This window comes from Symmachiella macrocystis (genome assembly GCF_007860075.1).
GTDB classification, from domain to species: Bacteria; Planctomycetota; Planctomycetia; order Planctomycetales; family Planctomycetaceae; genus Symmachiella; species Symmachiella macrocystis.
Genome location: NZ_SJPP01000001.1, coordinates 2,697,161 through 2,754,831, shown reverse-complemented (window position 1 = coordinate 2,754,831; position 57,671 = coordinate 2,697,161). Strand labels below are relative to the sequence as shown.

At 52.9% G+C, this 57,671-nt stretch carries 42 protein-coding genes (2 of these 42 running past the window's edge); 19 read left to right on the top strand and 23 right to left on the bottom strand.

The genetic code is table 11. From position 1 onward, the window contains the following. Together CA54_RS10620 and CA54_RS10615 are read left to right on the top strand one after the other, a co-directional pair. Positions 1–1,000 carry the 3' portion of an ammonia-forming cytochrome c nitrite reductase subunit c552 gene (locus CA54_RS10620; protein ID WP_146370747.1) on the top strand. The gene continues 551 nt to the left of window position 1, outside the view, so 1,000 of the gene's 1,551 nt are visible here — the last part of the coding sequence; its start codon lies off the left edge, out of view; it ends in the stop codon at positions 998–1,000. 332 nt (positions 1,001–1,332) lie between these two features. Further along, positions 1,333–4,827 (top strand): hypothetical protein, encoded by a 3,495-nt coding sequence (locus CA54_RS10615; protein ID WP_231963027.1) that lies wholly within the window; start codon positions 1,333–1,335, stop codon positions 4,825–4,827. A gap of 125 nt (positions 4,828–4,952) precedes the next feature. On the opposite strand, the gene CA54_RS10610 is transcribed toward CA54_RS10615, so the two are convergent. Next, positions 4,953–5,801, bottom strand: a complete 849-nt coding sequence (locus tag CA54_RS10610) for a GNAT family N-acetyltransferase (RefSeq protein ID WP_146370746.1) — start codon at positions 5,799–5,801, stop codon at positions 4,953–4,955. A 272-nt stretch (positions 5,802–6,073) separates the two neighbouring features. Beyond that, the gene (locus tag CA54_RS10605) at positions 6,074–6,958 is read right to left on the bottom strand and encodes an alpha/beta hydrolase family protein (RefSeq protein ID WP_146370745.1); all 885 of its coding nucleotides are present in this window, start codon (positions 6,956–6,958) and stop codon (positions 6,074–6,076) included. Positions 6,959–7,281: 323 nt separating this feature from the next. On the opposite strand from CA54_RS10605, the gene CA54_RS10600 reads away from it, so the two are divergent. The 6 genes from CA54_RS10600 (at position 7,282) to CA54_RS10580 (ending at position 15,327) form a co-directional block, all read left to right on the top strand. Beyond that, positions 7,282–7,842 (top strand): sigma-70 family RNA polymerase sigma factor, encoded by a 561-nt coding sequence (locus CA54_RS10600; protein ID WP_146370744.1) that lies wholly within the window; start codon positions 7,282–7,284, stop codon positions 7,840–7,842. A gap of 291 nt (positions 7,843–8,133) precedes the next feature. Then, positions 8,134–12,348, top strand: coding sequence for a WD40 repeat domain-containing serine/threonine-protein kinase (locus tag CA54_RS10595; RefSeq protein ID WP_146370743.1), 4,215 nt, complete (start codon positions 8,134–8,136; stop codon positions 12,346–12,348). Positions 12,349–12,939: 591 nt separating this feature from the next. Then, complete coding sequence (locus tag CA54_RS10590; RefSeq protein ID WP_146370742.1) at positions 12,940–13,230, top strand: winged helix-turn-helix domain-containing protein; 291 nt, start codon at positions 12,940–12,942, stop codon at positions 13,228–13,230. Between the two features lie 334 nt (positions 13,231–13,564). After that, positions 13,565–13,741: a hypothetical protein gene (locus CA54_RS29260; protein ID WP_197532370.1), complete on the top strand. Its 177-nt coding sequence runs from the start codon at positions 13,565–13,567 to the stop codon at positions 13,739–13,741. A gap of 2 nt (positions 13,742–13,743) precedes the next feature. Next, positions 13,744–13,998, top strand: coding sequence for a hypothetical protein (locus tag CA54_RS10585; RefSeq protein WP_146370741.1), 255 nt, complete (start codon positions 13,744–13,746; stop codon positions 13,996–13,998). A 147-nt stretch (positions 13,999–14,145) separates the two neighbouring features. Next, entirely contained in the window at positions 14,146–15,327 is a 1,182-nt protein-coding gene (locus tag CA54_RS10580; RefSeq protein WP_146370740.1) for a Kelch repeat-containing protein, read from the top strand. 60 nt (positions 15,328–15,387) lie between these two features. Here the strand turns inward: CA54_RS10580 and CA54_RS10575 are convergent, their stop codons facing one another. The 6 genes from CA54_RS10575 to CA54_RS10550 form a co-directional block, all read right to left on the bottom strand. Then, complete coding sequence (locus CA54_RS10575; RefSeq protein WP_146370739.1) at positions 15,388–16,602, bottom strand: glycosyltransferase; 1,215 nt, start codon at positions 16,600–16,602, stop codon at positions 15,388–15,390. Between the two features lie 48 nt (positions 16,603–16,650). Beyond that, positions 16,651–18,153, bottom strand: coding sequence for a glycosyltransferase family 4 protein (locus CA54_RS10570; RefSeq protein WP_231963111.1), 1,503 nt, complete (start codon positions 18,151–18,153; stop codon positions 16,651–16,653). 26 nt (positions 18,154–18,179) lie between these two features. Beyond that, a complete protein-coding gene (locus tag CA54_RS10565) occupies positions 18,180–19,085 on the bottom strand; it encodes a sulfotransferase family protein (RefSeq protein ID WP_197532369.1) in 906 nt (301 codons plus the stop codon). A gap of 70 nt (positions 19,086–19,155) precedes the next feature. Next, on the bottom strand, positions 19,156–19,953 hold the full coding sequence (locus CA54_RS10560; RefSeq protein ID WP_146370736.1) for an ABC transporter ATP-binding protein: 798 nt from the start codon (positions 19,951–19,953) through the stop codon (positions 19,156–19,158). 116 nt (positions 19,954–20,069) lie between these two features. After that, on the bottom strand, positions 20,070–20,858 hold the full coding sequence (locus CA54_RS10555) for an ABC transporter permease (protein WP_146370735.1): 789 nt from the start codon (positions 20,856–20,858) through the stop codon (positions 20,070–20,072). 51 nt (positions 20,859–20,909) lie between these two features. Continuing rightward, entirely contained in the window at positions 20,910–22,307 is a 1,398-nt protein-coding gene (locus CA54_RS10550; RefSeq protein WP_146370734.1) for a glycosyltransferase, read from the bottom strand. Between the two features lie 531 nt (positions 22,308–22,838). Between CA54_RS10550 and CA54_RS10545 the strand changes: the two genes are divergently transcribed. Next, entirely contained in the window at positions 22,839–23,666 is an 828-nt protein-coding gene (locus tag CA54_RS10545; protein ID WP_146370733.1) for a class I SAM-dependent methyltransferase, read from the top strand. A 3-nt stretch (positions 23,667–23,669) separates the two neighbouring features. On the opposite strand, the gene CA54_RS10540 is transcribed toward CA54_RS10545, so the two are convergent. Beyond that, the gene (locus CA54_RS10540; protein WP_146370732.1) at positions 23,670–25,307 is read right to left on the bottom strand and encodes an ArnT family glycosyltransferase; all 1,638 of its coding nucleotides are present in this window, start codon (positions 25,305–25,307) and stop codon (positions 23,670–23,672) included. Beyond that, the gene (locus CA54_RS10535; protein ID WP_146370731.1) at positions 25,297–26,022 is read right to left on the bottom strand and encodes a sugar transferase; all 726 of its coding nucleotides are present in this window, start codon (positions 26,020–26,022) and stop codon (positions 25,297–25,299) included. The genes CA54_RS10540 and CA54_RS10535 overlap by 11 nt, the downstream gene beginning before the upstream one ends. A gap of 706 nt (positions 26,023–26,728) precedes the next feature. Between CA54_RS10535 and CA54_RS10530 the strand changes: the two genes are divergently transcribed. The 4 genes from CA54_RS10530 (at position 26,729) to CA54_RS10515 (ending at position 33,221) form a co-directional block, all read left to right on the top strand. Then, entirely contained in the window at positions 26,729–27,955 is a 1,227-nt protein-coding gene (locus CA54_RS10530) for an acyltransferase family protein (protein ID WP_146370730.1), read from the top strand. Positions 27,956–28,204: 249 nt separating this feature from the next. Next, positions 28,205–29,125: an alpha/beta hydrolase gene (locus CA54_RS10525; protein ID WP_146370729.1), complete on the top strand. Its 921-nt coding sequence runs from the start codon at positions 28,205–28,207 to the stop codon at positions 29,123–29,125. A gap of 703 nt (positions 29,126–29,828) precedes the next feature. Next, on the top strand, positions 29,829–31,139 hold the full coding sequence (locus CA54_RS10520; protein ID WP_197532368.1) for a serine/threonine protein kinase: 1,311 nt from the start codon (positions 29,829–29,831) through the stop codon (positions 31,137–31,139). Positions 31,140–31,886: 747 nt separating this feature from the next. Then, entirely contained in the window at positions 31,887–33,221 is a 1,335-nt protein-coding gene (locus CA54_RS10515; RefSeq protein WP_146370727.1) for a hypothetical protein, read from the top strand. A 213-nt stretch (positions 33,222–33,434) separates the two neighbouring features. Here CA54_RS10515 and CA54_RS10510 read toward each other — a convergent pair whose 3' ends face one another. The 7 genes from CA54_RS10510 to CA54_RS10480 all read right to left on the bottom strand — a co-directional run bounded on the left by CA54_RS10510 (position 33,435) and on the right by CA54_RS10480 (position 42,136). Then, the gene (locus tag CA54_RS10510) at positions 33,435–34,427 is read right to left on the bottom strand and encodes an alpha/beta hydrolase (RefSeq protein WP_146370726.1); all 993 of its coding nucleotides are present in this window, start codon (positions 34,425–34,427) and stop codon (positions 33,435–33,437) included. A 190-nt stretch (positions 34,428–34,617) separates the two neighbouring features. Continuing rightward, a complete protein-coding gene (locus CA54_RS10505; RefSeq protein ID WP_146370725.1) occupies positions 34,618–35,976 on the bottom strand; it encodes a type II secretion system F family protein in 1,359 nt (452 codons plus the stop codon). A 735-nt stretch (positions 35,977–36,711) separates the two neighbouring features. After that, on the bottom strand, positions 36,712–37,866 hold the full coding sequence (locus tag CA54_RS10500) for an ABC transporter substrate-binding protein (RefSeq protein ID WP_146370724.1): 1,155 nt from the start codon (positions 37,864–37,866) through the stop codon (positions 36,712–36,714). Beyond that, positions 37,863–38,636 (bottom strand): tyrosine-protein phosphatase, encoded by a 774-nt coding sequence (locus CA54_RS10495; protein WP_197532367.1) that lies wholly within the window; start codon positions 38,634–38,636, stop codon positions 37,863–37,865. Before CA54_RS10495 ends, CA54_RS10500 begins: the two co-directional genes overlap by 4 nt. Positions 38,637–38,726: 90 nt before the next feature. Beyond that, a complete protein-coding gene (locus tag CA54_RS10490; protein ID WP_146370722.1) occupies positions 38,727–40,112 on the bottom strand; it encodes an HlyD family secretion protein in 1,386 nt (461 codons plus the stop codon). After that, positions 40,109–40,378 (bottom strand): DUF3302 domain-containing protein, encoded by a 270-nt coding sequence (locus CA54_RS10485; protein WP_146370721.1) that lies wholly within the window; start codon positions 40,376–40,378, stop codon positions 40,109–40,111. The genes CA54_RS10490 and CA54_RS10485 overlap by 4 nt, the downstream gene beginning before the upstream one ends. Positions 40,379–40,396: 18 nt before the next feature. Then, on the bottom strand, positions 40,397–42,136 hold the full coding sequence (locus CA54_RS10480; RefSeq protein ID WP_146370720.1) for a sulfatase-like hydrolase/transferase: 1,740 nt from the start codon (positions 42,134–42,136) through the stop codon (positions 40,397–40,399). 298 nt (positions 42,137–42,434) lie between these two features. Here CA54_RS10480 and CA54_RS10475 point away from each other — a divergent pair, with 298 nt between their 5' ends. Beyond that, a complete protein-coding gene (locus CA54_RS10475; protein ID WP_146370719.1) occupies positions 42,435–43,448 on the top strand; it encodes a helix-turn-helix domain-containing protein in 1,014 nt (337 codons plus the stop codon). A 421-nt stretch (positions 43,449–43,869) separates the two neighbouring features. On the opposite strand, the gene CA54_RS10470 is transcribed toward CA54_RS10475, so the two are convergent. The 6 genes from CA54_RS10470 to CA54_RS10445 form a co-directional block, all read right to left on the bottom strand. Next, positions 43,870–45,015 carry a DUF3179 domain-containing (seleno)protein gene (locus CA54_RS10470; RefSeq protein WP_197532366.1) on the bottom strand — a complete coding sequence of 382 codons (1,146 nt, stop codon included), beginning with the start codon at positions 45,013–45,015 and terminating at the stop codon, positions 43,870–43,872. Between the two features lie 296 nt (positions 45,016–45,311). Next, positions 45,312–45,953: a hypothetical protein gene (locus tag CA54_RS10465; protein WP_146370717.1), complete on the bottom strand. Its 642-nt coding sequence runs from the start codon at positions 45,951–45,953 to the stop codon at positions 45,312–45,314. Between the two features lie 1,293 nt (positions 45,954–47,246). Beyond that, positions 47,247–48,458 carry a cation:proton antiporter gene (locus tag CA54_RS10460; RefSeq protein ID WP_146370716.1) on the bottom strand — a complete coding sequence of 404 codons (1,212 nt, stop codon included), beginning with the start codon at positions 48,456–48,458 and terminating at the stop codon, positions 47,247–47,249. Between the two features lie 39 nt (positions 48,459–48,497). Next, complete coding sequence (locus CA54_RS10455) at positions 48,498–50,687, bottom strand: FUSC family protein (RefSeq protein WP_146370715.1); 2,190 nt, start codon at positions 50,685–50,687, stop codon at positions 48,498–48,500. A 3-nt stretch (positions 50,688–50,690) separates the two neighbouring features. Further along, on the bottom strand, positions 50,691–51,968 hold the full coding sequence (locus tag CA54_RS10450; protein WP_197532365.1) for an HlyD family secretion protein: 1,278 nt from the start codon (positions 51,966–51,968) through the stop codon (positions 50,691–50,693). Between the two features lie 21 nt (positions 51,969–51,989). Beyond that, on the bottom strand, positions 51,990–52,202 hold the full coding sequence (locus CA54_RS10445) for a DUF1656 domain-containing protein (RefSeq protein ID WP_197532364.1): 213 nt from the start codon (positions 52,200–52,202) through the stop codon (positions 51,990–51,992). 364 nt (positions 52,203–52,566) lie between these two features. Between CA54_RS10445 and CA54_RS10440 the strand changes: the two genes are divergently transcribed. The 5 genes from CA54_RS10440 to CA54_RS10420 all read left to right on the top strand — a co-directional run. After that, positions 52,567–54,084, top strand: coding sequence for an efflux transporter outer membrane subunit (locus CA54_RS10440; RefSeq protein WP_197532363.1), 1,518 nt, complete (start codon positions 52,567–52,569; stop codon positions 54,082–54,084). Further along, complete coding sequence (locus tag CA54_RS10435) at positions 54,074–54,439, top strand: potassium channel family protein (RefSeq protein ID WP_146370712.1); 366 nt, start codon at positions 54,074–54,076, stop codon at positions 54,437–54,439. The genes CA54_RS10440 and CA54_RS10435 overlap by 11 nt, the downstream gene beginning before the upstream one ends. A gap of 506 nt (positions 54,440–54,945) precedes the next feature. Further along, a complete protein-coding gene (locus tag CA54_RS10430; RefSeq protein ID WP_146370711.1) occupies positions 54,946–56,718 on the top strand; it encodes a sensor histidine kinase in 1,773 nt (590 codons plus the stop codon). Between the two features lie 28 nt (positions 56,719–56,746). Continuing rightward, positions 56,747–57,400 (top strand): response regulator, encoded by a 654-nt coding sequence (locus CA54_RS10425; RefSeq protein WP_146370710.1) that lies wholly within the window; start codon positions 56,747–56,749, stop codon positions 57,398–57,400. A gap of 105 nt (positions 57,401–57,505) precedes the next feature. Continuing rightward, positions 57,506–57,671, top strand: partial view of a doxx family protein gene (locus CA54_RS10420; RefSeq protein WP_146370709.1) — the start only. The gene runs 326 nt beyond the window's last position; only the first 166 of its 492 coding nucleotides appear in the window; its start codon is at positions 57,506–57,508; its stop codon lies beyond the right edge, outside the window.

Genomic DNA, 57,671 nt, shown 5'->3' with positions numbered 1-57,671 from the left:
GAGCCGGATGAATTACGAGGATGTCTTTGCCGAACTGCTCAAAACACCCGATGGCATCCCCACAGCTGACGACAAAGGCGATCCCCACATGGGCCATGCCCATCCGGTCTCCTGTGTGGATTGTCACGATCCCAGCACCATGCAGATTCGCGTCACTCGGCCTGGATTTCTCGAAGGCATTGCAAAACTTGCCGAGAGCGATGATCCGGTGCCTCATCTTCCGAGTATCGCCCAATGGCGAAAGTCGAACTCCAAAACGCCCTACAATCCCAACGTCGATGCTTCACGACAAGAAATGCGATCGTTTGTCTGCGGCCAATGCCACGTAGAGTACTACTGTGCGAACAAGATGACGTTGACGTTTCCCTGGGGCAACGGCCTGAAAATGGAAGACCTCGAACAAGAGTGGGATGAGACCGAATTCCCCGAGGGGGGCAAGTTTTTTGACTACGTGCACAAGGAAACCGGCACCAAGGTCTACAAAGCCCAGCACCCGGAATTTGAATTGTGGAGTCAAGGCATCCACGCGCGGGCCGGTGTGAGTTGCAGCGACTGTCACATGCCTTTCGAGAAACAGGGGGCGACCAAATTCAGCAGCCACTGGGTCCGCAGCCCCATGCTCAACATCAACCGCGCCTGCCAGACGTGTCACAACGTTCCAGAAAAGGAATTACTGGCTCGCGTCGATGGAATTCAAGCACGCACGATGTCGCAAGTCGACCGTGCAGCCGCAGCGATGACCGACATGCTCGATGCCATCGTCGCTGCACAAAAAGCGGGTGCAACCGAGGAGCAACTCAAACCGATTCGCGACCTGCAACGTAAAGCGATGTGGCGGCTGGATTTTGTTGCCAGCGAAAACTCGAAAGGCTTTCATGCGGATCAAGAAGCGATGCGCATCCTCGGCGAATCGATTGATTACAGCCGACAGGCACAGGGCTTGGCATTTAAACTGGGAACCGCCGCGAAAACGTCATCGCCCCCGGAAGAGTCGAACTAATCCACAGACGACTTGCCCCGAACGGCTGGGTGGGTTGATTGAATGGCACCATTGAAAGTCAGCAACGGGCTGTGACATCTCACTAGCGTCCCACTCTTCAACTCCAACGAATTCCGTGCGCGCCTTGACCTGCCCCCCTGGGAATCTCAACAATGCCGTTGCATCAGAGATTCACCAGCTTCGGAATAGGATTCGCATACAGAAGCTTCCAGCCCGCTTAAGTGGCATGCAGCCCAGTCCCCCATCAACGCTGCTAACTTTTCTGGCACACGGGGCTGCTTTCTTGGGCACTCTGCCACAGAACATTAATTCGCTATCTGGATACAAAAACATTGCATCGATCTTCATTTCTCCACGATTCTCTGGGAGTCAACGAGGGGTTTGACGAAAACGTCAAGAACTCACGTCAGGACCGTTTACTCGACTATATCAACCTCCAACTGATCGCGCATGGACTGCCACCTGCCAAAGCGTATCGTGACGACAATTTCATCCAATTGACGCATGGGCTGTTGGACAAACTCCAATCCCAATCGCAGTTACTATCGGATTATCGTTGTCCCGTCGATACTCGAATCGAATCGTTTCTCGCTCAATATTTTGACGATTTGAATCTCCAGCAACCGCTTCAACTGCCGGCAAATACTTTCGTCATCGACCGCCACGGCATGGCCCGCGAGTTGTCACTTCCCGCTGGGGGCGACGAATTCCAAACCGAAATCGTGCAGTCGTATCGTGTGCGAAATGGTGTGCTGCACAATCCGCGACACGATCGACGTACGACCAAAGGGACCTTTCACGTCGCTGAGGGCGGACTTCCCATTCCTTTGGAAAAACGGGCCGTCCCCAAACATGTGGCTGCCGAACTATTAAGACGTGCGCTTTTGCCTCCGCAAGACTTAACGCGACTTCCCTACACGTCCAACCAGGAAGAGCAAGCACACTGCTTTGTCTCCTTGTTGTTGCGGCCCATCGTCTGCCCCGAAGTTCAGTCGGTCACTCCCGTAAAATCGATGGAAGTCCGGTTTTTTGTACCCGGGACGCTTGTCAGCAATCTGGATTTTGTAGAATCAATTTTCGGAAATGCCGGTGATCCCCAAGTCCCGCAAAACGATGCCGGTCTCGATGTCGAACATTGGACCGGCCATACGGGAGCCGTAATCCTTGCACCGCACTTGGAGCAATTGACCAAAAAAGAGCTTGGCCTGCCCCCCTACAGTGAAGCCACGGAGCGGCAGCGACGAGACGAAATGTGTTGGAAGGATGAGCAAGAACTTTATAACGGAGGACAACCCTTTAAGCTGACTTGCCGTGATGAATCTGGGGTGATCGTAACCGTCATCTCCGATAATTATTTTGGATACTGCAAGAAAGAAGTCAAAACACAGATTAGTTACGCGGCCAATCTGTCTGGAAATTACGAGGAAGAACACGCGGGAGGCGCAATCGCGTTTGCCAGCTACAATCTTGGCGACGAATTCCAGTTCAACAGTTCCCGTTATAACGGCAGGACCTTTGCCGACGTTGTCGCCGATTACGGCACATGCATCAATGTCTTCCCTGAAGGGTACGGACAAGACCGCGAATACCCGGACCTGATCTATGTGCGCGAAGACGCCCGCGCAGACATCAATAGCCAAAAGATTGTCTGGACTCACAACGAGGTTGAACAGGCGATTCCCCTCTTGCCGGGAAAAGTCTATATGGGTCCGTCCGGCTATCAGTTGCGAATGGAAAAACACCCGATGGCCCCCACGTGGCGACTGGTTGGTACCGTCGGCGAAGGGGTCTTATGTCACAAACCATGCACTGTCAGCGGCGGCGGCAAGAGTGAAATCAGCAAGTCGATTCGGGACTACATGCATTTTGGTCCCTTGTTTGTGGTCGACTATGAGCATGACATGCAGCTCGTCAATGACATTTTTGAACGTGACTACCAGGATCGATGGAAAGTTGCTTCGGATCATTCTCAACAACCGTCGCGACGCGTTCTCAGCCCGCTGAGGTCGCTGGGCAGTGTCATCAAACTGTTCACGCCGTCTCCTGAATATAGCGATGAATACAATGCCTGGTTGAATACAATTCCCAGTCATGTATTTGCGATTGTATTTATGATCAAGCGATTTTATCGTCAAGAGTGGGGTAGCAATTGGATTGATCATTTCAACGTCGATGTGATTAACGGCGAACCTGGCCACGAACTCAAATACCGGGATCGACCGCTTGTGGGAACTTACCTCAAAGTGGGCTTCGCCAATGATCACACGTGGAGGACGTTCAAAGTCCGCCAAGATTTCATTGCCTCCGAAAAAATCCAGGTTGAGGACGATATTACTTCATCCATTGTGGTGCCAGCCAATCGGCTGAGTAATCCGCCTCGAGGTGTCCCCAAGTCCAGCTACAAATTTGTGCAGAACTGCGAGTATCGTTTCTTCCAACGACCTGATGATGCCATTCATCGCGGGCTTGATAAGCAAGCTGAGTACGACTTGTCTCAAAGCGACAACTTCATTTCGAACTTTGAGCCGCTCAGTCATGAACAGGTCGCCGAAATGGCAAAGTATGTGGTTGATTTCGATGCATTCAGCGCTCCGATGCAGAAAATATTGAACGATGTACTGGAGCACCAGTCAGGCTACGTTGTCTGTTCGGCAAACCCACGGCAGGTCGACGGGAGACCGACCAAGAATCCACGGTATCTTCAAGTCAGACCTGATTTGGTCCAGCCGATGACGCGCTATGTCTCTGAAATGGGAACGCGTCTGTCCCGCGCCTTGCCTGTTGAGGCCCCGATTCAGTTACCGGTCGGCGCGGTCTTGATTGGAAGACGCAACAATCCCCCCGATCCAAGCAATGGGATCCGCGGTCTAGCTGTCTACAATCCCATTCACTATCAAGAAATCCCCGAGTTGTTCATGGATTTGATCACCTCGCTCACCGGTCGCAGTCCCTCGACAACAGGATTTGGTAGCGAAGGGGCCCTCACCAAAGGACCGTTCAACTCCTTGCGAATGACGGCAGATCTGAATGCGGCTTTGGTGAGTTTCATTCTGACCGAACTGCCCGGATTCTCGACGGCTGCTGGCCATATTGGCCCGAACATTCGGGTGGATCACGACATTAGTTTGCTGATTCCGGAAGTTTGGTCGCGCATGACACCCGACGAACGGGAAACCGACTATCTGCTTGAACATGGTTATCTGGAACCGGTGCAAGACTTCGAGCACAACGGAACGACGATTCCTGCTCACAGACTCGGATACCGCATTACGAATAGCTTTGTTCGGCACTTTTTTGGGCGTGTGTTTGATTCTCCCAATAAGCTATTCGATGAATTGATCCTGCAACCGGAACGACAAGACGTCGACGCATTCGCCGACGGTGTGCTCTATATCGTTGATGCGCAACGCCGAGTCGCACAGCAATATCTCGACGACGGTTCGATCGACGATGCCTGCCCGCCGCTACGTGCGTTACTGTTGATCATGGCCAACGGCGAATACGAAGGGATGACGGAAAGTCATCCGGATTTCAGAAGCATGTTCACGCGTGAATCATTGTTACAAAGCTCTTGGTACCAGGACCGGCTTGAGGCTCGTCAACAACGGGATGTCAAGCTTTGGTCTGGGCATGTCAATTACGTCAATGACTTCTTAACAAAGCAGCGAAGTGCCGGAGTCGTCAGCGTGATGGAGCTTGCGAAACGAGCAGAGTTTGCCCAACAGCAACTCGAAACCGTTAGTTCGCCGGACTACGTCGAATCTCTTGTCGGCACGATCGGAACAGACCGGTATCATGCGGCGGTGTCACCAACAACCGGCGATTAGCACGCGGGTTGATACCGATAAAGCGAATAGAGGCTTTCTGGGAAACTCGCAAAAAGAATTGAGCCGACAAGTCGCGCGCTATCGTTCTGCGCGGCTGTAAAACGGGGTGTCATCTTCCAAGGGGTTTATGGCATGCCGAGGGGAATGAACCACCATGTCTCAACAGGTCTGCGACCACATTGAGCAGCAGTCTTCTGAGACGCGACGTTGTCCGCGTGGATGGTGCCCCACACTAAATCTCCCGGGGGCAGACGTTGCATGAGTCCTCGCTGAAGTGCGGTCCCCAAACCACGCCCTTGGGCTTCAAGGACAACGAACTCCTCCATGATCACCCAGCCTTCGAAGGCACGCTCTGATTGCCATAGGCAGGCGGCTAGTCCCAGGAATCTGTCACCCTCAGTGGCTACGACGATGTGGCCATCTTTGAGGCACTTTTTCAAATCATCGAGGTCGCAAGGCCACACCTCCAGTCCGAGGGGACTAGTGGTTCGCCATTTGTCGAACGCCTGGCTGAACTCGTCATACCAGCCCAAGTCACGAGCGGGCGATACGCGCGCATCTGACGTTCCAGCGGCCCATCCGGCGAACAAGTATTGGTCGACCTCGCCTAACCAAGGCGGGGCGGTCTCTTTCGACCAACGGAATCGAACTGCCCTAGGAGCAAACGGCGCAAAGGCTTCCTTGATGGCAACAACCCAGCCAAGGCGCGGCTCACCGGTCCACGCAATCAGGTCAACGAACGGTTGTGCGACCTCACCACCTTTGAAACGAATTCCAACTAAAAGTTTTTCTCCTTCGACATCCAAAATCCGGTGTGAGTAGGCATCGGGACTCAACCCGGAAACCGGACACGATGCGGCAAAGCCTCGCGCGAAAGCCTCGTCATCGCACAAGGCGAGTTGCTTCTCTAGCCAGCCAGAAATACGTGCGGATTCACCAAATGGAGGAGGGTCTAAACACCATGGGATAGGCATAATGGCAGCTTATCGACGGGACGAGTCAATTTCGAATCACGAAAAGAAAGCCTTGGACGGCATTTTTCAAAATGTTGGCCCCTCTGAAGTACGACATGATGTGGCTGATGTTCGGGTGTAATTCCGCAGTCCAAAAAATGGTGTCTTGTTCATAACGCCAGCAACGAAATGGCAGACACCCTGCCTGTCGCGATACCAGCTTGCCATGCAAGTCTGGTGGGTTCCGTGTACCAAGCGGCCTGCTGTTGCTCAGGTTGCACTGGATATGTCGCTTACTGCTTTTTCTGAGGAGTGCTGACAGGCTCAGCTGGTTGGATTCCTTCCGTCAAAAAGTCAGCGAGTTCGTGCTGGTAGGTGCGTGCAATCTTGTCATTGTGCGTCGCACCGGGCACTTCATGGAAGATGAACGGATAGCCTTTCTTTTGCAGCGCCGCAGCAAAGTCGCGGCTGTGATGTGTGGGAACGACTCTGTCTTTGTCGCCATGGAGCAGCATCACGGGCACTTTTTGAAATGCATCGACATTCATCAAGGGCGAGAGCTTAGCCAGAGCTTCGTTGCGTGTCTCGGGTGTGATTCCATGTGCCTTTTCAACGGGAACGCGATAATTGGGTTTTTCCACAAGCCATTTCGTAAAATCCGTAATTGGGAACACAGCCACAACAGACTTGATACGCTCTGGTCGTCGCATGGTATAGATCAAGCTGGAACTAGCCCCCATGCTCGTGCCGAATAGATGGACTTGCTTTGGGTCTATGTTTTTGTCCGTAATCATGGCGTCGATCACCGCATCAAGCTGCGTGCAGGCTTTCTCGTTCATCCAATGATACCGGCCCAAATCGGCCACAACCAACCAGTAGCCCCGTTCTGCCAATAGCTTTCGACATGTGGCGTACGGTTCGCGACCAATGTTGTATTCGTTCTTACGATGGGAGCCACCGCTTCCGTAAAGATGAACAATCAAGCCCGCTTTGCCCTCTGGAATTGGTTGTGGTTCGTAAACAACACAGGTGATTGCAGCCTTGCCATCCGGCCCCGGTAGCTGTTGGATCGAAGGCTCTGCGGCATGCACGTGAGCAGTGATCCCGACTGTTCCGATCAAGCAAGCCAATACCGCAAGACAGCGGGAGCGTACGAACTGTCCAGAAAACTTGCCCATCTAATTTCGTCCTTATTTGCTGATCGAACGTAGTATCACTGCCCCAGTTCATCTGTCGCTGGACCTTACCATAGCCCACGGTTTCGTAGGGGAACCGAATGCTAGCTGATCCAGCCATAGTCTTAAACCCTCGTTTTTCACCTGTCCCTCGGCATTTGTTACGGAAACGTATAGACGCCCCCAGTCCTGTCGACTCATTTCCAGTCCCAAAAAACTACTTGGAATCAATAACGTGGGCTTCCCATAGACCTTGTGAAGTTCTCGTCTGATTTGCGTTTAATAGAACCTCGCGTCGGGGTTCAACGTGCTGTAGACTGACGAAGATGATCGACATCACAGAAATTCTTGGTCAAATTGATGAAGGCGATCCACACGCCGCGAATCATCTTTTGCCATTAATCTATAACGAACTGCGCAGGCTGGCTGCTACGCGGATGGCGAGCGAGCGGTCCGATCATACATTGCAGGCAACCGCACTTGTTCACGAGGCCTATGCCCGCCTCGTGGGGAGCAGTAGTGATACCCCCTGGGAGAACCGCGGGCACTTTTTTAGTGCTGCGGCAGAATCGATGCGGAGGATTCTGGTAGAGAACGCGCGGGCGAAGAAAGCCCAGAAACGTTCTGCCCCGCAAAATCAGCTGGCAATGACCAATATCAGTGTAGAGCCGCACGTACCGATCGAGGATTTTCTAGATCTGCATCACGCCCTCGAACAACTTGAACAGGAAGATGAGCGTCTGGCCTGTATCGTCAAACTGCGGTATTTCACGGGGCTGACAATCGCTGAGACGGCTCTCTGCCTAGGTATTTCTGATGCAACTGTGGTTCGAGATTGGCGTTATGCCCGCGCTTGGTTGCAGAGGAAGATGCAACCCAAGGGTTAACCCTCAAAGCGCAAGTCAATTCAGGCGCCAATTGGCTTATTAGTTCTCGTCAACGACTCGGCTTATTGCCTATATCGCTTTGACACTTTCAACATAATTATTATTGCTTTTTTTCTTTAATCCTTCATTAATGATGACTGATATCGCCCTCGGATTTCGCATTATGTAATGGAGGTGACATCCCCGGCGAGGTGGTTCTTAAGCCAGCGCCCTGCAGTTTTCTTCTAGCTTGAACAACGAATTCGCGCGCTGCAGAGAATCTGAATGTAAGTAGTACGGAGCAGTGCTTCGATGTCGATAAATCCGCAGACAAAACACCTCTTTGATCTCGCCGTCGAAATACCAGATCCGCAGCAGCAAGCTCTGTTCTTAGAAATTGCCTGTGCCGACAACCATGAACTGCGGACCGAACTTGAAGAGTTATTGCGTCACGATGCTACCGAAAACAACCCTTTAGACGCGCCACTGGCCCCGTCGATCCTGGGTCACTTCTCTGGATTACAACCGGGAACCAAGATTGGTCCCTACAAGATTCGAGAGCAAATCGGCGAAGGAGGGTTTGGAGAGGTCTATGTGGCCGAGCAGACCAAACCGATCCGCCGTAAAGTGGCCCTCAAGCTGATTAAGCTTGGGATGGAATCCAAGAATATTGTCGGCCGCTTTGAATCTGAGCGCCAGGCACTAGCCATGATGGACCATCCACATGTTGCAAAAGTGCTTGATGCCGGCACTGCGGCTGATGGCCGGCCCTACTTCGTGATGGAACTGGTCAAGGGTACCACGATCACCAAGTTTTGTGACCAGCAAAAACTCACGACAGATGAGCGCTTGAGGCTGTTTATCGATACGTGTCACGCCGTGCAACATGCGCATCAGAAAGGGATCATCCACCGGGACCTCAAACCGTCAAACATCATGGTCACGATGCGGGATGAAAAACCGATCGTGAAAGTGATTGATTTCGGTGTCGCCAAGGCATTGAGCCAACCTTTGACGGAAATGACGGTCTACACCGCGTTCGGCCAGATGATTGGCACGCCGATGTATATGAGCCCAGAGCAGGCGCAACTGAATGAAGTCGACGTCGACACCCGGTCCGACGTTTACGCACTCGGGGTCCTGCTGTACGAGTTGCTGACAGGGACGACGCCCTTTAATCGAGAGACCTTGGAGAGTGCGGGCTTCGACGAAATGCGTCGCATCATCCTCGAAGACGAGCCGCCCAAACCAAGCTCGCGATTGAGCACACTGCAAATGCAGAAAGTCGCGACGATTTCCGATCAACGAAAAGTCGACCACCGCAAATTGGGACGCAAACTGCAAGGTGAGTTAGATTGGATCGTAATGCGGGCGCTGGAGAAAGACCGCAACCGCCGTTACGAATCGCCGCGGGAATTCGCCGAAGACATCGATCGCTATCTGAAGGGACAAGCGGTCCATGCCTGTCCGCCGTCGGTGACGTACCGGCTGGGAAAATTCGCGAAGCGTCACCGGGGAAAGCTGACGAGTTTTGCCTTGCTATTAGTAGCGTTGTGCGCATTCGGATCCTGGGAGTTGGTGCAGTCTCGTCAGCATTTCCAGGAAATGAGCACCGTCATGGATCAGCTCAGGACCGCATTGGTCCAGGTTGAAGAGGAGAAGGAGGCGTCGGACAAAGCCAATCTATTGGCACAGCAAGAGACAGCGCGGGCACGCAAGACGAGTTATCTCTCACAAATGAATCTCGCTTTTCAGCGCTACGAAGAAAATCGGTTGATGGAGGCGTCACAGATTCTGGCCGACCAAATACCAGCAATGGGCGAACCGAACCTGCGGCACGTGGAATGGCATTATCTTAACTCCAAAGTTAAAGAGCGTTTTCGAGTCATCGGGACTCATTCCGCCGGTGTGCAAGACTTGGCTCTGTTTCCGGACGGCAAACGCGTGGCTTCAGCCGGTATGGATGGTGTCATATCGATTTGGGACATCCGCTCAGCAACACTGCTGAGGCGTTTTAAACTGCATCACCGGCCAATTCACGCAGTCGCCGTATCACCGGACAGCCGCTGGATTGCCTATGGCGAAGAGGATTATCCATACGATTCCCACGTGGTCTTGATCGATGCCAAGACAGGTGGCAAAGTGGCGCGGCTCAATAAATTCCCATATACGATTCGCTCGTTGGATTTCTCCGGAGACGGCAAGTACCTCATTTCTGCGTCTCACGGCAATATTGCCGTATGGGATTTTCAGGACGGCCTTGCCGGAACACTCCACAAGATTCCGGGTTCCACACATTTCAGCAGCATGATTCGGTTTGACGATGACGGTTTCACTCTGGCATCTCTAAATTCAGACACAAAGTCCATCGGGCTGTGGGATGTAAGCCGGCGAGCTTTGATTAAAAATATCAACAACCCCTCTCAGAAATCTCCCTTTGTATTCGCTTACAATGCGTCCCAACAATTTGCCGCGTACTTAATCGGACCTGTGGGGAAATGGGGCCGGCTCGATTTAGTCGATGCTGTCTCCGGGACTCGTCTAAGCATGTTTGATTGTAAGGGTCGGGAGCGTCTGGCTTTTTCGGCCGACGGGTCAACGATTCTCATCGGCTCTTACAATGGCTGGATTGAGTCGTCGGACATAGTAACCACTGAAAACTCGGGTCACCGAGAAGTCACTTTCCAAGGCAAGCCAAAGATCCGGGCTGTAAACGGGGCCGTCACCGCAATCCGTGCGATGAACTCCGAAATGGCTCTCGTGTCGGGGACTGATGGCGCGATCGTGCTGTATCGTTTTGGTGAGCTAGACTCTGAGCAACCTTTTGCACCTGAAGAGATCAGAGTAACGAATACCGCCACGTCGAATGATTCAAAACTTTTCGCTTGGCTGGGAACCGATGATCGCGTCCGTTTGACCGACTATCAAAGCGGAAAACTGTTGGCAACTTCAGTGAAACTGCCACATTTCGCTAGGACGTTGGTTTTCTCTCCGTGTGGATCACTACTCGCGGCCCAGTGCGACAATAAGCATCTTCAGTATTGGGATGTCTCTCAGGGAAACCTTCAAAGCCTCGGTAGCCGGAACTTTGGAAAATCAACTGGAAGGGATACTGCCTGGGGGCATGTCGCGATTGATCAGCAGCATGTGATCGGCTTTGGTAAAGAATTGGATAATCTCTATTTGCTCAACACACAAGAAAATGCGCGTTTTGAAAAGCAACTCCCCAATGCTTTTGCCAGCTCGGTTTTGCTCTCCCCGGACAATCGGATAATTGCTGCGTCAAATCTCGGTGTACAGATATTTGACAGAGCAACACTGAAGGCTCAAGGTACTTTCGTTAAGGCCGGTCATGTCTATAGCATGGCCTATTCACTGGACAGTCGCTGGCTAGCTTCTGGGCACAAGGACGGAGCGATTCATCTTGGAGACGTCTCAACCGGAGAGTCTCATATCCGACTGAACGGTCACAATTTTGCCGTACGTGCGCTCACATTTTCGCGTGACGGAGCACGATTGATTAGTGGCGATGGCGACGGCTATCTCGGCTTCTGGGACATAGAAACAGGAAAATGCTACGGATTGTCTCGAGAATTTTCTGTCAAGAATCAACGGATCCGCAAGTTGTCGATAAGCCCCGGCGAACATTGGTTGGATGTGACGGCAGGGTACCGCGTGAAACACCGCTGGACAAAGCGCGTTCCGCTTCGCCCCAACGAATGGCCGTATGCTCAACGACGCTTAGTGAACAACTTGCAGCCTCCTAGCCGAGCAGTGCAACAACCACAACTCCAGGGCCAATTGGCATACGACGGTTTTGAGTACCCAGCTGGAAGCCTAGCCAACAAGAACGGTGGGTATGGATTTCGAAGCGGCTGGACAGCGCTGAGCGATCTGACGAAACCCAGCAATGCCGAAGTCGTTGATCATGACATTGAGATACAGGGCGGGCATTTTCAAGCGACCGGTCATTCCATCTTGATGCAAGTCAAGGACACGTTATCGAGAGGCCTTGTTCAAAAGATCGACCTCTCACAAACGGGTGAGTATTACATCTCGCTGCTAGCCAAGCGTCTGCCTACGGGAAATCCCGATACCGCCAATCAAGAAGAATTGGAAATCTTATTGATGGGTAAGGAGACCATGCCGGTATTGCATTTCGGTGTGAGTAGCGGTCGAACTAGCTTCACGCGACGACTTGAGCAGGGGAAAGCGATCTCGCAAGGCACAACCCCCAAGCAGGAACATGTTGCCGATGACGTCGCCTATTTACTACTTATGCACATCCAAGTGACTTCCGACGCTGAAGGCCAACACGTGGCCCGCTGTCGCGTCGCGAGCATTCCCTCTGCACAGACCTTTCCGCATAGCATCAGCGAGGTCAAGTGGTCCGGCCCGGCACTTGACATCCGCACCGACATAACTTTTGACCGATTACGTATCACCAACGGACGCAACGCCAAGTATTTGATTGATGAGTTGAAGATCGGCACCACCTACGAGAGCGTGATCGGCGTTTCGCCGTAGGCTTACAGCGGTCCGCCTGGCGAACCGTTGGACACAACACCAACAACATTTTTCCTACGTATTGTTCGTTTTACATTCAGTCATCTCTGTAGGCCTATTAAGCAGGTACCACGTTATCAGATACCCGGATTCTCTAGGCGAATCATCCTTTAAGCGAGACAATGTCGAACACGCGAACCATTTCGTCGTCGAGTACCGACGCAATCGTGGCCGGGGTATTGTGAGCCCCAAAATTAAAAACCTAAGAGTACAGTAGACATCAACGAAACGAAACCACAACTCTGGGCAGTCGAAGGGGCACGGCGGGGCAAGCCATGCTGGAAGAGATCGGACAGGGGACGTGAGCGACTAGGCACTGCCAGCGTTGCGCACCTGCCAAACGGTTTTTGAAATCTTCTCTCACTTTTCATCGTCCAACCGCCGATGAATTCGATCGTTTCCCACTTGAACCGGGCCAGTTTTATTTTCCGGAACTGTCTCCCAAACAGCGGCCGATGATGCTGCCCGTCGAGGTCAGTGAATGTCCGATTCTCGGCGAGCACGTTGGCCGCAGGACAGATGCGAAACCTGAATAACGAAAGGGACGAAACTATGGCCACCCAGCAAACGACAGCGAAAAAAGTGACCACCAAAAAGGCCGCCGCCCCAAAGCTGAGCACCATCAACGCCGCCGCCAAGGTGCTCAGCGTATCTAAGGAGCCACTCACCGCCAAACAGATGATTGAGCAAATGGCGGCCGAAAAAATTTGGACCAGTCTCAGTGGCAAGACGCCGGATGCGACTTTATATGCGGAAATTCTACAGGAAATCCAAAGCCAAGGTGACGACTCACGGTTTGTGAAGGTCAATCGTGACCACTTTGGGCTCAACAAATCGCCCTGACCGCAGTAGGAGTCGGTTGTGCTCTAGCCTACGACCTAAGACGAAGGATTTGTAAGGAAGGGATCCTCCGACGAGGCCGTATTCGCCGGTTACTGCAACGAGACGTTTTCAGCCACGAGAAATCGCATTCCGCCCGATATTTCTTGTCGCCGTGTTGCTGCGATCCGCCACCGGTGAACGAGACGATTCTGCTCAACCTGATCAATTCCCACGAACGACTCGGTGAACTGCTACGGTCCAACAACCGTTTGCCCCAACGTTTCGCTGGCATACAATTGCGGCTAGAGTGGGAGTTCCGACTTCTGACCATGTCCTGAAATGCCCGAGGCGGGCGTTGACCCTGACCTCACGTTCTGAATTCTCCGGTTTTGCGATCGAAGAGACTACGGGACATGGCATCCTGGGCGACGACATTGACGGAGCGACCGTGCGCAACGTCAGCATTCGAACCGCGACCGGCGACGGAGTCTTCTTGGCCAATCGTCGGACATCAATATTTTTGAAAACGTGATCGTGGATAATGTCTCAAGCGGTACGGGGCTGTTGTTCTCCTCGATCAATGGTACGTCCGACGTGACAATCAACTACAATAGCATCCCACTGCTCAGCAGTGATGGATTTGTGGACCGCGGAATCATCTTCTCCACGGTCACCAGCAATGTCGAACTTCACGGGACGGAAAACAACATCATTACCGGCGCAACAACCCCGTTCTCAGCCGCCGACACCACCGGCCAAATCTTCGTCAACGGCGTCCGCGTTCCCTAACCGGCCCGCCGTTTGATCGCAGTCCCCCGTCAACGACCAGCTTTGGCTGCGGGAGGTCAACTCGCCTGATTTGTGGTACGGTAGGTGCAATACACGAGGCACAAGTTGCCGCCTCCGCCAATCTGCGGCATTAGCGAGTCAAATGCGATGACACGATGTGGAATTTTCTTGTTCGTTCTGTTGGCAACGCCATTGGGCGTGAAGATCTTAGCAGCTGAGGATAATGTTGAGCCCGCACCCGCCAAAAAAGGCGTGCAGCCGGCGCCGCCGCTATCGACGGATCCCCCAGATGCATATTCCCAGTTGCCAACGTTTGGAACCATCAAATGGGAAACCACAAAACTACCTTGGGTTGAGGAGGGTCCATACGCGGGCATCAGTGGCGTGGCGATGGATGTCCACAACGGCAAAATTGTCGTTGCCGGCGGCTTTATTCCCGGTGGAGATGAAACGGACGATCGCACCAGCCGCAAGACCTCGCGGTGGTGTTGGATCTATGACCCGGCTACTGACAATTGGAGCCGATTGGCTGACGCGCCCGATCGTCGCGAATACGGGCGGGGATTATGCTCCGGCGACAACTTCTATTTCTTCGGCGGCGGCAAGCAATATCAAAAGCAGGACCCTCCGTATCGTCCACACGGAGAATGCTTTGCTTTGGACCTCCTCCAACAGCCCCCAGTCTGGCGTCAACACAGCCAACTGAATGTTCCCCGGACTCACATGGCGGTCGGCCGTGTTGGGAACTACCTAGTCGTCGCTGGGGGGAATGAATATGAGTGGGCAGAGAAGGGTTATAGCCAAAACACAATTCGAAACACGACGGAGGTCTTCGATCTGAGCCAACCCGAATTAGGCTGGAAAACACGCTCCCCAATTCCAGCAGTCGGGCGAGGCTGGTCTGCAGCAGCGGCGTCTCAGGATCACCTCTATGTTTTGGGCGGGGTCACTTGGAACGAATCGGGAAACACGGTCGGTCTCCGCGAAACGTGGCGTTACAGTCCACAGCAAGACGTCTGGGAAAAACGAACACCTCCACCTGTTGCGATCTCTGGATGGGCAGGCGCGCTCTATCAACAGCGGTATGCCGTGATTGTCGGCGGGGTCATGCGTGATAAAGAGAAACCTGAGCGGAAAAGCTTTTGGTCCGATCTGACTTGGATATACGACGTGCAAGACGACCAGTGGCAACAAATCAAAGGCACGCTTCCGCCCGGCGCCGTTTTCAACGACTCCGCCGTCGTGATCATCGGCGACACCCTCTATGTCCTTGGCGGCGAGGGACCAAGAGGAAGTCATTACAACTACTTCCTCAAAGGCCGCCTTTGAGCCGATCCGCCGAGGACGATTCAACCGAACACGTAGATCAAAACCGGTTCGACGCAACCACTACGCAGCGCGGCGCAGTTCGCGTTCGACGAGATTTGGAAACGGCACAATATCCTGTGGAGCCTCATCTCTCGACTGCCCAGTGACCACCAAGTCAACGTAGTCAATGAGTTTGCGTTCAAAATTCTCCACGGAAAATTTTTCGGCCTGTTTGCGCGACAACTGGGGACTGATCCAATGTGAATTGGACTCGAATTCCAAGAGAGCATCGCACAGCGCATCGGTGGTTTGTTCTTCAAAGAACATTCCGGTCCCCTCAGTCTCCCTCGTGGCGGGAAGGACGGTCTCGAGGACTCCGCCGCGTCCATAAGCGATCACCGGCGCGCCGCAGGCCTGGGCTTCTAAGGGGACGATACCGAAGTCCTCTAACCCCGGAAACAACAGCGCGCGACAGCGTCTTAGATACCAGCGAATTTCCTCATCCGTCCGCCAACCTAGAATCTCCACATGTTTCAGTGACGCTCGTGAAAGCTTCTTCAGGAGCTGTCCGCTACCGATGACTACCAACTTGCGGCCCATTTTTTGGCACGCCTCAATCGCCAAATCAACCCGCTTGTAGGGCGCCAAGGCGGAGACATACAGATAAAAGTCTTGGCGTTCAATGGCTTCCGGCGTGTAAAACTCCGTGTCGACGGGCGAATGAATCACTCGGCTATCGCGACCGTAGCATTGTTGAATCCGTTGCGCGACATTGTGGCTGTTGGCTACGAAGTGCGTGACGCGGTCGGAACTGTCGCGGTCCCACTCTTTGATCCGTGAAAGCAAGTGGTCGCGTGTTGCGGCAACGGCAGACCGCGCACTACCGAGCAAGCCGCGTTTTTGGGAACTTTCTGGAAAGTACGCGTCCTTCATGTGCCAAGCGTATCGCATCGGTGAAAAGCAATAACAAATATGCGGTACGCCCGCGGGGCTGCGAATCCCCTTAGCCACACACGAGCTGAAACTCATCACGACATCGACGTCCTGGGACACCTGAAGTCGTTCGATGGCCGTGGGCATGACCGGCAATAGATAACGATAGAATCGCGAAATCGCCGGAATTCGCTGCAAGCCACTGGTCTGAATTGCCATCCGCTCAATGGCTGGACTGGTGGAGTTTTTGCGATGCAGCAATGTATAAAGCTGCGCATCCGGATAGCGACGGCAGGCGACCTCTAGACACTTTTCCCCACCGCGCATGCCCGTGAGCCAATCGTGAACAAGTGCGACCTTCATGGTTGCCTTTTCTAGTTAGTTATCGGGCCTGCTGCAGTTTCCCAGCGGTTAGTTGCGAATTTTATCCCGCGTTGCGCGAGAACGTTTTGTCTGCGACAAAGAACTCTTGGAGACCAAACGATGCGCTCGATGCCTGCCGGTTGCTTGACCGACATGAGACAGCGGCAACAGTTGATCAACTGTGCAAAGAAGCTCACACGTGCTTGATCGCCAATCGGGCAAGTCACGTTGCTTTGACTGATTAAAACCTTGCGGCCGCCCACCATTCAACACCGAAACAATGTGTCGGCTGAGGTCCGCACTATCCTGAGGGTCAAAATAGAAACAACCGTCCCCGCCCGCTTCTCTGTGCGGGGGGATATGACTAGCGATCACCGGCTTTTTTCGCCGTAACGCCTCAACGATGGGCAGTCCCAACCCCTCAGCCATCGACGGCATAATCACAACGGTCGCGGACCCGTATGCCAAATCGAGTTCACTATCATTCAGGTCGTGAAACAAATGCAGATTGTTCCCCAACTGCGAGTGCTTCGCCATTCGATGCATAATTTCATCGCACCGCCAACCGATTTTCCCCACAATGACTAAACCGAATTCGTGACCCGACTCCCAAAGCTGCTCGCAGGCATCTAAGAGTAACTGGTGGTTTTTTCGTGGCTCTAAAGTGCCGACACACAGACAACATGGCGTAGCGGCAATCGATTCAAGCTGCTTCACAATGTGTGGTCGCGGCGACGCGTTCCGCTGATTCGGATTGCATCCCAGTCGAAAGGCACCGAGGCGAGGAGTGTGCCTCAGTTGTTGTTCTTTAAAATAGGTGTTGAGATCCGCTTGTGTCGCTTCACTCACACAGACCATCGCATCCAGATTCCGGCAGGCCCAATTCAACCAATTTGTAAACCGTGACACCAACGACGGTTCAAACGTATCCGGCACGCGAACCGGCAGAATATCATGCATGACGCTCACTAGACCCGCGCCATGTTTCTTAATGTTTTCCAGTGCCACCCACGGGATCATGTTGCTCCAATTTGCATCCGGCAGGAGGAGTACATCGTCGCGTTGGAATCTGACAAAGCGAAACTGCAACCAACTTTTAGGCAACGCGATCAGGCTCAACACGACAAACAGACAACGCGCGAGAGCGGAAACAATACCTGCCCCCCTGCCCGACCGTTTCGGACGTGGGTCATTTTCCACCTGTGGTTTCGTGGAACTCCCAGAATGGCGTTTGATGAATTTAACCAACGCGAGCACTGTCCGGCGGAGGGATTCACCGAGTACGCGGGCGCGGGGATTGCGGTCCACGCTATGCTCTCCGATTTCTAAAAACCCCCATCCCATCCAAACGACGGGTGAGCAGGAAACGTTGATTTCCTGGCCAGCAGTTGAAGCATGCCGCGCGAGTTCCGTCACGACTCGTTGAATACCTGTTCCGCCACCAAAGAAATAGGTCTTCGTGCAATCCACGAAAATCCGCCGACCGACACCCGCGGCACTGCTGGGAGTCACCGCTTCTGTATCGACTTCTTGAGTCGGAGGAATTTGCATCACCGTAATGGCCTCGGTGTGGATTTCTAGGCTGCGAATTTTCGGTTCACGTTTCCAGGTTCGTTCTGAGCGGTTTCTAGTGCCTCGGGCTGCAACGACCAAAAGCCCGGTGCTTTGCCGGCATATTCCAAGAAACGCTGCGAATCTTCGGCAATACGTTCGAGCACCCAGTCCAGCGACTGCTGATTCCAAGTGACCGGCCCCGTAAAGCCTTTACGAAGCCCCAGTTTCATCCCAATCAAATTCTGATATCTTGTCGGGATCAGATTGCAGATACTGCCGGTGATCGGAGCCTGCCGCAGCCAACGCATTCCGGGTGTATCTTTGAGGGTACGACTTCCGGAATTGTAGACATGGTCGAGTCCCTCAAATTGGAAATCGTCCGACACTCCCAGGAACCGGCAACACTTTGCCAATTCCCCTGCGGAATCCGCGTTAAAATCTTCTAGAAATAATATATGGATCCGCTCATCGGGAAAATAAGATCGCAGGCAGATCAAGCGCTGCCAGTACATGGTATCCCGCATCATGTTCGGCAGCGTTTTTAACGTCTCACCAATACAATCAGATGCCCAAGCCTTCCATTTGTGACCGATATGGTGCATATAGCGGAAACTTGATTCCAATCGCCCAATCGGATCGCGAGCAATCAGAATCACTTTCATGTCTGGAAATCGATCCAGCGCGCGTTGATAGGCACGGTATTCATATTCTGAGGACGTATAGCAGGTACTTCCGTCTCCACACATTTGTCCCGGCTTAGCTGGCTCAAACAGTTTTTGATACCAATCCCACCCCATACCGTAACGATGGGCGAAATAGTTCGGCTCTTTCACCTGAGGAATATAAATCTGCGGATGTTGCATGAGGAACTTGCACAAAGACGTCGTGCCGCATTTGCTAAATCCCGGGATCAAAAAGTCGAGTTGCATTTCCGAGGGCCTCCTGCCGTCCATTCACAATGACTCAAGTAGCACGAATACGTCTATTTTTTGCAATCAATTAAGCGGCGCGTTTGCCGGCGTATTTCACGAGCGCCCCACCAGGACGTTGGTTGTTGCCCTGCAGCACAACCGACTCATATTCTTCGAACACTTCGTCCGGATCACCTTGCGCGCGAACTTCACCACTCTCCATCCAGATCAAGTGACTACACAGATCACGTAAAAAACTACGGTCATGCGTCGCCACGACAACAATCGATGCCGTCGACATCATGTCGCGAATACGGTGTTTCGCCTTCTCGCGAAAGGCAATGTCCCCGGCGTTGATCGCTTCGTCGACCAAGAGAATCTCCGGCTCAATGGCGGTGGCGATCGAAAAACCCAACCGCATCTTCATGCCGGCTGAGTAGGTCGAAACAGGCAGATCTAGATATCTGCCCAACTCGCTGAAATCGGCGATCGCCTGCATTTTGCTGCGCAGACCCTCGCGGCTTTCCCCTTGGAGATAGCCGCGATACTGTATGTTTTCCCAACCCGTTGCAAACTGTTCAAAACCAACGAGCACATTGAACAAGGTACTCACGCGGCCCGTCACCTGACGGGTTCCGCTTGTGATCGGATAGATTCCCGCCATCACTTTCAACAGCGTGCTCTTGCCCGCTCCGTTCAGCCCGATCAGTCCGATACGATCACCGGGAGCCACATCCAGATCCACACCTTGCAGGGCGTCGATCTGCATAATTTCTTCTCCCCCCGACAAACCAAAGCGGTGCTTCAACCAATCCCGCATCCGCATGGGGCCTCGCTTCGTCAGTTGGATCTGCAGTGAAACATCATCCAGATGTATCCGGGCCATCGCGTTATTTACCTAGTTGAGTTGAGCAATGTGCATTTTTGATGCGACGAGTTCCATTCAGACAGCGAATGTCGCCGTCGCACCAATGTCAGAGAGATGTCACCATACATTCCAGATCAAAGCCGCAAGACGAGTCGATTCTCACACCAGAACAGCAATCCACATGCAGCGGCAAAAGAAGCGACGACCAGCAAGGAGGAGAGTCCATACAACGAGGCAAAGTTGTCCGCCGGAAGACCATTCAACAACGGCCCGCGGACGAGATCCATCATCGCCGCCAGTGGGTTCAACGAGACAACCCATTCGATTTCCTTAAAGCGTGCCATGTTCTTCTGCCAGATAATCGGCGTGGCGTAGAACAAAATCCGCAGCGCAACTTGTGTGATTTGCGAAACATCAGGCACGTAGACGGCGGCAATCCCGAAGAAACAGGACAAGGACCAACCGAGCACCAACAGCAAAAGCGCCACGGGAATCAGCGAAATCACCCCTGCCAAAGTGGGCAGACCGCTGATGATGACACTCAACACCGCAACCGGCAGCATGGCCATCACGAGATGGAACACACCCACGAGCATGTATCGCAATGGATAGACGGCAATGGGGATTCTGTTTTCCAGAATGTAGACCGTCGCTCCTTGAATGCTTTGACAACCGCCGCTGACGACATGCGTGATATAATTCCAAAAGCACAAACCGGTCAGCACGTACAAAAAGTAATCCACCGCCGCATGCTGGAATGCGCGATGCAAAATGAACGTGAGCACCAACGCCAGCATGACCGGCTGGATGACGGCCCATAACACGCCTAAAGCCGATCGGCGATATCGCTTTCGTATGTCGTGCTGCACCAAGGAGTAGCAAAACAAACGGCTCTGATAGATTCCGCGTAAATATCCAAACATGGTTTTTCAGAATTCTATTTTCGAAGCGTCTTATCCCGGGGTTAATACTCGCTACGCCGCAATTTTTTCCTGCACATCGCCATCTGACGCCGAACCCTCCAGAGCACGCTCGATGGTCTGGCGAATGACTTCTTCCAAGCGAGGCTGAATGCTTGAACAACTTGCCCAGTCAGACATATGTGCTCGCGCTCTATCGGACATCGCTTGATATTCGGCCCAATGGCTCGTCACTTGGCGATAGCTATCTTGCAAAGCCGTCACCACAGATGACCAATCGATGCGAGCCCATGTTGTCTGAATTCCCCCGCGCGGATCATGCGGCCACGCGGCCGGCTCGGGGCTGGATTGGATCACGTGCCCGAAGCGGCCATCAAAATAGTCAGACATTGCCGAATGATTGGGAGAGATCCCCGGCCGCCCAGCCGCCAAGCTGTCCATCAACGGCAAGCAGTTTCCTTCGGCCTTAGTGGTTTGAACATAAAAGGTGGTGGCCCGAATCAATTCCTGCATTTGTTCATCCGGCAAGAAACCAGTCACCAACACCACACGACATTGGTGAGATATCATTCGTTGTTGGTACCACAACATAAACTGCCCGACAGATACCGGGTCGCTGGTCACCAATTTAATGACGAGCGTCACATCGGGACGATCACGCATAGCGATCAAAAAACCGGTCAGCAGGTCATGCCAGTTTTTGCGGCCGTCGTTGGGATTAAAAATACTCGTATAAACAATGCCGCTGAGCCGCAGCGGTGAGGTCTGCAATTGCTGACTGACAACGAGCTTTTGTGATCGCCACGTATGCCGACCAACGCGAATGGCATCGCGAAGTGATCGCGCAAGTCGATCTCCGAAGACCGGCCGCACAGCATTGCGATAGATGCCCCGCGCCAACGGCAGAACCGCGCTCCGTAAATTTATCCGACGACGTTTCGGTGTGTCGCCAGCCACGGGCGAATCGACAGCAGCGCGCTCCGGTTCTTGGTGACACAGCTCAACATGTTGGCAGTGCATTTCAACGGTTTGCTCGGGGCTCCACGTTGGAATATCAAACAGCGAGTCGGCAACAGGAACCTGCACGATATCGATCGGGACTGTGGTTCCTCGTCGTTGCAGCGCGTCCGCTGTAAACTTTCCGCTCACAACCACGCGCGTACAACAATTCGCGGTTGCCGGCCAATTGTTTTGAGGATTGTCGCCGAATTCATGATCCGGGACATCCGGGAATTCCCACGCCGGCGCAATCACCGAAGGGAGTGACTGAGGCAAGACCGCATCTTGAAACGGGGTGATACTGAATTGCAGTGGAAACAAACCATCGCGTCGCGCCTCTTCCGCAAGCGGAATCAATTCGCTGCGAGGGTCGTCCACCAATACCACTTTACCAATTTTCTCAAGCAAGGGGCGGTAGATCTTGGCAACGATGTCATGCGAGTAACCAGCCACACCTAGCTTTTTCCCAACCCCGGCTCCTGTGCCGTAACTGGTCAACAAAATGCAGGGCTCTCTGTTCCCTCGGGTGGGAGCCTCGACGGTATGTTTGACTGGCAAATCCAATTTCGACAGCTCCGTTTTTGAGAGGTGTATCTCTGCGAAAGGCTCCCCATTGCATCACGGCAATGCTGCACCTATTACGCCAAGCATCGATTGATCTTCGACGTCGTCTTCCGTGGCAACTGGGGATGTGGAGTTTGGGCGACCTTGTACAGTTGATGCCAATTGCTGTCAATGTTTTTCTAAATCATCCCATGCGAGCCGGTGGTTTGGCGGTGGTTTCGCGCGGGGGGGAGGGTAGTAACGCAAGCCCTGTTTCATCGAGTCCTAGGCGCTGGAAAACCTATTGACCTTCTGCGACCACTTCATATATGGTCCGCCCCTTCACAGCCTTTCGATGTCATTCCACACACGTTCCACCTCTTGGCCAACAATAGGTGAATCGTACGTCCATACATACACTCTGAGAAAAAGAGGCTTCTCATGTTGAATCGAGTTCGCAATTGGATGCGACTAGGAAGAAAAGTCGCCTATAAAGCGGCTGGACGTGTCCCAGGCGCTCTTGATCCAGAAGTAGTTCGCAGTATGGATGCGGAGCAGTCGGGTTGGTATATCGAAGAAACCGGGCAGTTATGTGACGGGTTTCAAATTAAGCCCGACGATATCGTGGTCGATGTGGGTACTGGTACGGGAGGCATGGCGATGTTCGCTGCCCGCCAAGGTGCCGAAGTACTTGCTACCGATATTGATGAAGATGCCATCGAACGCGTGAACAACATGGCGAAAGGTCAATTCGAAGGACGCCTCCGCGCACTCGTGAGCGACTCCAACCCCTTGCCGATCCCAGACGGATTTGCGACCAAAGTCATCTGCTCAGAAGTCTTGGAGCATGTTCCCGATCCTGCACAGTTCCTCAGCGAACTAGCTCGAATTGGGCAGCCCGGCGCCGAATTTCTGATCACCGTTCCCGATCCGGTGGCGGAAAATATTCAGAAATCCGTCGCACCGCCCGTTTATTGGGCGCCGCCGAACCACGTCCGCATTTTTGAGCGTGAGGACATCCAAGGTCTCGTCAAATCTGTAGGACTGGACATCGAACATCTCGGCCGCAGCAGTTTCTACTGGTCGGTCTGGTGGATCCTGTTTTGGTCTGCAAAACACGACCTTAGCGAACCGGAAGGTCCGCTACTGAAGAGTTGGTCGAAAACTTGGTACACGCTGATTTCGGATCCCGAGTCTGCTCACGTTCGTGACGCCCTCGATCAATTCATGCCAAAAAGCCAAGTCATCGTCGCCAGAAAAGCGGCATAAACATTACCGTTGAATGCGGCGCTGTGCATTATCCGCCGTCTGCGCAATGCGCGGTTCGCAGGCATACACGAGAACTTCGTGAGTCTTCGACCGAAACTTGCACTGCGCCACGAATTCTAATGCGGTTGTATGGTTGTCGGAATCAAAAGCTATAGCAGTCGCAACGGGCGGCTGCTTTTGCTTTCTTTGCACGATGACCAGGACTCGATGATTTGCCAGGCCTGCGAGCTCCCTGCCGAAGTCCTCATTCTGCTTAACGCACTTCCCCGAAGTCTCCGCATAGAAGAGCGGATACGGCGTGTTGGTAATCACTTTATCAAGCGGCCGTTTATGCTGCCGGATCCATTCCGCAGCGGCTAAGTCGGGAACAAACTGTGCGTGCGAATTACGCAAAGCTTGCGGCAACAGCGTTACAATCATCAGGGCCAAGAAAAATGCCAACGTCCAGGGACGCCCACGTCGAGCGGTACCGATCTTTCCCAGTAGGGTAATAATAATCGCAAAGTCCACCGCGAGTCGTAATAGTCCGGCCCCCACCACCGGCATTGAGAGTCCTAAAATCGGCAACAAATGTCGCTCAGAGATATATCCGCCGGTAATAAACAATCCCACCAACAACAGCATGTGCAGCGTAGCAAGCCCCCAAATCACCCGGGCCGGACCTGCCGGAAAGCGGAACTTGTTATTGGGCAACAGTGCCCAACAAGCAGGTAACAGCAGAGCTTGATACGTTTCGAGTATATTTTTGAAAAGCTGCGCCAACGCAGCGGCCAGGACACTAGCCGCCCCTCCTAAGGTCAGGGGCAATCCCGTTTGTTCGATGTGTGCCGACGGGGTCTCTTTGCTGGGAGACTTGGCGTCTGCCTGTTTCAAATGCCGGCTGAACTTGACCAGATTTTCCTTGCGACGAACCTTGTCGGTGATCTTACCGGACAACAGCACGTAAGGCCCCGAAACGATGGCCGTCGCTGTCATCAACAGGACCAGTCCCCGCCAAGCCTGTCGTCGCGACAGCAGTGTGCTGCGGCAAAGCTCGAATCCCAAAAATAGGCCGCCCACCAAGGCCACACTCCAGCCTTCTGGACGAATCCAATAGGCCAATCCAGAACAACATCCAGCGGCGAAATATCGCCACGTTCCACGTCCATTGACGGCATCACAAAGAAACCAGGCGCCGAGTAGATAAAAGCATAAGTGCCCCGAATCACTCAGCGCATCAGCGGCATTCAAACGGGCGATCGGAAGCACGGCGAATATGAGCGCTGCCAGATTTGCCGCAAGGTCGCCAACAAGTCCTCGCGTTAGCAGCCAAACGGCGACAATGCAGCCCAACCCAAAAACGCCGCTGACCAGGCGTGCTGCCCAAACCCACGATCCGACAGTCGCTCCGTCGCTCAAGTGCCCCAAAGCTCTATGTACTATGCAAATGCATGCGGGATATCCCGGGTGTTGAGTAAAATACGCGAATGCTTCGCGCGGCCGGTGCAGCTCTTGGGCGATCGCAATAAACCGCATGCCATCGCGGGCAATCACCGGTGAACGCCACGCATCGAAGATCTGAATCAATGCTGCGACACTCAATGCGACCGACAGCCAAAGGAATCGGCGCCGGGAATTGGACGAAATCGCGTTAGCGGTCACAGCTTTCGCCCCGCAGTAACTCCCAAGGTGTCATCAAACAAATATAGACATCCCGTTTGAGTGACCACGCGTTGATATAGTCCAGGTCACACTCCAAGCGTTTGCGAAGGGAAGTGTCGCCGCGCCATCCGCAGACCTGGGCCCAGCCCGTCAAGCCGGGAAGCATTTGATGCCTCAAATGATACTCAGGGATTTCCTGGGTAAATTTATCCACAAAGTGCGGTCGCTCCGGGCGGGGACCGACCAAACTCATCTCACCGCGAAGCACGTTAATGAACTGCGGTAGTTCGTCGAGAGAAAACCGCCGCAAAAAATGCCCCACGCGCGTCGGCCGAAGATCATTCTTAGCCGCCCACACAGGCCCGGTTTTTTGTTCGGCATCGACCGACATCGATCGAAACTTATACAGTTCAAACTCGCGTCCACCCCGACCAATGCGTGTCTGTTTATAAATGATCGGACCAGGAGACGTTAGTTTGACCAAGACCGCAATGATCAGCATGGGAATCGCTAATAGGATCAGCAACACCAACGACCAAGTGAAATCGCTCACCCGCTTCGCCATCAACGACATCGCTTTGACGTCGGGATACGACAACGAGTCTATACGAAATTTGTCAGAAGGAGCTCCCTCGACAACGAGCGTCCCGGAAAAGTGATTCGATAATACTCGCCGTTTGGAATCGCGCACGATCTTAGTCGTGTTGTTTCGCATAGCTGCAAACCTTGTGACAATGTCTTGAAGGCAATCGGTGAATTCCGAGATGGGATTGTTAGCGGCGAGCAGAGTTTGGATACCGGTTTTATCGGCACAAGCAGATATGCTTGTTCGGAAAAACTGGCGTATTTAGAACACGTCAGAGTGTAAAAACATGCTTTTGTGACAATTCACTTTAGAAATCGCCCCTGGTGTCCGCAGATCCAATGAGCGGCGGTCGCCATGCCTCAACTTCGCGCACGCGTCTGCGGAAATGCACTAAATGAGATGAGCCCTCCTCGTCGAGCCTGCTTAAGAGCAAAATCATTGATTTGCGGCGCATGTGGGATTTTGTCCGACGTAACTTTTTGGGACATTCTTCACAACTGTGCAAACCGGTGTTGAATCTTGCAATAAAACACTGACGATGAATGTTAAATCAAAGTCAGAGCAACTTCTAAATAATTAACGAACACCCTAAGAATCGGTTCCGTCGGAAAACTCACATCCCGACGGGACTTGCCGGTGTGACTGCTAGCCATCAACGAGTGTCCGACGACTGTCCCTAAAAAAAACGGCAATCCACTCGGCTACTCTTGGACATGCATGCACGTTTTGAGTTTTCCGATCGTACTCGCCCCATTCAGTATTGTCCGTTCGAGTAATCCGTGGAATGATTCGGATTCAGAGCTTCCTTCTCTGAGCAGATCGATGGAGTGATGAAATGGGTCTTGCTGTCGCTAATCAAGCAAAACGACCGAATCGATTCTATCTGCTCGACCCCATTCGTGGCTTGGCAGCCATCTGGGTGTTCCTATTTCACTATCAATTTTCCAAGCCATTCCAATCGACGCTGCCGACGATCCATTCCTTCTTCAAACTGGGCGACATGGCGGTTCCGTTGTTCTTTGTTATTTCCGGTTATTGCATTGCTCTCGCGGCGGAAAGAACTAAGGAACGCCTCAAGTCCCCTTGGCAATTCCTTCGTAGTCGAATGCGGAGAATTTATCCGACATTCTGGCTCTCCGTAGGAATCATTTTCATCCTGCGTTGTGTTGCAATTGCCCTGCGCAAAGATGGATTGACCGCAAAAGTGCCGGGTTTATATTACCCCTGCCTACCATCCTATGACGCAGTGGACTGGCTAGGAGTCTTGACGCTGACGCGCGGGGTCACATCGGATCAAGGCGCTTGGTGGGAACGCTTTGGTCAAGTCAACGGAGCATACTGGACCCTGGCAATCGAGATGCAGTTCTACATCACAGTCGGGATTTTACTGATGCTACGTCGATTTTATTTAGTCGGCTTGGTCGCAATCAGTGCCCTGAGTTTATTGGCTTGGCTCCACAACCCTTCCTTCGTAATGACTGCCGCCGCCGGGACTTTCCTGCCATACTGGAGCTGGTTTTCTTGCGGCCTACTTTTGTGGTACATCCACAATCTGGGCTGGACTGCACAACAGTTGCTTGGCTCTTGGGACAAAAGAATTTGCCTGGCAATGCTTGCAAGCATTAGCTCAACACTACTGTATTTTAGCTACTCGAGTATCACCCCTGATCAATTGGTGTTCTCACTCCTATCAGCCCTTTTTCTATGGTGCCTGCAACCATTCGATGCGTGGTTCTCAAAGCTGCAGTCCCCCTCGAAGTCCTGGACTATGAGACTTCTTCCCGGCATGGCCACTGCACTGGGAACGGCCAGCTACTCAATCTATCTGCTTCACAACGAAGTCTCGATGTTTCTCTCCTCTGTCCTGCTCAAGCAGATTCCCATTCGAGGAATACTCTTGGATTCCATAATATTGGCTGGCACAATTTCGGTCTGCTATTTATTGTTTTTGAAAATTGAAAAGCCTTTCATTACGACTCAAACATCCCCAGTAATCCTGCCACTGGAATCGAAGCCGAAGGTCCGCCCCATGACCTTCGAGAGAAAATCCGCAGCTGCGTGACCCCTACCAAGGTTCTCCCAGCACCTTGGTCGATGCGGAATACCGAGTTGTTTGGCCATTTACGTTTATCGCAAATTGATCCAGGCCGAGGAACAGTCAGCATGGACTGAACAGCAGAGCGCGCTTAGCTGTAACCCTTGACCACGATTCGCCCGGTTACCACTGGCTTTCCCGGTCCGTTTTCGGAGATAATGGCAACAGTTTCCCACTACGACTGTTCTTATCCAATGATTCTCCGAGGAAGCGTCGATGAAAAAACGATCTGCGTTCGCACTGTGGGCAACGTGCGGGCTGCTGGTGACGGCGGTTGCGGTGGAGGCGTGCGGCGGTCAAGCGAAGGCGAAATTCACGGTGCAGAAGGGGCTCGTCTTTGCACGCGGCGATCGGGAACTTACATTCGATTTATACCGACCGCAAAATCCCTCCGGCCCGTTCCCCTGTGTGATCGTCATCCAAGGGGGAGGGTTTAGGGCGCAGGACGGGCAGCGGATTCGCCCCATTGCCGAGCGGCTGGCGAAAAACGGCTTTGCGGCGGCGCTCATTTCCTACCGCGGCCGGCCGGATCATGAGTATCGCGACACCCTGGCCGACGTCCGCTCCGCGGTGCGTTTTATCCGCACGCACAGCGGGGAATACGGCATCGCCCCCGACCGCATCGGCGCGATGGGACGCTCCGCCGGCGCGACGCTGGCCGTGTTGTTGGCGGTCGGCGACGGCGTCAAAAGTTTGGAACCGCCGGGCGGAGCTGCGGAGGGATCGAGCCGCATCCAGGCGGCGGCTGGGATCGCCGGAGTCTACGATTTCGTCGCCCGATTCACTGACAAGGACCAGTTGGCGCTGCAGCCCAATGCGGAAAAGAAACGTCGGACCAACGGCGAGTGGATCGGCGCGGAGTTCTCAGAGACCAATGCAGACTGGCAACAGGCCTCGGCGATCAACCACGTCAACCAAGCCGATCCACCGGTTTTGCTGTTGCATAGCCGGAACGATCGCACGGTTCCCTGGCTGCAGTCACGCGACATGCACGCGCGTCTGAAACAGGTGGGAATCGCGGCGGAAATCGAAATCAGCAACGACGGCGGTCACCGTGGCCCGGCGACGGCGGAGCAATGGATCGTCATCTTTTTCAAAAAGGCGCTGGCCAAAAAAGCCGCTGCACCGGCACGCTAATACGGCCTCCCCGGAATGCATTGAAACTAGTGGAGCGAGTGGGCATCCGACTGCATTTCGAGGATTGCTTATTCGAAAGCAATACGCAACGAAAAACGGAATGTCGTGGCGTAAAGGGAAGAAGAGTCATATTTGGGTGGCGGTGAAAAAAGCTACGGCAAAGTTCCTGCATTCGTTGTGACCCCCGCGGAGGGCTGATTGAGTCGTGCGAACGTGTTGCATGGAATTATACTTCCCCCGGATATCGAGAGTGTTACTATTCGTGCGCGCATCGCCAAAACAACTTACGAATTGAAATCGGATATTCCGTTCGCTACGATCTTTTTAACACATTTCCGCGACTCATTGTCTACTGCACGTTCCGGAACAGTCCGAGCGACGGATCGCTGTTTTTGGTTGCAGCCAGAATCCAATTGTGCCAGAGACGTTATTTTCTGAATTCGCTTCAATGCGACTATCGATTCATTGCCTGCCATGAACGTAGCCGCGTGGCATCAAAGCATGGTCACCTAAGAATTCGTGGAGCTCTGCGTTTGCTAACATGATCGTCCGTTGTCCTTATTGTCGTAATTCGGTGGACGTAGATGCTGAGGCTTCATTGAAAGAGTTGGTATGTCCCGATTGTGGGAGCACCTTCAATCTCATTTCTACCGACACAGTTCGGTTCGAGGGGAGTCAACCTACCTTTGTTGGCCGCTTTCGCTTGATTTCCGAGATTGGAGTCGGAGCCTTTGGCGTCGTCTGGAAAGCTTACGACGAAGAACTCGATCGCTCGGTCGCTATCAAAATCCCCAGAAGAGAACAACTCAGTACTGAAGAAGCTGATGTGTTTGTCCGCGAAGCGCGGGCCGCGGCACAACTCAATCATTCTAACATTGTTAGTGTTCATGAAGTTGGCCAAGATGAAGGACGGATCTACATCGTCAGCGACTTTGTTGAAGGGCTGAACGCTGCGGAATGGCTTGCGGTAAAATCACCAAGTATTCGAGAAGCGGCAACGCTTTGCGCCATAATCGCTGACGGCCTGCAGCATGCCCATTTGCGCAATATCGTGCACCGTGATCTCAAACCATCCAATATTATGATCGATGCGGACGGCAATCCGCATGTGATGGACTTTGGATTAGCGAAACGGGAATCGCAGGATGTCACGATGACAATGGACGGCCAGATTCTGGGGACAGCAGCCTATATTCCTCCGGAGCAAGCTCTTGGACAATCGCATCAGGCAGACAGCCGCTCAGACGTTTATTCCCTAGGGGTCATGCTGTTTGAGTTCTTGACCGGTGAGCGCCCGTTTCGGGGCAACACCCGCATGCTGATTTTGCAGGCGATCCATACACCTCCACCCCGGCCTCGCGAGTTTGTTCACAATATCCCGCGGGATCTAGAAACGATCTGTCTTAAGGCGATTTCCAAGGAACCCGATCACCGCTACCAGTCAGCGCAAGAGTTCGCAGACGATTTGCGGCGCTTCCTGAATCAAGAGCCGGTCAAGGCGCGCCCGCTGGGGCAATTGTCGAAGCTGTTCCTATGGACGCGCCAACTAAAACGCATTCATGACGCCGGCACATTTATGATGTTCTTGGGAGCCGGATTCGCCGCGATGGAAGTACTGGGAATTGTCACACTAGCGATTCGGCGGTTCTTTAACATCGAGCATTTCTGGGTCTTCCCCTATGTGCCCGAACAAGCCTGGAAAGTGTTTGGATGGTTTTTCCTTTTCATTATCCTGGGCATCTCTATGGTGGCTATTGGCAAAAAAACCATTCAATTCCGCATTCCCGCAATCTGGACGGGACTTGTCGTCTCCTGGGGGTTGGCAACGTTCAATTTCGCAGTGTGGGGCGGCTTCGTTAATTTCACCCTAGGCGGCATGATGGAAGACAAAGTGTCGCGAGCATTGTTTTTTCTCCCAATGTTTGTGCTGTGCTCCGCACTTTTCCTCCTCTACGTTTCGGCCGTCACTGCATTACGCTCGAACCGAGAAACGATCCGACTCCAGCGCCGTTAACCAAACGCCGAAATACAACGCTTCGTCCGCAATCCAATCGATTCGATGAGATGAATTCATCGTCCCAACCCGATGGCCACCTGCTTGCCTCGTGCTGATCAGCAGAGATCGCAGTATTTGCGAGCATGCAATAGGAGCCTCAAACGCTCGCAGCAGCGTGCCAATACTAGAACCAGTTGCGAAACCGCTATCTCACTGAATATTTTGGCATAAGCCTTGCTCTGTGATCAGGGTGAAAGGAGACCTTGAATATGAGATTGACGTTCGTGTTCTGGCCGTCGGTTCGACGACTTGGGCGAGATCAACTGGGAGGAAGCGATGGCCGACGTGGAACGGGACCACGTCAGTGAGGTAGACGTGGCGAAGGCGCTGGATTGAGGGGACGGTTACGGGGCTTGTGAGCCGCTAGGAATGAAATCGATTGATGTGTTCGCAGCACTCTATTGAATGCGATAATTTCGATGTGCTCGCGCACTTGCCAATGATCGCTGAAATCCCCGGTGTGTTTCGTTACCATGATTTGCATGCATTGGTCACCACTTTATTAATTCCTTCATGATTGAAATCACATCCATGATAACCAATTGTCGTCAACATCTTCATTGTGTCATATTGGTCTGTGCTGTACTTAGCGGCGGGTTGTTGTGCGCCGCGGAAACTGATGAAGATGCCATAAGCATTGGCACTCAAAAACAGTTATTCATAGACAATCGATTTATTGCATCGAGCCAAGATGTCACGTTGACGATGAACGAGCCTCGCCGTGATGGGCAGGTGCTGATCAAGTGCGATCAACCATGGGAACAGGGAGCATCGATTGGTGTCTATTCCAGTGTGTTGAAGGACAACGGCAAAGTTCGGCTATGGTACGACATCATCCGCCCGACCGGTCCGGGACCGTACGACCATGAGCGGCGCGTTGCCTATGCCGAATCGATAAACGGTATTGATTTCGTCAAGCCAATTCAAAACATTCATGAAGTCGACGGATCGAAGGTCAACAACATCGTGTTGCCGGGAGTGATTGGTGGCTGCTCGGTCTGGATTGATGAAAACGCCCCGCTCGAACATCGCTTTAAAACCCAGGCCAAGGTTTACCCTTCAGGCCAGCTACATATGCACAGCTCGCCCGACGGATTGAACTGGAAATTCTTCCAACGCCTCGAACCGGGACCCGGTGGCTGGGATACACAGAGCATTGTCTATTGGGATCCTGATATCTCGCGATACGTTTTGTTCACACGCCGCTGGGTCCGACTTGAGCCTCGGCAGATGAGCTACCGTACTGTCAGACGGTTGGAATCGGCTGATTTCAAACATTGGGAAAACGAAACGGTGGTTTTACAAGCCGATGAAATTGATTTGGCCTCGCAAGAGTCACCGAACGGTCAACCTCCCGTTGATTATTACGGCGCTGATGTTTTCGAGTATGAAGGTTTCAAGATCATGCTGGCTGAAGCCTATTGGCATTGGCAGTCACGTGAACCACTCAAAGGCTTAGGACCATCCGGTTTCGACGTGCGTCTCGCGGCCAGCCGGGATGGGAAACAGTTTCAACGAATTGGCAAACGCAAGGCGTTCATGGGAATGGGACCTTCGGGCCGATTCGACTCGAGGTATGTTTGGGCATTGCCTCATCCCGTTCCAATGGGCGATGAGTTGTGGATATACTACGTCGGTTCAAATCGCGACCACGACGGAAATATCGAACCCGCTGCCAATGGCCAACATTTGTCCGGAATCGGACGAGCCGTTTTGCGTCTCGATGGATTCGTCTCCGCCGATGCGGACTACAAAGGAGGCCAAATCACCACCCCGCCAATTTCATTTGAAGGCAACCGATTAGAACTCAACGTCGATGCGAGTGGAGGCGGGTCGGTTTTGGTCGAAGCGCTGGATTCCAGTGGAAGCCCCTTGCCCGGTTTCACCAAACAAGACGCCACACCCGTCAACACGAATTCAGTCCGAGCTCAAGTTTCTTGGGGTGATCAAGATGACGTCAGCAGCCTGGCCAACCAACCGGTTCGGTTGCGATTTCATCTGAAAAACTGCAAATTGTACGCGTTTCAGTTTCAGCGGTGATTTTGCGTCCGCTGAAAGTTCAATCGTTAGGAACGTAAATTGCGCAGTCAGAAACTGATTGACTGTGTTGCCAAACGTGCATATCACGCTGGGCCGAGAAGCCGGAAGGAACCGCAAGCAGAAAATGAGCCGCTCCGGCCGATTGCAGCGGTGCTGGATTGGGGGCGGCAGCGAGGGATGCGGGAGACAATCGATAGCTGTTAGTTTATGAGTTTACAAGGAAGAAGGCTGCAGGTAACGATCGACGAACGCGCCGGCCGATTTGTAGGCGGCGTCGATGATTTTGGGATCGCCACCCCCCAAGCCATGCTCACCGCCCGGAATCGTCACCAGTTGATATTCCACCCCGTGCTGTTTCAACTGCTCCGCCATCAACACAGATTGTTCGTAGGGCACGTCGGTGTCCTTCGTTCCATGAATTAGCATCGTCGGAGGAAAATCACGCGTCACATTCTGTAGGGGCATATAGGGATTGAACTTCTCAGTTTCCGAGTGCGGGTCCCAGCCCGAAACCGCCAGCGGCCAGAGTCCATGTTGGCGGCAATACTGATAGAACGCCCCGCCATCGCCTTTTCGGTTGCGAGTGTCGGCAATCGGTGGACCACTGACTTGTTTATATGCCTCGGCTTTGGTGAGTTTAATTTGCTGATGTCGCGCGTGTTTACTTGGGCTGCTGTACCAGTCACCCACCAGATCGCCATATCCAAAAAAAGCCACCAACACGCTTGGTCGAGGTTTGACACGATAGCCGGACATCAAAGTCAGATAGCCTCCCGCCGAACCGCCCATGACCGCGATTTTGGTGGCATCGACGTGAAACAACTTCGGTCCCTGATCCCGCACCCAGCGAAATGCGTCTTCCAGATCTTCAATGATCGCCGGCAATTGCGTCTCAGGAGCCAGCCGATAATCGATGGACACAATCGCATAGCCCGCGTCAATCATCCTCGCCTTCACATGCTTGTCGATGCCCGCACGATTTCCGACAATCAGCGCACCGCCGTGAATCCAAACCACGACGGGCCGTTTGACATTGTCGTCGATCCGGTGAACGTCAGCTTTGATCTCGAGATCGCCAACCTTTTTGTAGGTATAGGTTTTGGTGCTCACGCTTGTTTCTTGCGCATCTGTCGCGACCGCCCACGCCAAGGTCGCCGTTCCAGCCAATCCCCGTTGGACAAATTCCCGCCGATTGAATTGTGACATCGAACGACTCCTCGCCAAAGTCAATTCCTGTTCCAACCCCAGGTTACACGATCGTCCGGCGACACGCACGCGTCAGCGTCGAATGAGGTCCAGCGGCAACGCCAAACCGAAGAACGACCGTCGGCAATTCCTCAATCAAACGGCGGAAAGCAACACTCGTTGAGGGGCGAGGATACGATCGCAGTCCCCTTCAGTGAGATTTACGGCTTTCCTTGCTACGGGCGCCTGCTGCCTTGCCATTTGCCTTTTGTTCGCCATGTGCCTTGCCCGTGCGCGCATGAGACCTTTCTGGTTCAGGAAACAGGCCGTCGAGGAATTCGTCAGGTGTCATTTCGTTGTAGTTGCCGAGATGTTTGTACATTGATTCGATTTGCTTAAAGTCCTCATTGTTCTCAACGAAATCTTTCACCATTTCGTTTCGCGTGGCGATGACGGGGTTGCTGGTGGTTTGCTGACCTTCGCGAATTTCCTCTAGCGTCACAGTCTGACCCTTCAGTGCATCCGACAGACTTCCCAGGTAGCTGGCATACAGGAACAAGATTGAAAATCCCATCAGCGTGCTGACCGTAATGAAAATGCCAAAACCACTGATCTGGCCGATGCGTCGCAGATCGATCACCGATTGTTCTTGGTAGTCATCCGAAAGACGTTCCAGGCTCTCCGTGAGTTCCCCCGTGCGTTCTCCAGTCTGAACTGCTTGCAATAGGTCGTTGGGAAAAGCATCCGTCTGCCTAAGAGCCGTATAGAAATCCTTGCCATCGACGACCGACGTCGCAATGGACGATTCATGGGCTTGGTAGAAACGGTTTTGCGTGCTGCGCACTCCGAGTCGGATAGCTTTACTCGCGTTCATGCCGGCGTCCACTGCCGTTCCAAAAGCCCACGCAAACCGTGATAGGGCCAATGTCTTGATCGTGCCTCCCAGCAACGGGACGGCCAAGGCGATGCGCATGGGAATCGCCCCAAACCAACCACTGCGGATTCCTTTGACGACCAAATAACTGCCGACCGTGATAAACATCACGGCCCCCCAAAAGAGCGCCAAATTCCCCAACGGCGAGAGGCCCAACATGAAAACATCCGGCGCAGCGAGTCCCGAAATCCTTGTTTGCAAAACGTGAAGTATCACGAAGAACGCAGTGATCACGGCAGTCGCGGTGATCAACTGTAAGACCGGCCGCGTCACTCCTTGCAGGAATGATCGCTTCATGCTCACCAGGGCTCGGTAATGGTCTGCCATTTTCAAAAAGGCTTGATCCAGTTGCCCCGTTTCCTCTCCAACACGGACCATCTCAGTCAACAACGGGGGGAAACACGGTTCGGCAATGAGTGCCTCAGCCAGCGAGCAACCGTCCAGTAGTCGCGCATGGACCTTGTCAAACGATCCTCGAATTCGACTGGGGACTTGAGGGACCTCATTCGCCCAAGCATTTGCGATCGGAATCCCCGCTTTCAGCGAAGATCCCAGTCGATAACAGATCTTTTCAAGTTGAGATGCAGACAAAAAAGGGAGGGACGGATTGGTCGGCAAGTCAGGTTGAGCTTTCATAGTTTCATTTCCGCAGGTTAAAAAACATCCGCCAGCCGAAACGGTAAACGCACATCATATAATTGATCCGAGTCAAACGTGAGACTGCGAAGTTATCCATCAACCGGTCGTTCTCCGGTGTTTTCGCAGTCACAAAAAATGTCAATCGGTCGAAAGACGCAGAAAACGCTTTTCGAGAATTTTTTGAATCCTCGAGAACATCCAATTTGGGCAATTGGCCCGGTATTGAATGAATGGCCGATAAACCCGACCCAGACGTCGAATTCTTGAATTCACTAATAACTGGTTGGCAACTCTTGCCGTGGCCAAGCAACAGTTCAAAACGCGTCATCAAAAGCGAAAAGCTGCAACTTGCTAAACAATAAATGACCCGTCGACATGGTTCTTCACTTTGCTTGCGACAGCCTTACTTCCGGTTCTCAACGCCAAAAATTCCATTTCAAGCGGTAAATACTGCGCCCATTGCGGCAGAGTTGGATTGGGGGCGGCAGCAGGGGATGTGGGGGGATGCGTTGAGAACCGTGGCGAACACGGGGTCCGTGTGGGGTATAGGACGCGATAGCATTCATTGCGGTCCGAATTGTGCCTAATTAGGCCGATGCTGCAAATTCCGCGTCCGTCTCAGCTAGCGTTTCTGAAGAAGGATACGGTGATTGTGGTAGTGCACCACGGCTTCAGCCGGCTACAAACCACGAATCGACCTGTCGATACGGTTGCCCTTGGCCTCAACAACAGTCAGGCATCTTCAAGTTCGAGCGTCGATTCAAGAAAAAGTTTTTCAACACTCAGTCTTCGTTTCGCCAGCCCTTGATCGTTTAGATAGCGGAAAACAGTTTCGAGGGCCTTACGGTTCTGAGGTATGCCGTATGAGTAGAAGTTGGGCCCCATGAGTTTGACCGTCTCATTGAACTCTTGACCGTACCATGGAAGCGAGCTGTAAGCCCACCGAATTCTTTTTGATTCACTAAGGTCGAGTTGCTTTGATTTACAGTAGGCGTCGAACACAGCTTTCGGCAACCATTGGTGCTGCTCCGCCAATTCCCGCCGAATCACGACCAAGTGCATGATGGGATAGATCCCAGTCTTCTTGAAGTAACGCTGCTCAACTTCACGAGAGTCTCGAAACAGCCGTTGGACCTTCGGGTGACGCTCAACGTAGGCCCTCGGCTCTGCCGGGTGGAAAATTGCGTCGACGGTTCCTTCCAGCAACAGGTCTGACTCGTCCTTGCCAGCGGGAGCCTTCTCGACCGAGATTTTCGGAGGCAATAGCTTTTCCCACTTCGAGGCCCCGCCAGTCTGTCCGGCCGCAGAGTCTTTTTCGGTTATGACCCACTTGATTTCTTCAGGCGAAACTCCGTACTCGTCTTTCAGAATGCCGCGCACCCATGTCAGCCCGGAGGATGAGTAGCCAACGGTGGCGACCTTACGGCCGCGTAAATCCTCAGGATTACTGATCCCCCGGTCGGTGTGGACAAAGATACTTTTGTGTCGAAACACCTTCAGCACAAAGATGGGCAGCGGCAGATAGTCGCGGAATCCGTCATTGCAGAACGCTAACAAATACGGGATGAGGCCAACCTCTGTCACGTCGCGTGATTGAGCGCCCGAAAAAACATGCTGATTCAATTCCCCGATCTTTGACGTTTCGAAATCCACCTTACATCGGTCAATTTTTACTCGGCCGTCTTGAATCGCTGTCACCCGTTCATACGGGTATCCAGCGACAGTTAATGGCAATCGCTTAGGCTCAACATTGGCTTCTTGGGCGTGTGCCTCAGCATGAAACATAGCCAAGCCGAAGGGTGTAGCCGTCGAAGCCTTTAAGAAACCTCGTCGGGGAAGGACGTCATTCACTGACACATCATTGTCTTGGTCTTTAGTCGGCTTCATTGGAGTAACTTTTCCTTGAGACTATTGAATTCCTTGGCCGATAGTCCAAGCCCCTGATTTATGTAGCCTTCGATGGAGCCGTGCTGCTTGATTATTTCATCGCGGGTGGCATCGATGTACTCGCCCTTCTGGATATAGAACGCCTCGATGTTCGTCATATCCACCTCATCGGGTCGAATATTTTGTTTTTTTGCCAAGAGCACCCTAAGCTGTGCTAGCCGCTTCTTGACCTCGGCTTCCCGGTATTTGTTCGACAACAGATAGTCTTCACGTACGGTCTCCCATGGTACGCCCAACGACCACAAAAGAATTGCCGTTGCTGTACCTGTACGGTGGACGCCATGTGAGCAGTGAAACACGAGCGGCTCTTTTGACTGAGCGATTTCCTTTAACAACGCCGCATACTGTTCACGGGCGTTGTCAACCAAGAGACGATGGATTTCGAGATTGATGCTCGGTGGCATCGAGGAGAAGTCCGCAGTCCTGCGTGCTTCTTCGATGGCAGCGGCAAGGCCGTCTTCAGTTTCAATTGGCAAAGAAACTTCGCGTACATTTTGTGGCAGCCGGTCCTTACCTCTTGATTCGGTCTCAACCACCGTCAAGAAATTAACGACGGTTTTGATGCCAAGCTGTTCCAACTGGGCTACATCTTCATCCGTGAGTCGCGGCAATTCCCCACTGCGAAAGACGTGACCTCGTTTGACCTTTCTGCCGTCTTTTGTCTTGTATCCACCGACGTCTCGAAAGTTGGATTGGCCCGTGAGCGACACGTGCCGCGAATCCTCAGCGTAGCACACATTGAAAAGTGTGGTGGTTAAGCAAACTGCAGCTAATAAGCGAAAGGAATTCATAAGCAATTATCATGGAATGATGTAGTTCATCCATGTCTCCATTCTAAGTATCACTCTCCGAATAATGTGCGTCGCACGAGCGTTCTTAGTGTAAACCGAAGCTGTTCCAACAGCTCCGCCCGGGAGTGTGGTGATGTTTACCTCATCATTCTTGTCTAGGCTTAGCCGCACCCCAAAAGGGATAGTTGACTGGCCGACTCCTGGAGTCGGCGGAACGGTTCCGCTTGGATGCAGCTGGCCTTGCTCATTGATGTAGATGAGTTTCTCTACAGTTGCAGAGAATACCCTTCCAGGATGAAGTTTGAATACAACTTCTACTTTCTGACCGGGTTCTACATGCCGCACCACATACTGCGGAATCCCAACGGCAACTATGACCTCATCCGTGGGCACGAAACTCATCCATGTTCGCACAGGGAAAGCGGCTACCCGCTGCCCTGGTTTGAGGCTCATCCCGACAACGTAGCCGTCGCTTGGTGCCCTTACGGTGGTTTGCTCGAGGTCGAATTGAGCCTTTGCAAGCTGCGAATGGGCTGTGGCCACGCTGGTGTGCTCGTCGCCGATCATCGAATTTGCCAGCAAGTTCGCTTCACGAGCCTCCGCCCTTACGCGAACGAGGTCTGCTTCGACGAATTGCTTGACTCGTAGTCCCGCAGAAGTCGCAGCAGCTTCTGCTGCGGTCACGTCAGCCCCAGCTCGGGTGATGATGTCGTCCGCAACGCGAACATCGACTTGGGCCGTGTTCAGCTGACTTTTCAAAGAAGTTAATTGAATCTCGCCACGGTCACGCTCGGATTTTGTGGCTACTCCGGAGGGCACTAGACTGAGAATGCGGTCATACTCCCGCTGTGCTGCCGCAACTTGAACACCAAGGTCAGCGACGACCGCTTCTGCTTTTTGCTTATTCCCTTTTGCTTCTTGAAGCCCTGCTTTTGCCGCATCTATTGCGGCTACTGATGACGCCTCATCCGCTTTCGCGACCTCGATTTCTGCTAGCGTATTTTTTACGGTCGCGGCTGCCGCTTCGGAGCTGGCTCGCAATCGCTCAACATTTTGCTTCGTCTCGGCAAGTTGTGCCTGCAATTCATCGACCTTTACCTGATAGGGCTCCGGGTCGATTTGGAATAAGACGTCTCCTTTCTTGAGTGGCTCTAATCCACGTACCGGAATCTCGATGACCTCTCCCGATACATTCGGGATGACCTCCACAACAGACTTATACACATTCACCGGGCCTGATGGAGCTCCCCACTGCATTGGGAGAAAGAGCACGACCAGCAAAACAAGCATCCACATTATCGGTGAAAGCTTCCACCATAGATTGAGCGGAATGATGCGTAATCGGATGAGCAACGCGAGTATGGCGACGTAACACAACGTGAGGAAGACAATCATTGGTCACCATCCCCTTCACCTTGAGGTTCGCCCTTTTTGCCGTCACGCCAATCAGGGTTCGTATAAGCCCAGACGTAGGCAATTGGCGATAGCACGCCAATGGTGACGGCCCCCCACCATCCACAGACCGAGATCGCATCGGCCTGCGGGTGCCTACGCTTCTTCGCGATCATTCCGGGAAGCATCCCCAGCAAGACCCACAGGCCAACCAAGGAAGCTGCCAGTACGACGAGAATCAGCAAAGCAAAGATGTCCAAAAAGTCCATGGATAGGTTTCCCTCTGATTACTCTCCGAAATCCGGGTCCGCTTGCGGGTCAAACGGCAGTTCATCTAAGTGCTCGATGTACTCCAGCGGATCGAAGGGCAGCTTCTTGGGATCCAATAGCGGTTTCGCGAGCGCTTTAATCTCGGGCCTTGCGTTCGCGATGCCGGTCCATGGAATTCCATGGACTTCCTTCGCGTCCGGATACTTCTTTTTCCAAAGGTCGTGGCGCAGCTTCATCCGGTTGAAGGGACTCTTAAGGTGAATGAGGTTCACCAGCATTGGGGTTTTTTCGCGAGGGTCCGCCGGTAAGAAGTAGAATGCTGCCGGAATTCCGCTGGATTCGCCAACTGGGTCTGACGAGATCCAATGTCGCTTGTAATTGCCTTTTACGGTCGCGCCCAACCTCGGGCCCGCATAAATGAAAACGCTATCGCGGCGGCTGTGTGTGTCACCGTTAACAAGTAGCGATGTCTGATCCACTCCGTCGATCACTCGATCTCTCGGGACATGCTCGAGAGCGCCGGCCACACGTGCAAAAGTCGTGTACAAGTCGGTTTCGTGAATGATATCTCCGACCAGTTGTCCCTGCTCGATAGTGCCAGGCCACCAAGCCTGAGCCGGAACGCGAACGCCCCCCTCCAGAAAGTCACCCTTGCCACCACGATAAATAGTTTCGGCCATTCCAAGCCCTGGAGGTGGGTTGTGGGACATCGGACCATTATCTGCCATGCACACAAGCAGCGTGTTTTCTGCGATGCCAAGCTTTTTCAGCTTCGCGATCACTTTCCCAACGAAAGGATCGATATTCCCCTGCAGTCCGTCTTGCAAGATGCTTCGTGCGGTCGAGAATTTCTTAGGATTAGGAACGAAGCTTGTCATGTTCGGCCAGTTGGCGACATAGAATGGCTTGCCGGCTTTAGCATTACGTTCGATGAATTCGAGTGTCCGGCGCTGAGCTTCCGGATCGATCTTCATATAGTTTTCGTGCGAGTTGTCGCCCCACTGCTTGGTCGGGCCGCCCTTCGTGCCTTCAGCGATCTGAACCCAACCCTTCGTAATAAACGTATCGTCAAGCTTGTAGGGATCTTTGGGTAACATGTCTTCGTGCAATCCGATCGACGCGTTCGCACCTTCGGCGAGTTTGGTATTCAGCGACAGGATCTGGTTGTAGCCCGTAAAGAACGCTTCGTCGAAACCCTGTTTGTGTGGATAGCTTTCCTCGATGTCGCCGAGATGCCACTTTCCATGAAACGCCGTGGCATAACCCTCCTCCGAAAGCACCTCAGCTAAAGTGACTTCTTCACCTCGCATCCCGTGCGACTCACGCAACATGCCGATGTTGTACATGCCGCTGCGAACGGCGTAGCGACCGGTGATACAAGCGGCCCGGCTTGGCGTACATCCCACTTCGGTGTACATGCGCGTAAACAGTATGCCTTCTCTGGCCATTTCGTTGAGGTTCGGTGTTCTCAATCCTCGAACCTGCTGGATCGCGGGGATGCCAACATCGCCAAACGCTGTATCGTCCCACATGATGTGAATAATATTTGGCGGCCGACCGTGTTCCTTCCGAAGAGCGGCAAGTTTGACATCAAGATCTTCGTTTTCGGCAGACCATCGTTCGCCATTCTGCGCTTCGAGGATGTAGTACTCGGCGTCGTGCACGATTTGTTCCTGCGCTGTGACGATGCGATCACCAACGGCAAAAGGTGGAATCAGTAGGATTAGGGTTATGAATCCTTGGAAGATGCGAATCATTGTTTTGCCCTTGTTGTGTTGGGTTTGTTGGAAAGAAACTGCTTCACGACGTCGTGGACGAGACCTGAAATTGTTGTATTGCCTGAGTCAGCACATTCTTGCAGCCGCTGCAGCTCTCCGTCAGTAACCATTGTGACGACGCGATTGCGTCTGGCGCACTCAACTGGTAATCGAGGGCGACCCGATTGGCGAGCAGTTGGGTGTCTTCCCGACTTCTTATTCACGGGTGGGCTCCACATTGAGGCGATGTATTTATTGCTGGCAAAGTATTCTGTAGGAGTTTAGACTGATAAATAACGTGACAACATCAAAAATCCGCAAATTGTCTCTCTCCCCTGAAATTAGCAAAATGTCTGGTGACTCACCATCAACTTACGTCCTGCAACGTACCTTTGCAGACGTCGATGATTTGACTGCCGAGGCGAGACAATGGGACGTTGATTTCCGACAAATAGAGCGAGGCAAGTTTGACGGAGAGCTTTTGCAGTTTGCAACTGGTGGCGTGCACATTTCAGAAGCACGTTTTTGTCGCTCGCTGAATCAGAAAGGCTCACCACCGAAAGGGATGCGAACAGTCGCTGTTCCCGCTTGCCCTGAAATGCGCCTTGAGTGGCGAGGTAAAGAGGTCGACAGTGAGAGCTTGATGCTATTTCCAATCGGTGCGGAACTGTCAAGCGTGTCAGGCCCTGACTTCCACGTCTATACGTGCTCGTTCCCCGATCAGTTATTGTCAGTCGTTGGCGAAGCTTTAGAGGTCGGTAGTTTCGACGAACTTTCTGCTGGAGTCGATGCGATTCGCGTAGGTGCAGCGGCGATTGACAATCTCAGACGTTGTTTATCCAAAGCCTCTGATTTCGTTCGTGACAATCCAGGCAGCATTTCAGAATCTGACATGGGTCGGTTGCTCACCCAGGAGCTACCAAGGCGACTTGTTGCTGCAATCGCAGCCGGGCGAGAAGTGTGTCCCCCGGCTTTTTGTCAAACCAGGCAGACGGCTCTGACGCGAGCCGAAGATTACATCGAATTACACGTTTCGTGCGACATTAAGGTACGCGATATATGCCAGGCAGCAGGCGTAAGCGAGCGAACACTGCAGTACCTGTTTCTAGAGAGGTTTGGCATCGGCCCTAAAGAGTTCTTGAAAGCCCTACGGCTCAACAAGGTGCGTCGACAGCTTCGTTCTGCAGAATCTAAAATTACGAAGGTCGCAGACGTGGCAAACGCTTGGGGATTCTGGCATATGGGGCAATTCGCAGCAGACTATCGGGAACGCTTCGAAGAGTTGCCTTCTGAGACGCTTCTCCACCCTTAAGTCCGCAACCAAAACGCCCGCCGTGCAAAGCTAACTTCCGGCTTGCAGCCCATGTTGACATCTCGTGTCAGCCTTCGAATTGCCCAATCTCCACTAAATCGTTCGCAGCTAATATGCACCGAGCCGCGAACGTCTGTCAGAATAATAGCCGACGCGGGTTAAGTCACCAAAACTTTTCACCCCCACGGTTCAAAACCTCCGTCAAGCAGCGCCGCGCCACGCCACACTGTCTCTCCCAATGATCGCCGAGAGATTTCATCGCCGTAACCTCTTGCTAAAACTCCTCTACCAACGTAAAAAGCCAAGGTATCATCTTCCGGTCGTTTTACAGGACCGAATCTCGCTTCACCAGTTCTTGACACAGAATCCCGATTGTGTTGGATTGTTGCTCGTGTGGGGCCGCCACTCCCGCTGGCGGCTGTTACACCTTCGGCAATTGGAAGAGCTGCGTGTCCGGATTATAGTGTCGCCAGACTGCCCACATCGGCCCGTTGTAGATAAACGCACGTTTGAGTGTCCCGTGCTCTCCGGTGTTCCCAAAGACATCAACATCGGTTACCTCGATTTCTTCGCCCTCGTTCATACGGTCGAAGCCGACGAACAGATCATGTTCGGGAATGTGCGCAATCACGATGCTCTTGCTACCGACTCGGGTGTTAACAACGCCGTTTTTCCGTAGGTAGTCCTTCGTATAAGCAACAGCGTCTGCTCCGTCTTTGATTCCAATCACCTTTTCCTTCGAGGGAAGGCGAGCGTCATCCAGAGCGACTGTCTTGAACATCCATCGCTCGCCGGAATGAGCGTCGTCGAGCGGCATGAGCTTACTTAAAAGCCTCTCTATCGGATTCGTGAACGGGTTATACAGAACCTCGCCATCGGGAAAGAGATCTTGATAGGCCTTCCACGTCATCTCCAGGACAGGCAATGGCTCCAGCTTCCGCCTCGAAAGCTCACAGGTGTTCGTGATCTGCTGGATAATCTCACCGCTGCTGGTATCCCACAGCAGCAGGTTGTTGTTGGTCTGGGCGAGCACCTTGAGATTCATCGGCTTCCCCTCAAGTTCGTTGACAAAGGGAACCGGTAGGTTCGTGAGGACGCAGTATGTTAACACGACTTCGTCGCCTCCATAGTCTCCGCCGAAGATGTGCGACACCCACAGGTATTTCTGCGGGAAGGCCTTCGTGACACCGTTGTACTCGATGACATAGACTGTGTCCTCGGGCTGCAAATAGTCGTTTGCTACTGCGTCTGGAACTGATTTGTAGACAGCATCATGCTGCTTGGCACGGAACATGACGTACGGGGCCAAGTATTTGGTCACCAGAAAACAGCCTGCCAGGCACACCCCGAAGACCACCATCATCCACGGCTGCAGCACACCCTGCTGTATGTTGAGTAAGAGGGCCACTAGAAACAGTACGATCGAAAGGGCCATGATCCAGATGTGGAAACGGAAATAGGCAACCACGAATGTCTTGCCGATTCGCAGTAGCTGACCGGCATCCGTGAGGACGAATATTCCGATCAGTGCTAACAAGGCGGATATCGCCAACAATACGATGATCAAATCACTTCTCCTTATGGCCCGCCACGAAAGACTAGGTGATGTCTGCATTAACAAAGGGTGGTTTCTCAGCACCTATCACGGGCAACGACTTATTGAAACTGACTAGCCGCTCAGATCACGCGATCGTGGACACCGACGCGAGTTGTAGACTCCGTTTGGCTGTGGAGGTTTGTCCAACCTCAGCTGGCTCGACTCATCACAAACTGAAGGCGGTAGATGGAATCCGAAAGGTTGATTATTCAGAAGAAACTCTAGAGGATGATGCCAAGGTTTGACGGTCAGACGCGATCGCTATACTAATCGCCTAAATCCACATAGGTAAGATTCCATTGGGGAGCGCCAAATGCCTGAACCAAAAACTTGCTTCCTACCGCGGCCGACCCCACACTGCCGATATGCGGGCGAATTCCGCTGTACGTTCCCAGCCAGCCATGACCGGGCGTCGGACAGTTGAGCGTTACGATTAACGATTCGCCATCATCAAGACGTTGATGAATAACGAATGGGCCTCCGGCCAACATTTGAAATACTTCATCAACTCCCGCGCCGTCAGCCCCGATGTTTATGTGAAAACGATCGAATCGACTGTAGTCGATTCCCTCGCCGACAACGTATAGCTGGGGATAGCTGTATCCATGATTAGTAACCTTTGTCTCGCTGCTTCCACCGCCGGGCACTTGCGGCTCACGCCCAGCCGCCGCAGTGATCTCTAAGAGTCGATCCATCGATAGTAAGAAGTGTTTTTTGACATGGGCCGCTTCGGCCTCGTCAAGGTTCCTCTTTGACAACAGCGTCCGAATGTCCTTTTCCACCTCACTCAAGTCGAGAGGCCACACTCCAGCGCCAATATCGCGCAAGACTGCATTTACACCATCTAGCGTCGCGGGCACGTCACGGCCGTCTGAAACCTCCAGAGTGAGTCCGTCGATATGAGTCATCTCTGCTTCCTTGTGTTGAGTCGTACGATGCACAGGCGACCGCTTCAACATCAAAAGCCATCGACATGCCATATGTCAAGCAGGGAAGGTGAAAGGCTCGCGATCATGAACCGCACATTGGCAAGATGGCTGGATCGTAACTGGACGTTTTTGAAGTGGTTGGCTCTAACTTTGACAGAATTCACTCCGGTCCGACTTACCGATACCACCTAACTCAATTCGTTGGATGCAAAAGTCGCATTGACTTCAGAAGCTGCCGTCGGATTCCAACTCGCATCAGTGAAACCGACCGTTGCATGAAAGGCGTCTCGTGAAACTCCAGGAATTCGACACAACTAGCCACCGGCCGGACCAGTGCCCGCATCGGTGGTCACGAGCGTGCATTCTGCCATCTGCGAATTCAAAGTGCCACTAGTGTTATGTCACGGCTTAATTTGAGGGATGTGTGCCACTGGCTTTGCCAGTGCAAGACCAAATGTCGGAACTACTTCCAAAACACTGGCAGAGCCAGTGGCACCCTAATTCTTAGGTGTGACAACCCACTACTCCGTCGCGGCGGTGGTAGATGATATTGCTCGCGAAGGCGGCTACGCCTTACCTGTGCGTTCCGCTACTCCGGACCCAACCATCACATTTCGGACCGATTGAGCGGAAGCAACACCCGTTAATCCAACTAAAGAGACCCTCTTGTTGAACCAAGAGTTTTGGAGTTTGCGGGCGCCAGAACGGTTGTCGTTGCGATTCGCGAAACTCTCTTTGCAAAAGACGCACGCCTACGACGAGCGGCCACGGGTGACGCAACACGTTGCGAAGACTTGCGTTCTTGCGACAAAATCGCCATTGTCTCTCCGCAAGCGAAAACCCCGGGGTCGCGCATTTCGCTACTCCGAGGTTTTAGTGGCAGAGACAGGATTCGAACTAATGGAGTTTTCACTGGTAAATTAACAGGTTAGCTGCAAGTGTGGCGCAGAATCCGTCGCAGTCGATAATGATTTGGCTCAGTTGATCAACATATGGCCCCTTTTGCCGGTCGCGATGAAGGCGGGCATCATGGCGATGGTTGCCAGCAGATTTTAATCGACATTTGGCGCCGAACTTTCAGGAGGAGATTTATTTCTACCGCGGACGTTTGCGGGGCGTGATCCGATTCATGAGACGTTGCTGCGGCCGATTGCAGCGGTGATGGCTTGGGCGCGGCAGCGGGGGATGTGGGGTGCGGTGTGAACCGCGACGAACGTGGACCAATAGCGTCGCGATTCAAAGTTTCGCCACAGGCCGCGAATGGTGCATCGTCTAAATATCGGCGTTGCCTACCCGCGCGCCGTACGCCTTCGCCAACGGATTCGCTGACAAGCCGTGCAATAGGACGCTAAGCATGATCGTCCAGGTCACAGCCGCAACGATTCTGTCATTTCCGGGCAATTGTTGGCCAATAACCATCACCACGAACACGATACTGGCTAGGCCGCGCGGTCCAAACCAGCCCATGAACAGCAGTGTGTCTTTCCGGAGGCCTTTCCCAATGAGACATACAATGACGGGCAACATGCGAATAACAGTCAGACTGAGAATCGCATACACCAAAACTTGCCAGTCGAGGCCTTTTAGAAGCAAGCTCAGCACGACCGTCCCAAAGGCAAACCAGGTCAGCATCGCTACGGCGTCAGCCATGCCTTCTGCCTCGTTGAGGAATTGCTCTTTGTGAGTCTTTGTTAAGGCGCCGAACGTCAAACCGCCAACGAACGATGCAATGAAGCCGCTCCCCCCTAGCCACTGTGCCAAACCAAAACAGGAAAGGGCCAGCGCGATGATCGGCATCTGCAGCCAGGTACCGGCAACCCAACCGCGACTCGCGCTAGTCCTTAAAGCGAATCCACCCACTACCGCAAGCACCAGGCCGACCACAAATCCAATCCCGATGACTTCGAGCGGCAACTTGAACATCAGCTTGGTTGATTCTGATGCTTCGACCGAACCGGCTGCCAGCGCAATGAAAAATAAGATCACCGGCACACAGATGCCATCATTCAAACCGCTCTCGACATTCAAACTCTCCCGCACTTGAGCGGGGACAGCGGGATTTGTAACAACCGCCTTTCCCAAAGCTGCGTCCGTTGGTGCCAGCATCGTGGCGATGAGAGCGATTTCATAAAAACTGAGGTCTCTAAAAATCAACCAAGCAAGACCGAGCCCGAGTAGAATGGTAAGTGGCAAGCCAATCAACAATAACCGTGAGGGGATCGCTTCGATGCGTCGTAGTACGCCAAAATCCGCATTGGACGAGTCTGTAAACAGACAGATCGCGAGTGCGATTTCAGCTAGGCGGCTAATTGCTTCACCGTCAACGTTCAAGTCAACTAAACCAAGTGATTGGGGGCCAAATAGCATCCCTATGCCCACGTAGACAAGCGCCCCATTCACTGGAGTTTTCTCTAGCCGCGAAGCGACCAGGCTGTAAATGAATACGAATGCGGCAATGATGGTTAGAACTTGGTATTCGGACATGCAACACCTTTGTGGTCCTCGATGTTCCGGCTGACATTGTTAGAAGTAACTTTGAGTCCACCGCTTCCAGTCGACCTTGTTCAACTTGAGCTGACATACCATTATTGCGTCAGCAAGCGAGCGGTAATAGGTGAGTTCGGCCCCCGACACATTACCGATGTCGACTGGCGATTCGTTGACGTTGTCCGATCGCCTCGTATCCGTGGCCATATCCGGAGGACGAAACAATGTTTCACCTGGCTGCTGAATGTCCACCGGTTGGAGCGAGCAGAGCGACTTTGCGGTCGCGGAAAGCGTCGCAGTGCACCAATCATGCACGCGATTCACAGACTGTTTGGCGATTGTGGATCCCTTGCCGGGTGGGATGCTGATCACCGAGGACCAGATCAGTTTTGCAACCATCGCATCGCAGGCTTTTAGCACAGCATGGATTTGATCGCGATGGGCGTGGGGGTCTTGCCGATAATTCACTGCCATGGAAAGCTTCTTCATCTTCGCCAAACACTGCATGAATTGCTTGCGTTGCCTTTTAGCCGCAGAGGCCCCTGCGGAGGTTCGCGGCACACCGTTTTCCAACGCCTTGAGGTAGTCAGTAGACTGTTTGAGCAATGCCGTCAGGGCTCCATGCAATCCACGGCGTGGATTCCGAGTCTCAAAGACATAGGCCAGTAAGAGCACTACGGAGATACCGCCACTCATTCCCAGATATGCGTTTGCAAAGGAAGAAAAATCGTATTGCGGCGGAGTCGTTGAAACGGAGATGAGCGAATTTGTCAAATTGACAGTGAGCATTGCCGACATGCCCGTCAGAGGGTTTCGACTGGATACGCCGTACATCAATGGAAAGAAAAGCAATGCGAGCCAAGGGGAAAGCTCGATAAAACTATCGAGAGTCGGCATCACCACAAAATGAAAGACAGCCGCAATTGGCAAGGCCATTAACATAGCTTTGAGTATGGTGCTTGCAGTCAGCGCTACTGGTAATTGCGCGTTTAGATAGACAAAGATCATTGTCAAAATCATCGCGGATTGAAGACCGAGCGGCCAATTTAGCAATACGAAGAACCATGCGCTCGCGACTACCTGAAGGCCAGCCAACGCTGACTTCGTGAAACGGAGTTTTAAGTCCGGAGCCGATTGCGGAATAGTCGAAGCCGCAGGTGCTTCGATGCAAGCAACTTCGGTTTCGGCCAGTGCCGATTGCACACTTGTGGCTGCGCCCTGGAAGGTGTGCATTGTGTCCAGTAACAAATTTAAGGCGGTGAATCCTTGGGATTCTAAGGATGTCTGACCCTTTAACACGCAATCTGCAGCGGGACTCGTATCAATTCCGCGGTGAGAGCCGTCACGGGGCATCGACAGTTGCTGAAGGGTTGCCGCGGAGATGTCGTCCAACGCGTCGAGCATTTGTTGCAGCGGCGCTGATTGAGAAACCGCTGGGACCATAAGCTCTTCACGATAAAGCGTGACTGTGCCGCCGATCGCGGTTGTCGCTAAAATTAGTTCTTCTAACTCGTCGCTTAATTGCTTGTATTGGGAATAATGTCGACGTATGTGCTCGGAATCGGCACGTGCTGCATTGAGGGTAGAGGAGATTGATGACGAAAAGGAGATCAATTTGATTTCCAGTTTATCAATGGCTTGTACATCGATGTTCTGGTTTAGTAAGCCCCGACGGATGAGCAACACCAGGTCACGACAGCCCTCAACAACGTGCTGCATGCTCTGCTCAAACTGTTGGCCGGCTGTCACTGGCCAAAAAACGCCGTGGGCCAAACTACTCAAAATCACGCCTACAGTTACGGCTGTCACACGGTCAATGCACGTATGGAATGTATTCGCGGGGTTCATCGCCGTCGGCCACCCCACAATAGCGCACGTCAGCATGGCGAGCATCCATGCATACTGGTGGGAGCTCGACTGCATTCCCCAAACGCAAACGGCAGCGACCAGAGCCATCGCCAAAATGAAAAGCTCTCGATCGTGCGCACAAGTGGCGACAATAACGACGCCCGCCAGTGCGCCTGAAAACGTTCCCATCATCCGTAAGGAGGCCTTGTTCAGCGTGGTTCCTAGCGACGCCGTCTGCAATACGATAATTGTGACGGCAATTGACGAGGCTTTCCAATCAAAAGCCAGCCCCAAACCGTAGCCGACTACGATCGCCGCAGTAGATTTCGCGGCGAGCAATGTGCGCGCCGAATTCAATCCAACGATGCGGTGCCACACAAGTTACTCCTTAACAGACGACTGCACGGCGACTGATGCGGTCGTCCCAGAAATGAGTTGAATGTCATCAGGCACTTTTGTCAGACGGACACGGACCGGTACACGTTGAGGCAATCGCACCCAATCGAACGTGGGCTGAATCTGTGGCACTTCACCGGGTTGTCCCTCGGTATCAGCGATGTTCGGAGGATTCACCGCGTTGCCGATGTTTTCCACTACGCCTTCGAGTTGACGGTCCGGGTGACTCATAAGGGTGACGACAACCGGATCACCATCCTGAATATGTCTTAGTTTCGTCTCCTGAAAGTAGGCATGTACGCGAAACGAGTCACTGTCCACGATGACCACCAGTGGTTGGCCGACAACGGCGTACGTTCCTTCATCAATCGAGAGGTTGCTGATGTAACCGTTGCAGGGAGCAACGATCTTGGTGTAGCTCAAATCGAGTTGCGCCTGAGCAAGGCTGACCATCGCCGTTTGCACACGCACGTTTTTGTCTCCAGGCATTCCCAGGTTGGCTTGGGCTTGGTCAAGTGACGCTTTGGTAGATGTCGCTGCAGCTTTGGACTCCGACAATCCATCTTTTGCAAGCAAAAGGTTGACGTTCGCTTCATTGAGCGCTGCCTCCGATTGAGTCTGCGAGGCCTGGGCCTGTATCAAACCGGCCTGGGCGCTCGCAAGTTGTGCTTCCTTGGCAATCGCCGTTGCGGCGGAACTCTCGGCATCTTCTATCGAACCTGCCTTTTTGGCAACAAGCCGTTTCGCGCGTGCAGCTTCAGACTTTGCGTTAGACAACTCGGCTTGACGTTGTTTGATTAATTGCTGCGCAGCCGTGACACCGGCTTTCATTTGATCGATGGACGCTTTTGCGGATTGCAAACTGGCTTCCGCGGAAGAGATTTGTCTGCCCGCAGTCGTGACGCTTACCTTAGCCTCTTCGTAATTCGCAGCAGAGACGCGCACGGACGCCTCCAGTGAGGCGACCTCGTCTCGGGCTTGGTCGACGGCAACTTTGGCCTTGTTGACAGCCAACTGATACGAACTTTGATCAATCTCCAACAGCAAGTCACCTTTGTGCACAAATTGATTGTCATGCACCGCGACATTAACGAGATTGCCGCTTACCTGAGGCGCGATCTTAACGATGTCGGCACGCACCTGACCGTCTCTTGTCCACGGCTGCAAAGTCCAGCGCACGTAAAGCGAATATGCGCCGAAGGCCGCTATTGCCACTAGCGTCCATGTGATCAGCTTAGGGATCAATGTTTTGGCGAATTTCATAATGTCGGGCATCGCGAACTTCTAAGGAGCAATCACCACCAAACCAATCAGCGATGACGCTGCCACCCACATGGCAACGAATGCCAACGGAGGATGCCAGAACAATCGGCTCAGCCCGGTCCAATTCAGTATCTGAGTAATCGCCACGGTCGCGAACAATCCTAACAGGCACACCAGGAAAAAGGGGGGCAAATAGACTCCCCCTAATTGCAATTCCGCCGGTATCTGAATCATGGCTCGCTTTTCGCATAGACCTGAATAAGACAAGAAACCTAGCACGCGGTCATCTTATAACCACAACCTACGGAGAGTCCAGGAGATCTGCAGGTTTTGCAAAGGACATTTTTCCAATAGGTTGATAAATGTTGGAACTTACGCTTGCTTGAAGTGAAAACCTGGGAGGGATTTGCCGATTATTACGATATAGCAAGACGTCCGCAGAGCGCCCGTTCTCCAGTGGGCAGCCATCTTAAAACCCCCAGCCCCGGGAAATCCAACGTTGTCGGCACGATCGGTTCATCGGATGCTCTTCATTGGGGTGAGTTGTTTGCTCGCCAGCGGGTGCGGACTATCTCAATGGGCACAAAACGGATTCCAGGTGGGACCTGATTATCATCCGCCCACTGCGGCAGTCGCCGAGCAATGGATCGACATCAGCAATGAACATGTCCTTCCTCTGCCACCTGATGATCCGTATTGGTGGTCCGTTTTTCAGGATCCCGCCCTCGACAATCTGGTGCAGACAGCGCTCGCTCAAAACCTGACGCTTCGCCAAGCCGGAAGTCGAATCATGCAGGCTCAGGCAAGCCGCGCCATCACAGCGGGCAATCTCTTCCCGCAGGTACAGCAATCATTTGGTGACGCTCTTCGAATCCAGGAAAGCCAATCCGTCGCACTTCCGCCGCCAATTCGAGCGTTTGGTGAATGGGATGTAGGTTTCAATGCCTCATGGGAAATCGATGTTTGGGGAAGATTTCGCCGTGCGTTGGAGACTGCCGATGCACGGCTCGAGGCCTCCATCTACGACTACGATGCGGTCCTCGTGTCTCTATTAGCAGAGGTCGTGGCGGCATACGTTGATATTCGCACTTTCGAGCAACGAATCGAATATGCACGTCAGAACGTTGAGGTGCAGGAGTCATCGCTACAACTCTCTACGACGCGTTTTGACGAAGGCAAGACAAGTAAAGTCGGAGTGTATCTTGCCGAAGCGAATCTGAACGGGACAGCGGCAACGATACCCGCTCTAGAGACAGGACTTCGCCAAGCGAGCAACCGCCTATGCACATTAATGGGGATCCCGCCTACCGACCTCTCGATGTGGTTAGGAAAAGGTGATGGCATCCCAGAGGTTCCTGCGGATATTGCAGTGGGCATACCTGCCGATCTGTTGCGGAGGCGGCCCGACGTCCGTCGAGCAGAGCGACAGGTGGCGGCACAGTCGGCACAAATCGGCGTAGCCATGTCAGACTTTTTCCCAAGCATTTCGCTTAACGGCGAAGTCTTCCAGTCGTCGGAAGATTTCAGCGACCTGTTTAATTCAGCCAGCGCGGCTGGGTCAATCGGTCCATCTTTTCGCTGGAATATCTTGAATTACGGCCGCATCACAAACAATGTGCTGTTGCAGGATGCTCGACTCTTGGAACTGATCGCGAGTTACCAGAATACCGTTCTGGTCGCCAATCAAGAAGTCGAGGACGCATTGATCGCGTTTCTGAAGTCAAAACGTGAAGTCGTATCACTCCGCAAGGGCGTTGATGACTTGAACGAATCTTTAAAGCTACTTTTGATCCAGTTCGAGGAAGGTTCCATCGACTTTTCACCGATTTTCGTCCTGCAAGGAAGTCTCCGTAGTGCCCAGGACCAGATGGCAGCGGCTGAGGGCCAAGTACTTCTCAACATGGTTGCCATTTACCGCGCACTCGGTGGAGGCTGGCAGATTCGTTACCCCGGATTTGAAACACAAGTCTTGCTCGTGGACGACGAACCGACGGATACTGCAACTGATCCGTTTCTTGCGCCAGATAACGTCGAGCGAGACGACGCACAACTGGAAGAATTCCTAATGCCCGCCCCTGGTGTGGCTCCGAAAGAGGATTCCGAAGATGGCCAATAAAAAGTCCAAGGATATTACGCCTATTAAGAGCTTTTTGACATTTGTGTTTCATTTTGTCCACTACTGCCATGTCCTCCGCGGCATACTGCAAGCGCTGTTTTTCTTAGTCGTTTCGGGAGGTTTGGCATTCGCTCGTTGCGAAGGTATTCCCTATTCGCAGGGGATCTATTTTTCACTGATCACATCGTCAACCATTGGATTTGGCGACATCACACCTAAAACGGGAATCGGGCAATGCATTAGTGTCTACCTCGCATTTATCGGCACAATATATTTTGGACTGATAGTTGCCGTTGCAACGCGAGCGTTAACGGAGACACTTGAAGAATACAAGCACGCCCAAGACCGCCGCTAGAAGCTGCTATTTACAAAATCCAATGATCCCGTCGGAATGACTTTTGAATCCGACCCAAAGGAAATGCACCGAGTCCAGAGCGGTGGTCCAAGCTACGATCGAACCGGGTTAACGCACCTAATAACTCGATTGCGAAACTCATAACACGTGGGTCGGCATCGGCAGAGACAATCGGCTAACCGGGTACAAAGGGAGACCAACAAGTGCCACGAGCAACCGTCTCGCGCGCCCCCTAGTGGCGCGGCTAGGCTAGGCGATGGGGCTCGCTTCTTTGGACCTCGTTTGCGGCCTGTTTGGACGTTGCACTTTGGGCGATTGTTTGGCAGGTACGTGGCTGACGGCGATGTGTTTGAGATTGGCGTCGAACTAGTGGCAGATCCATCCCACGCTACGTTGTCCTATCAAGACGCAAGGTTGCGGGTCTTGCCACAGGCTCTAGGAAAGGCCACAATGGAGCAAGCTCACGCCCTATCCCCGTTCGGACGATCCTCGGACTGCGCTGCGACATGCCCAAACCCCAGCCTAACCACGTCTCTATTATGGCACCTGCGGTTTGGCGGCGTTTTCTCCTATCGTTTTCTTGCGGGGCGTTGGTGTTTTCGGTCATCATCGCAGTGATCTATCATCAAGACGTTCTTCATCAACGGGGAATGCTCGAACAAAAGGCACAACACGTTGTGGCTCTCCAGCAGGAGTTGCTCCTGTTCGAATTTCGAGGAGTTCAGTCGGATCTTCTCTACCTGGCTAATCAAGAGAAATTGACGCGGTTCCTCTCAGGCGACCAGTCGGCACGAAGTGAGCTGGAACGTGACTATGCGAGCTTCGCACTGAACAAGGGCGTGTACGCCCAAGTTCGGTGTCTTGACACGATGGGGCAAGAGTCCGTTCGCGTCAACTACCGTGACGGAGACGCCATAGTCGTACCTCAAGATGAATTGCAGACCAAAACGACGCGCTACTATTATCAACGAGGGTTGTCGCTCGAAGAGGGTGAGGTGTTTGTTTCACCGTTTGATTTGAACGTGGAGCACGGACAAATTCAACGTCCGATCAACCCTGTAATCCGATTCCTCACACCGGTATTTGACGACTCGGGCGAAAAGCGTGGTCTTTTAGTCCTTAACTTTTTAGGAGCGCCGCTACTAGCCAAGTTGAAACAGGTCTCTGCAGGATTTAGCGGCGAAACGATGTTGGTCAATCCGGCGGGAGAGTATTTACAGACAGCTGACCCGCGTCACGAGTGGGGTTGGTTGCTGGGGCATCGGCACAGTTTTCGTGTTGATTTCCCAGTCGCCTGGGAACAAGGAAAGCGTCTCGATGCTGGACAGCTTCGTGCGAGAAAAGATCTGTTCACATTCCAATGCGTCTCACCTGGTCACAGACCATCTGCCGAGCCGATACGTTCCTCAACGAAAGCGATTGCTGACCACGATCTGAATTCTCTGATTCTCGTCTCTCATGTCTCCTCCTCGGTCGCGACGGCACATTCACGACAACTCTTGAGCCAACTGCTGTTTATGTACGTCGGAGTGATGGCGGTTGTCGCCTTGCTGGCACTCTACTGGGCGCGGTCCAGTGAGATCCGGAGATACCATGAACAGCGCATCGTGGAATCGGAGTCTCGTCTGCGGAAACTCTCCAGCCTGCTGTTGTCTTCCCAAGAAGCTGAACGCCGAAATCTTTCTCGCGATCTGCACGATGAACTCGGGCAGCAAATGACTGCCATAAGTCTCGATTTGCAGTCGCTGGAAAAACAGGAAGGCGGAACTCGTTCAAATCCGTTACTTCGGCGAGCTATAGAGGAAACCGAACAACTTTTGAAGAGTTTGCACGAAATCGCGACGCGCGTACGCCCAAGCGTCTTGGACGATCTTGGCTTGCGCGACGCTGTCGAGAGCTTCCTATCCGAGTACCAAGACCGAAAGGAGATGGACGTGAGGTCTCGGTTACATTTTCATCGAGAGAGAATACCATCTAAAATCGGCGAGAACGCGTTTCGAATCCTGCAAGAAGCTCTGGCGAATGTGGTGTCCCACGCCCAGGTTGGTCAGGTGGACGTTGACATTGAGACTGATAGCGAGATGCTTTACATGACGGTGAAAGATTCAGGCGTCGGGTTTGAGCTCGAAGAGCAGAAGGACTCCACGCGCCTGGGAATCCTTGGTATGAGGGAACGCGTCGAGCTGCTGAATGGCCAGTTTGATCTGCAATCAAAGCCTGGTGAAGGTACGCAGATCCATGTCGCGATCCCGTTGTGTGAAGAGGGGCAATCGAAGTGAGTGTTTTTCGAAAAGGCATGATTGAACAATGCCACTGATCAATTCCCCAATCCGGGTTGTGTTGGCCGATGACCACGAAATGGTCCGCGAAGCGCTTGCGCGAATTCTCGAAGAAAGCGGGAAAATCACGATTGTGGCTCAGGCAAGCGATGGCGCACAGACGCTGGATGCCGTGTGCAAATTACAGCCGGAAGTACTCGTGCTGGATTATTCCATGCCGACTTGGGACGCCCCACAATTGATCGAGAAGCTCCTGCGAGAGTCGCCCGATCTCAGGATTCTCGTTTTAACGGTTCACGAGAATATTCACTACGCAGTTCGTGTTCTAGAATCTGGTGCCCATGGCTACATCATCAAGTCAGCGGCGGTCGACGAACTTGTTGCGGGAATCGACACTGTCCGTCAGGGGCAAATTTATATTTCGCCGCGAATTTCTCAAGAGGTGCTCCACCATCTTCGGCGGCCAAAGCGCGAGCGTGTCGGTTTGGAGTCACTTTCGCAGCGTGAGTTCGATTTTCTGCAGATCCTCGGTGCCGGCAAGACTCTGCAGCAGTGTGCTAAGCAGATGAAGATCAGTACCAGCACTGCATCCACGTATCGGGCACGGATCATGGGAAAGTTGAACCTCTCCAGCACAGCCGAGTTGATCCGCTTTGCGCTCGAACATGACGTCGTTGGCTGATTCTCCGGCGAGACGCCTGACAGGTGCCACGACGCCCGTGTCGTAAATCAGCTACACGAAAGTAAGAATTGCGCCGACAGACAAAACAGCGTGTGGTAGCGCACTATGGAATACTTTGCATTCCTATCTAGGTGTTTCCTCATCCAATCTATGCCACACTCAAATGACATCGTCTATCGGTCGCCGATTTTCCTTCGCTTGGCAATGGGCCTCATATATTTCCACTTCGGCGTTCTCAAATTCTATCCCGACCTCAGCCCGGCAGAATTGA

What these genes read in the sequence shown, in the direction of transcription:
- CA54_RS10610 (WP_146370746.1), bottom strand. Translation starts at nt 5,801, where the DNA reads ATGCCTATCCCATGGTGTTTAGACCCTCCTCCATTTGGTGAATCCGCA.
- CA54_RS10605 (WP_146370745.1), bottom strand. Translation starts at nt 6,958, where the DNA reads ATGGGCAAGTTTTCTGGACAGTTCGTACGCTCCCGCTGTCTTGCGGTA.
- CA54_RS10600 (WP_146370744.1), top strand. Translation starts at nt 7,282, where the DNA reads ATGATCGACATCACAGAAATTCTTGGTCAAATTGATGAAGGCGATCCA.
- CA54_RS10595 (WP_146370743.1), top strand. Translation starts at nt 8,134, where the DNA reads ATGTCGATAAATCCGCAGACAAAACACCTCTTTGATCTCGCCGTCGAA.
- CA54_RS10590 (WP_146370742.1), top strand. Translation starts at nt 12,940, where the DNA reads ATGGCCACCCAGCAAACGACAGCGAAAAAAGTGACCACCAAAAAGGCC.
- CA54_RS10580 (WP_146370740.1), top strand. Translation starts at nt 14,146, where the DNA reads ATGACACGATGTGGAATTTTCTTGTTCGTTCTGTTGGCAACGCCATTG.
- CA54_RS10575 (WP_146370739.1), bottom strand. Translation starts at nt 16,602, where the DNA reads ATGAAGGTCGCACTTGTTCACGATTGGCTCACGGGCATGCGCGGTGGG.
- CA54_RS10570 (WP_231963111.1), bottom strand. Translation starts at nt 18,153, where the DNA reads ATGCAAATTCCTCCGACTCAAGAAGTCGATACAGAAGCGGTGACTCCC.
- CA54_RS10565 (WP_197532369.1), bottom strand. Translation starts at nt 19,085, where the DNA reads ATGCAACTCGACTTTTTGATCCCGGGATTTAGCAAATGCGGCACGACG.
- CA54_RS10560 (WP_146370736.1), bottom strand. Translation starts at nt 19,953, where the DNA reads ATGGCCCGGATACATCTGGATGATGTTTCACTGCAGATCCAACTGACG.
- CA54_RS10555 (WP_146370735.1), bottom strand. Translation starts at nt 20,858, where the DNA reads ATGTTTGGATATTTACGCGGAATCTATCAGAGCCGTTTGTTTTGCTAC.
- CA54_RS10545 (WP_146370733.1), top strand. Translation starts at nt 22,839, where the DNA reads ATGTTGAATCGAGTTCGCAATTGGATGCGACTAGGAAGAAAAGTCGCC.
- CA54_RS10535 (WP_146370731.1), bottom strand. Translation starts at nt 26,022, where the DNA reads ATGCGAAACAACACGACTAAGATCGTGCGCGATTCCAAACGGCGAGTA.
- CA54_RS10530 (WP_146370730.1), top strand. Translation starts at nt 26,729, where the DNA reads ATGGGTCTTGCTGTCGCTAATCAAGCAAAACGACCGAATCGATTCTAT.
- CA54_RS10525 (WP_146370729.1), top strand. Translation starts at nt 28,205, where the DNA reads ATGAAAAAACGATCTGCGTTCGCACTGTGGGCAACGTGCGGGCTGCTG.
- CA54_RS10515 (WP_146370727.1), top strand. Translation starts at nt 31,887, where the DNA reads ATGAACGAGCCTCGCCGTGATGGGCAGGTGCTGATCAAGTGCGATCAA.
- CA54_RS10510 (WP_146370726.1), bottom strand. Translation starts at nt 34,427, where the DNA reads ATGTCACAATTCAATCGGCGGGAATTTGTCCAACGGGGATTGGCTGGA.
- CA54_RS10505 (WP_146370725.1), bottom strand. Translation starts at nt 35,976, where the DNA reads ATGAAAGCTCAACCTGACTTGCCGACCAATCCGTCCCTCCCTTTTTTG.
- CA54_RS10500 (WP_146370724.1), bottom strand. Translation starts at nt 37,866, where the DNA reads ATGAAGCCGACTAAAGACCAAGACAATGATGTGTCAGTGAATGACGTC.
- CA54_RS10490 (WP_146370722.1), bottom strand. Translation starts at nt 40,112, where the DNA reads ATGATTGTCTTCCTCACGTTGTGTTACGTCGCCATACTCGCGTTGCTC.
- CA54_RS10485 (WP_146370721.1), bottom strand. Translation starts at nt 40,378, where the DNA reads ATGGACTTTTTGGACATCTTTGCTTTGCTGATTCTCGTCGTACTGGCA.
- CA54_RS10480 (WP_146370720.1), bottom strand. Translation starts at nt 42,136, where the DNA reads ATGATTCGCATCTTCCAAGGATTCATAACCCTAATCCTACTGATTCCA.
- CA54_RS10465 (WP_146370717.1), bottom strand. Translation starts at nt 45,953, where the DNA reads ATGACTCATATCGACGGACTCACTCTGGAGGTTTCAGACGGCCGTGAC.
- CA54_RS10460 (WP_146370716.1), bottom strand. Translation starts at nt 48,458, where the DNA reads ATGTCCGAATACCAAGTTCTAACCATCATTGCCGCATTCGTATTCATT.
- CA54_RS10450 (WP_197532365.1), bottom strand. Translation starts at nt 51,968, where the DNA reads ATGAAATTCGCCAAAACATTGATCCCTAAGCTGATCACATGGACGCTA.
- CA54_RS10445 (WP_197532364.1), bottom strand. Translation starts at nt 52,202, where the DNA reads ATGATTCAGATACCGGCGGAATTGCAATTAGGGGGAGTCTATTTGCCC.
- CA54_RS10435 (WP_146370712.1), top strand. Translation starts at nt 54,074, where the DNA reads ATGGCCAATAAAAAGTCCAAGGATATTACGCCTATTAAGAGCTTTTTG.
- CA54_RS10430 (WP_146370711.1), top strand. Translation starts at nt 54,946, where the DNA reads ATGCCCAAACCCCAGCCTAACCACGTCTCTATTATGGCACCTGCGGTT.
- CA54_RS10425 (WP_146370710.1), top strand. Translation starts at nt 56,747, where the DNA reads ATGCCACTGATCAATTCCCCAATCCGGGTTGTGTTGGCCGATGACCAC.